Source organism: Bacillus sp. AFS073361, assembly GCF_002567005.1.
Taxonomy (GTDB): Bacteria; Bacillota; Bacilli; order Bacillales; family Cytobacillaceae; genus Neobacillus.
In genome coordinates this window covers 230,686-288,356 of record NZ_NUZU01000037.1, presented here as the reverse complement: position 1 = coordinate 288,356, position 57,671 = coordinate 230,686, and the positions used below count along the sequence as shown (strand labels likewise).

59 protein-coding genes and 1 riboswitch (2 of these 60 only partly in view) are annotated in these 57,671 nt (G+C 39.1%); of the genes, 13 read left to right on the top strand and 46 right to left on the bottom strand.

What is annotated here, in order from left to right; genetic code table 11:
- The 6 genes from COJ96_RS18990 to COJ96_RS18965 form a co-directional block, all read right to left on the bottom strand.
- Positions 1–224: the 5' end (the start) of a response regulator gene (locus tag COJ96_RS18990; RefSeq protein ID WP_098575365.1), read on the bottom strand. 508 nt of this gene lie to the left of the window's left edge; only the first 224 of its 732 coding nucleotides appear in the window; its start codon is at positions 222–224; the stop codon falls past the left edge of the window.
- Positions 187–1,812, bottom strand: a complete 1,626-nt coding sequence (locus COJ96_RS18985) for an ATP-binding protein (protein WP_098575364.1) — start codon at positions 1,810–1,812, stop codon at positions 187–189. Before COJ96_RS18985 ends, COJ96_RS18990 begins: the two co-directional genes overlap by 38 nt.
- 81 nt (positions 1,813–1,893) lie before the next feature.
- Positions 1,894–3,420, bottom strand: coding sequence for a tripartite tricarboxylate transporter permease (locus COJ96_RS18980; protein ID WP_098575363.1), 1,527 nt, complete (start codon positions 3,418–3,420; stop codon positions 1,894–1,896).
- A 52-nt stretch (positions 3,421–3,472) separates the two neighbouring features.
- Positions 3,473–3,928, bottom strand: a complete 456-nt coding sequence (locus COJ96_RS18975; RefSeq protein WP_098575362.1) for a tripartite tricarboxylate transporter TctB family protein — start codon at positions 3,926–3,928, stop codon at positions 3,473–3,475.
- Between the two features lie 69 nt (positions 3,929–3,997).
- Positions 3,998–5,026 (bottom strand): Bug family tripartite tricarboxylate transporter substrate binding protein, encoded by a 1,029-nt coding sequence (locus COJ96_RS18970; protein WP_098575361.1) that lies wholly within the window; start codon positions 5,024–5,026, stop codon positions 3,998–4,000.
- Positions 5,027–5,207: 181 nt separating this feature from the next.
- Positions 5,208–6,125 (bottom strand): alpha/beta hydrolase, encoded by a 918-nt coding sequence (locus tag COJ96_RS18965; protein WP_180230180.1) that lies wholly within the window; start codon positions 6,123–6,125, stop codon positions 5,208–5,210.
- A gap of 184 nt (positions 6,126–6,309) precedes the next feature.
- On the opposite strand from COJ96_RS18965, the gene COJ96_RS18960 reads away from it, so the two are divergent.
- Together COJ96_RS18960 and COJ96_RS18955 are read left to right on the top strand one after the other, a co-directional pair.
- A complete protein-coding gene (locus tag COJ96_RS18960) occupies positions 6,310–7,617 on the top strand; it encodes an alkaline phosphatase family protein (protein WP_098575359.1) in 1,308 nt (435 codons plus the stop codon).
- Between the two features lie 14 nt (positions 7,618–7,631).
- Positions 7,632–8,906 (top strand): MFS transporter, encoded by a 1,275-nt coding sequence (locus tag COJ96_RS18955; RefSeq protein WP_098575358.1) that lies wholly within the window; start codon positions 7,632–7,634, stop codon positions 8,904–8,906.
- Between the two features lie 150 nt (positions 8,907–9,056).
- On the opposite strand, the gene COJ96_RS18950 is transcribed toward COJ96_RS18955, so the two are convergent.
- Entirely contained in the window at positions 9,057–9,404 is a 348-nt protein-coding gene (locus tag COJ96_RS18950) for a metal-sensitive transcriptional regulator (RefSeq protein ID WP_098575357.1), read from the bottom strand.
- A 190-nt stretch (positions 9,405–9,594) separates the two neighbouring features.
- Here COJ96_RS18950 and COJ96_RS28790 point away from each other — a divergent pair, with 190 nt between their 5' ends.
- Positions 9,595–9,756, top strand: coding sequence for a hypothetical protein (locus COJ96_RS28790; RefSeq protein WP_180230179.1), 162 nt, complete (start codon positions 9,595–9,597; stop codon positions 9,754–9,756).
- Positions 9,757–9,876: 120 nt separating this feature from the next.
- On the opposite strand, the gene COJ96_RS18945 is transcribed toward COJ96_RS28790, so the two are convergent.
- Positions 9,877–10,524, bottom strand: coding sequence for a TetR/AcrR family transcriptional regulator (locus COJ96_RS18945; RefSeq protein WP_098575356.1), 648 nt, complete (start codon positions 10,522–10,524; stop codon positions 9,877–9,879).
- Positions 10,525–10,797: 273 nt separating this feature from the next.
- On the opposite strand from COJ96_RS18945, the gene COJ96_RS28785 reads away from it, so the two are divergent.
- Entirely contained in the window at positions 10,798–10,959 is a 162-nt protein-coding gene (locus COJ96_RS28785) for a hypothetical protein (protein ID WP_180230178.1), read from the top strand.
- A 43-nt stretch (positions 10,960–11,002) separates the two neighbouring features.
- On the opposite strand, the gene COJ96_RS18940 is transcribed toward COJ96_RS28785, so the two are convergent.
- Positions 11,003–11,569, bottom strand: a complete 567-nt coding sequence (locus COJ96_RS18940) for a DNA-3-methyladenine glycosylase I (RefSeq protein ID WP_098575355.1) — start codon at positions 11,567–11,569, stop codon at positions 11,003–11,005.
- Positions 11,570–11,839: 270 nt separating this feature from the next.
- Between COJ96_RS18940 and COJ96_RS18935 the strand changes: the two genes are divergently transcribed.
- Positions 11,840–12,661: a Cof-type HAD-IIB family hydrolase gene (locus COJ96_RS18935; RefSeq protein WP_098575354.1), complete on the top strand. Its 822-nt coding sequence runs from the start codon at positions 11,840–11,842 to the stop codon at positions 12,659–12,661.
- Between the two features lie 161 nt (positions 12,662–12,822).
- Positions 12,823–13,413 (top strand): hypothetical protein, encoded by a 591-nt coding sequence (locus tag COJ96_RS18930; protein ID WP_098575353.1) that lies wholly within the window; start codon positions 12,823–12,825, stop codon positions 13,411–13,413.
- 94 nt (positions 13,414–13,507) lie between these two features.
- Here the strand turns inward: COJ96_RS18930 and COJ96_RS18925 are convergent, their stop codons facing one another.
- From COJ96_RS18925 to COJ96_RS18910, 4 genes are all read right to left on the bottom strand, one after another.
- The gene (locus tag COJ96_RS18925) at positions 13,508–14,980 is read right to left on the bottom strand and encodes a sodium:solute symporter family protein (RefSeq protein WP_098575352.1); all 1,473 of its coding nucleotides are present in this window, start codon (positions 14,978–14,980) and stop codon (positions 13,508–13,510) included.
- The gene (locus COJ96_RS18920; RefSeq protein WP_098575351.1) at positions 14,980–15,177 is read right to left on the bottom strand and encodes a DUF3311 domain-containing protein; all 198 of its coding nucleotides are present in this window, start codon (positions 15,175–15,177) and stop codon (positions 14,980–14,982) included. Before COJ96_RS18920 ends, COJ96_RS18925 begins: the two co-directional genes overlap by 1 nt.
- A 114-nt stretch (positions 15,178–15,291) precedes the next feature.
- Positions 15,292–16,476, bottom strand: coding sequence for a M20 family metallopeptidase (locus tag COJ96_RS18915; protein ID WP_098575350.1), 1,185 nt, complete (start codon positions 16,474–16,476; stop codon positions 15,292–15,294).
- 15 nt (positions 16,477–16,491) lie between these two features.
- Complete coding sequence (locus COJ96_RS18910; RefSeq protein WP_098575510.1) at positions 16,492–17,739, bottom strand: Zn-dependent hydrolase; 1,248 nt, start codon at positions 17,737–17,739, stop codon at positions 16,492–16,494.
- Between the two features lie 288 nt (positions 17,740–18,027).
- Here COJ96_RS18910 and COJ96_RS18905 point away from each other — a divergent pair, with 288 nt between their 5' ends.
- Complete coding sequence (locus tag COJ96_RS18905; RefSeq protein ID WP_180230177.1) at positions 18,028–19,872, top strand: helix-turn-helix domain-containing protein; 1,845 nt, start codon at positions 18,028–18,030, stop codon at positions 19,870–19,872.
- A 57-nt stretch (positions 19,873–19,929) separates the two neighbouring features.
- On the opposite strand, the gene COJ96_RS18900 is transcribed toward COJ96_RS18905, so the two are convergent.
- From COJ96_RS18900 to fabG, 10 genes are all read right to left on the bottom strand, one after another.
- A complete protein-coding gene (locus COJ96_RS18900; protein ID WP_373561722.1) occupies positions 19,930–21,252 on the bottom strand; it encodes a uracil/xanthine transporter in 1,323 nt (440 codons plus the stop codon).
- Between the two features lie 25 nt (positions 21,253–21,277).
- Positions 21,278–22,111, bottom strand: a complete 834-nt coding sequence (locus tag COJ96_RS18895) for a DMT family transporter (RefSeq protein ID WP_098575347.1) — start codon at positions 22,109–22,111, stop codon at positions 21,278–21,280.
- A gap of 160 nt (positions 22,112–22,271) precedes the next feature.
- On the bottom strand, positions 22,272–23,207 hold the full coding sequence (locus COJ96_RS18890; protein WP_098575346.1) for a manganese-dependent inorganic pyrophosphatase: 936 nt from the start codon (positions 23,205–23,207) through the stop codon (positions 22,272–22,274).
- 106 nt (positions 23,208–23,313) lie between these two features.
- Positions 23,314–24,201, bottom strand: coding sequence for a GNAT family N-acetyltransferase (locus COJ96_RS18885; protein ID WP_257148562.1), 888 nt, complete (start codon positions 24,199–24,201; stop codon positions 23,314–23,316).
- Positions 24,202–24,308: 107 nt separating this feature from the next.
- Positions 24,309–25,523, bottom strand: a complete 1,215-nt coding sequence (locus COJ96_RS18880) for an iron-containing alcohol dehydrogenase (protein ID WP_098575345.1) — start codon at positions 25,521–25,523, stop codon at positions 24,309–24,311.
- A gap of 13 nt (positions 25,524–25,536) precedes the next feature.
- The gene (locus COJ96_RS18875; protein ID WP_098575344.1) at positions 25,537–27,060 is read right to left on the bottom strand and encodes an aldehyde dehydrogenase family protein; all 1,524 of its coding nucleotides are present in this window, start codon (positions 27,058–27,060) and stop codon (positions 25,537–25,539) included.
- 368 nt (positions 27,061–27,428) lie between these two features.
- Positions 27,429–28,202 carry an SDR family oxidoreductase gene (locus COJ96_RS18870; RefSeq protein WP_098575343.1) on the bottom strand — a complete coding sequence of 258 codons (774 nt, stop codon included), beginning with the start codon at positions 28,200–28,202 and terminating at the stop codon, positions 27,429–27,431.
- Positions 28,203–28,286: 84 nt separating this feature from the next.
- A complete protein-coding gene (locus COJ96_RS18865; protein ID WP_098575342.1) occupies positions 28,287–28,694 on the bottom strand; it encodes a MaoC family dehydratase in 408 nt (135 codons plus the stop codon).
- On the bottom strand, positions 28,691–29,140 hold the full coding sequence (locus COJ96_RS18860) for a MaoC family dehydratase N-terminal domain-containing protein (protein WP_098575341.1): 450 nt from the start codon (positions 29,138–29,140) through the stop codon (positions 28,691–28,693). Before COJ96_RS18860 ends, COJ96_RS18865 begins: the two co-directional genes overlap by 4 nt.
- 20 nt (positions 29,141–29,160) lie before the next feature.
- On the bottom strand, positions 29,161–29,925 hold the full coding sequence (gene fabG / locus COJ96_RS18855; protein WP_098575340.1) for a 3-oxoacyl-ACP reductase FabG: 765 nt from the start codon (positions 29,923–29,925) through the stop codon (positions 29,161–29,163).
- Positions 29,926–30,181: 256 nt separating this feature from the next.
- On the opposite strand from fabG, the gene COJ96_RS18850 reads away from it, so the two are divergent.
- The 3 genes from COJ96_RS18850 (at position 30,182) to COJ96_RS18840 (ending at position 32,794) form a co-directional block, all read left to right on the top strand.
- A complete protein-coding gene (locus COJ96_RS18850) occupies positions 30,182–30,334 on the top strand; it encodes a YpzG family protein (RefSeq protein ID WP_098575339.1) in 153 nt (50 codons plus the stop codon).
- 193 nt (positions 30,335–30,527) lie between these two features.
- Positions 30,528–31,031 (top strand): GNAT family N-acetyltransferase, encoded by a 504-nt coding sequence (locus COJ96_RS18845; protein WP_098575338.1) that lies wholly within the window; start codon positions 30,528–30,530, stop codon positions 31,029–31,031.
- A 104-nt stretch (positions 31,032–31,135) separates the two neighbouring features.
- Positions 31,136–32,794, top strand: a complete 1,659-nt coding sequence (locus COJ96_RS18840) for a PAS domain-containing sensor histidine kinase (protein WP_098575337.1) — start codon at positions 31,136–31,138, stop codon at positions 32,792–32,794.
- A gap of 22 nt (positions 32,795–32,816) precedes the next feature.
- Here the strand turns inward: COJ96_RS18840 and COJ96_RS18835 are convergent, their stop codons facing one another.
- The 4 genes from COJ96_RS18835 to COJ96_RS18820 all read right to left on the bottom strand — a co-directional run bounded on the left by COJ96_RS18835 (position 32,817) and on the right by COJ96_RS18820 (position 37,923).
- Positions 32,817–33,923 carry a GerAB/ArcD/ProY family transporter gene (locus COJ96_RS18835; protein WP_098575336.1) on the bottom strand — a complete coding sequence of 369 codons (1,107 nt, stop codon included), beginning with the start codon at positions 33,921–33,923 and terminating at the stop codon, positions 32,817–32,819.
- 62 nt (positions 33,924–33,985) lie between these two features.
- Positions 33,986–35,092 (bottom strand): GerAB/ArcD/ProY family transporter, encoded by a 1,107-nt coding sequence (locus COJ96_RS18830; protein WP_098575335.1) that lies wholly within the window; start codon positions 35,090–35,092, stop codon positions 33,986–33,988.
- A gap of 33 nt (positions 35,093–35,125) precedes the next feature.
- Positions 35,126–36,337 carry a Ger(x)C family spore germination protein gene (locus COJ96_RS18825; RefSeq protein ID WP_098575334.1) on the bottom strand — a complete coding sequence of 404 codons (1,212 nt, stop codon included), beginning with the start codon at positions 36,335–36,337 and terminating at the stop codon, positions 35,126–35,128.
- Positions 36,337–37,923, bottom strand: a complete 1,587-nt coding sequence (locus COJ96_RS18820; protein ID WP_098575508.1) for a spore germination protein — start codon at positions 37,921–37,923, stop codon at positions 36,337–36,339. The genes COJ96_RS18825 and COJ96_RS18820 overlap by 1 nt, the downstream gene beginning before the upstream one ends.
- 203 nt (positions 37,924–38,126) lie before the next feature.
- Between COJ96_RS18820 and COJ96_RS18815 the strand changes: the two genes are divergently transcribed.
- A complete protein-coding gene (locus COJ96_RS18815) occupies positions 38,127–38,363 on the top strand; it encodes a YczF family membrane protein (protein ID WP_098575333.1) in 237 nt (78 codons plus the stop codon).
- Positions 38,364–38,381: 18 nt separating this feature from the next.
- Here COJ96_RS18815 and COJ96_RS18810 read toward each other — a convergent pair whose 3' ends face one another.
- Positions 38,382–38,609, bottom strand: a complete 228-nt coding sequence (locus COJ96_RS18810; RefSeq protein ID WP_098575332.1) for a hypothetical protein — start codon at positions 38,607–38,609, stop codon at positions 38,382–38,384.
- Between the two features lie 203 nt (positions 38,610–38,812).
- Here COJ96_RS18810 and COJ96_RS18805 point away from each other — a divergent pair, with 203 nt between their 5' ends.
- Entirely contained in the window at positions 38,813–39,757 is a 945-nt protein-coding gene (locus COJ96_RS18805; RefSeq protein WP_098575331.1) for an aldo/keto reductase family protein, read from the top strand.
- A 44-nt stretch (positions 39,758–39,801) separates the two neighbouring features.
- Here COJ96_RS18805 and COJ96_RS18800 read toward each other — a convergent pair whose 3' ends face one another.
- The 4 genes from COJ96_RS18800 to COJ96_RS18785 all read right to left on the bottom strand — a co-directional run bounded on the left by COJ96_RS18800 (position 39,802) and on the right by COJ96_RS18785 (position 43,571).
- Positions 39,802–41,025, bottom strand: coding sequence for an MDR family MFS transporter (locus COJ96_RS18800; protein ID WP_098575330.1), 1,224 nt, complete (start codon positions 41,023–41,025; stop codon positions 39,802–39,804).
- A gap of 133 nt (positions 41,026–41,158) precedes the next feature.
- Positions 41,159–41,425: a phage holin gene (locus COJ96_RS18795; protein WP_098575329.1), complete on the bottom strand. Its 267-nt coding sequence runs from the start codon at positions 41,423–41,425 to the stop codon at positions 41,159–41,161.
- Between the two features lie 107 nt (positions 41,426–41,532).
- The gene (locus tag COJ96_RS18790) at positions 41,533–42,885 is read right to left on the bottom strand and encodes an ABC transporter permease (RefSeq protein ID WP_098575328.1); all 1,353 of its coding nucleotides are present in this window, start codon (positions 42,883–42,885) and stop codon (positions 41,533–41,535) included.
- Positions 42,882–43,571 (bottom strand): ABC transporter ATP-binding protein, encoded by a 690-nt coding sequence (locus COJ96_RS18785; RefSeq protein WP_098575327.1) that lies wholly within the window; start codon positions 43,569–43,571, stop codon positions 42,882–42,884. Before COJ96_RS18785 ends, COJ96_RS18790 begins: the two co-directional genes overlap by 4 nt.
- Positions 43,572–43,787: 216 nt before the next feature.
- Here COJ96_RS18785 and COJ96_RS18780 point away from each other — a divergent pair, with 216 nt between their 5' ends.
- Positions 43,788–45,881, top strand: a complete 2,094-nt coding sequence (locus COJ96_RS18780; RefSeq protein WP_098575326.1) for a transglycosylase domain-containing protein — start codon at positions 43,788–43,790, stop codon at positions 45,879–45,881.
- Positions 45,882–45,905: 24 nt separating this feature from the next.
- On the opposite strand, the gene COJ96_RS18775 is transcribed toward COJ96_RS18780, so the two are convergent.
- The 14 genes from COJ96_RS18775 to ribH form a co-directional block, all read right to left on the bottom strand.
- Positions 45,906–46,622: an ATP-binding protein gene (locus COJ96_RS18775; protein ID WP_098575325.1), complete on the bottom strand. Its 717-nt coding sequence runs from the start codon at positions 46,620–46,622 to the stop codon at positions 45,906–45,908.
- Positions 46,619–47,110, bottom strand: coding sequence for an ECF transporter S component (locus COJ96_RS18770; protein ID WP_098575324.1), 492 nt, complete (start codon positions 47,108–47,110; stop codon positions 46,619–46,621). Before COJ96_RS18770 ends, COJ96_RS18775 begins: the two co-directional genes overlap by 4 nt.
- Positions 47,111–47,695: a cob(I)yrinic acid a,c-diamide adenosyltransferase gene (locus COJ96_RS18765; protein ID WP_098575323.1), complete on the bottom strand. Its 585-nt coding sequence runs from the start codon at positions 47,693–47,695 to the stop codon at positions 47,111–47,113.
- Positions 47,696–47,710: 15 nt separating this feature from the next.
- Complete coding sequence (locus tag COJ96_RS18760; RefSeq protein ID WP_098575322.1) at positions 47,711–48,145, bottom strand: bifunctional adenosylcobinamide kinase/adenosylcobinamide-phosphate guanylyltransferase; 435 nt, start codon at positions 48,143–48,145, stop codon at positions 47,711–47,713.
- Positions 48,097–48,708, bottom strand: coding sequence for a histidine phosphatase family protein (locus COJ96_RS18755; RefSeq protein WP_098575321.1), 612 nt, complete (start codon positions 48,706–48,708; stop codon positions 48,097–48,099). The genes COJ96_RS18760 and COJ96_RS18755 overlap by 49 nt, the downstream gene beginning before the upstream one ends.
- On the bottom strand, positions 48,666–49,457 hold the full coding sequence (cobS, locus tag COJ96_RS18750; RefSeq protein ID WP_306460603.1) for an adenosylcobinamide-GDP ribazoletransferase: 792 nt from the start codon (positions 49,455–49,457) through the stop codon (positions 48,666–48,668). Before cobS ends, COJ96_RS18755 begins: the two co-directional genes overlap by 43 nt.
- On the bottom strand, positions 49,454–50,959 hold the full coding sequence (locus tag COJ96_RS18745) for a cobyric acid synthase (protein WP_098575319.1): 1,506 nt from the start codon (positions 50,957–50,959) through the stop codon (positions 49,454–49,456). Before COJ96_RS18745 ends, cobS begins: the two co-directional genes overlap by 4 nt.
- Positions 50,956–51,528, bottom strand: a complete 573-nt coding sequence (locus tag COJ96_RS18740; RefSeq protein WP_098575318.1) for a bifunctional adenosylcobinamide kinase/adenosylcobinamide-phosphate guanylyltransferase — start codon at positions 51,526–51,528, stop codon at positions 50,956–50,958. The genes COJ96_RS18745 and COJ96_RS18740 overlap by 4 nt, the downstream gene beginning before the upstream one ends.
- Entirely contained in the window at positions 51,501–52,586 is a 1,086-nt protein-coding gene (gene cobD, locus COJ96_RS18735; RefSeq protein ID WP_098575317.1) for a threonine-phosphate decarboxylase CobD, read from the bottom strand. Before cobD ends, COJ96_RS18740 begins: the two co-directional genes overlap by 28 nt.
- Complete coding sequence (cbiB, locus tag COJ96_RS18730; RefSeq protein WP_098575316.1) at positions 52,543–53,526, bottom strand: adenosylcobinamide-phosphate synthase CbiB; 984 nt, start codon at positions 53,524–53,526, stop codon at positions 52,543–52,545. The genes cobD and cbiB overlap by 44 nt, the downstream gene beginning before the upstream one ends.
- Positions 53,520–54,989: an adenosylcobinamide amidohydrolase gene (locus COJ96_RS18725; RefSeq protein WP_098575315.1), complete on the bottom strand. Its 1,470-nt coding sequence runs from the start codon at positions 54,987–54,989 to the stop codon at positions 53,520–53,522. The genes cbiB and COJ96_RS18725 overlap by 7 nt, the downstream gene beginning before the upstream one ends.
- 3 nt (positions 54,990–54,992) lie before the next feature.
- Positions 54,993–56,054, bottom strand: a complete 1,062-nt coding sequence (locus COJ96_RS18720; protein WP_098575314.1) for a FecCD family ABC transporter permease — start codon at positions 56,052–56,054, stop codon at positions 54,993–54,995.
- On the bottom strand, positions 56,020–56,985 hold the full coding sequence (locus tag COJ96_RS18715; protein WP_098575313.1) for an ABC transporter substrate-binding protein: 966 nt from the start codon (positions 56,983–56,985) through the stop codon (positions 56,020–56,022). The genes COJ96_RS18720 and COJ96_RS18715 overlap by 35 nt, the downstream gene beginning before the upstream one ends.
- A gap of 193 nt (positions 56,986–57,178) precedes the next feature.
- A riboswitch (cobalamin riboswitch) is annotated at positions 57,179–57,370 on the bottom strand.
- A gap of 60 nt (positions 57,371–57,430) precedes the next feature.
- Positions 57,431–57,671: the 3' portion of a 6,7-dimethyl-8-ribityllumazine synthase gene (gene ribH, locus COJ96_RS18710; protein WP_098575312.1), read on the bottom strand. 230 nt of this gene lie beyond the right edge of the window; only the last 241 of its 471 coding nucleotides appear in the window; the start codon falls outside the window, past its right edge — the gene reads right to left on this strand; it ends in the stop codon at positions 57,431–57,433.

Genomic DNA, 57,671 nt, shown 5'->3' with positions numbered 1-57,671 from the left:
TTTGTTTCTTTAAGCAAATCAATTCCATTCATATCCGGAAAATAGACATCTAACAAAAGTAAGTCTGGCTGTAATAAATCAATATACGTCTTTGCCTCTAAATAGCTTGCCGCAATTCCTACTGTTTGGAATCCTTGAATCTGTTCGATAAACCGTTTTTGAATTTCTGCAATCCGTAAATCATCCTCAACTATTAACACTTCTATATTGGGTTTCAGATTCATTTAAACACCCCCTGTGTTTTGGAATCACAACTGTGAAAATCGTCCCTTCGCCTTCATGCGAGGAAAAGGTTATATATCCCCCTAAACCTGCAATTGCTTCTTTTACAAGGATTAACCCGATTCCGGAATTGCTTTGACGATTTTTTGTAGAAAAGCCATTTTGGAAAATTTTTTCACCAATGCTGTTGTTTATGCCTTTCCCGTTATCTTCAATTTCGATAATCAGATCTTTTCCTAAGTCGGTAAGAAACAGAGAAACTCTTTTTTCTACCTTCCCATTTTCTCTTACAGCATCAAAAGCATTATTAACAAGGTTACCGATAATCGTCACCAAGGTATCCCGGCTGATTTCTTCAGGTAAATCTCTAAAACTGCTGTCACGTTCGATTGTAAGAAGAATCTTCAATTCACTGGCTAAACTAACCTTTCCTAAAATAAATCCAGCTATAATTGGATCGGGAATTTCCTTCATTAAGAAACTAATAAATCCTTGCGCAACATCCACTTCTCTTGAAATGAAATCAATCGCTTCCTTATAGGAACCAAGCTGGATCAAACCTAGCAGTGTATAGAGCCGGTTGGAATACTCATGTGTCTGAGCCCGCAGGCCTTCGGCATATGCTCTAACATGAGACAATTCCTGAATCAAATTAGATAACTCTGACTTGTTTCTGAAGCTGGCAACAGCTCCAATTACCTCGTCTTTTTTATTAAAAATAGGGATACGATTCACCAAAAATATCTCACCCCAAATCGTAAATTCCCGATCATACTCTGCCAACCCTGTCCGAACTACTTCATATAGATGAGTATTTTCAATAATATCATCAATCTTCTTTCCACGGAGGAGAACGTTTAATGGAACATTGAGAATTTTATGTGCAGTTTCATTGACGACGGTTATTCGTCCATTCGTATCGATGGCGATAATTCCCTCATGGATGGATTCTAATATGGCATGTTTTTCCTGGTACATCCAGGCGATTTCTTTCGGTTCAAGTCCAAAAATAGCTCTTTTTATATTTAACGAGATTAATAATGCGGCTAGTAATCCTCCTAGTAAAATAATCATGGTGGTGATAAAAATTTTCCTTCGTATCTTTCCTACTTCTTTTTCAATATCTGTTTGAAGATAACCTACTGAAACAACACCAATTACTTTGCCCTCACTAAAAATAGGCGCTTTCCCTCTTAGAGAAGGACCGAGAGTTCCGATTGAATCAGAGATAACCGATTCTCCTTTAAAGACTCGCTGATTATCTCCACCCACCATTTTTTTCCCTAAACGGTTAGGATCGGGATGAGAATAGCGAATTTCCTGGCGATTACCGATAACAATAAATTCCGCACCAACCTGTTTGCGAATTTTTTCGGCGATTGGTTGAATAATGACAGAAGGGTTTTTATTAGAAAAAGCTTTTTGTATCTCAGGCATATTTGAAATGGACTGAGCCACAGATAAGGCCTTCGTTCCTTTTTCATGCTTAAGATTGGATTCCATAATATTTTTAAAGGTTAGTTCGAAAATCCCGCCGATGAAGATAATTACTATAAAAATGCCTAGCATTAATTTCGTATGTAATCGCATACATGCACCTCTACTTCTATCATATAGAAAAAAACTCCTTAAAAAAAGGAGTTTTTTGAAATAATCAGAACTTTTTGAATGTCATCCTTCTTCATTTATGACCACATTTTTTCCTCTCATCTTCATTAATACCGGAATCACCAACCAAAGAAGCGTCATAATTAAGAATCCTAATGAAATCGGACGAGTGAAAAATGGTCCAAAATCTCCATTGAAAATCGTTAAAGCCCGACGCAGATTATTCTCAACCATTGGCCCTAAAACAAGTCCTAACACTAATGGGGCAATCGGGTAATCATGTTTATTTAAGAAATAGCCAATGACACCGCAGCCTAATAATAGTAACAGGTCATAAACTGAGACTTGTACTGCATAAACGCCGAAAATAGAGATTGCAATAATAAGAGGAATTAAATACCGCTTTGGGGTCTGAATAATTTTTGCAAAAACCTTTACGAGCGGCAGGTTAAGTATGAGCAACATGATATTTCCAATAAACATACTAGCAATCAACCCCCACGCAACTTGGGGATGATCTTCAAATAATAACGGACCTGGCTGAACATTATACATCATCAGTGCCCCCATCAGGATGGCGGTTGTACCCGAGCCTGGAATTCCTAAGGTTAATAATGGAATCATTGCTCCGCCTGAGGCCGCATTGTTTGCCGATTCCGGCGCTGCCACACCAGCAATGGCACCCGTTCCAAATTTAGATGGGTCTTTAGCTATCTTCTTTTCTAAAATGTACGAAAAAAAAGATGCTAGAGTCGCGCCCGCTCCGGGTAAAATCCCGATAAAGAAACCTAAGATGGAACCTCTAGCGATTGGTGCGGCCGATTCTTTCAACTCTTCTTTAGAAGGGATTAAATTATTAATCTTTGCCATTTGTGTATCTTCTTCTTCTTTTTCTAAGATCGTTTTGAATACCTCTCCTAGGGCAAACAAGCCTACCGCAATCGTTAAGAATTCAATGCCTTGATATAACCAAGGGATATTAAAGGTAAACCGACCAATCCCTGAAACATTGTCAATTCCGATTGTAGCAAGCAGCAGCCCACTTACCGTCATAATCAATGCTTTCGTAACGGACTTACCTGCCAACCCACTAACAGCCCCAAGGCCTAATAGCATAAGCGAGAAATATTCAGCGGGTCCGAATTTAAGGGCTAGATTTGACAATGGTTTCGCCAAAACAATTAGGGCAATTAATGTCACGATTCCCGCCACAAACGACCCAATCGCGGCAATTGACAAGGCACTCCCTGCCCTTCCTTTCTTAGCCATTTGGTAACCATCTAATGTGGTCACTACGGACGATGACTCTCCAGGAGTATTTAATAGAATAGAAGTAGTCGATCCTCCATACATAGCCCCGTAGTATACACCAGCAAGGAGAATAATAGCGCTCGTAGCCGCTTGCTCAGGAGGAAGACCTCCTGTAATGGAAGCAGTAACAGGAATAAGTAAGGCAACACCGCTCATTGGGCCAATCCCCGGTAACACCCCGACAGCTGTCCCAATTAATACCCCAACAAAAGCAAAAATCAAATTATACCAAATAAGTGCAGAACCAAATCCGTGCAACAAATAATCCAGAGTATTCATTCTATCTCCTCCTTTCATCCTAAATAATATGGTGCCTGACACCATTATCTAATCAATTAAACCAAATTGGCCACCCTGGAAGTGTTCCTTTTAGGACTTCGACAAATATGAAATAAACAAAGGCAGAGAAACCTCCAGAAATGAATAGTGAGGTAAGCCATTTTCCTCGTTCCATTGTTTGAAAGCAGACAAAAAGAAATAGGAAGGTTGTGATCACGTAGCCCACGGATTCTAGCGTCAAAATATAAACGAGAGTGGCAATAAAAATGATGATAAAAGGCTTGTACTGCAATTTTTCTTTTTCCTTCTCCTGCTTTTTTCCACTAAAGGTTTCATAAAATAAGCGAATACTTAAGATCACTAACATTCCCCCGAGAAATAATGGAAAGATATCCGGACCCACTACACTCCCATATGAGGAGCTGGCAATATTCCTGCTTCCGATAATAAATAAGGTTCCTACAGTTAGAAACAATATAGCAGCTATACGATCAAATTTAATGTCCATTTAAATCCCTCCAATCCGTTTACATTAAAATATGAAAGGGAAGGAGAAAGTCCATCCTTCCCTCTTTAATTACTTCTGCATTCCTAATGCTTCTAATAATTGTTGAACTTGTGTTTCTTGGTCTTCTAAGAACTTTTTAAAATCTGCACCGTTTTTATATTCTAATTCCCAGCCTTGTGTCTCAACTTCCTTCTTCCATTCAGGTGATTGGACTAATTTATCGATTGTTTTTTCCCAATATGATTTTGCTTCCGCTGACATTTTTTCAGGTCCAAAAACTCCACGCCAAATTGTAAATTCTGCATCAACACCTTGTTCCTTCGCAGTTGGAACATCTTTAAAATCACCAGCTAAACGTTCAGATGAAGTAATTGCAAGCACGCGAACTTTACCAGCTTTAAGGAATTCTTTCACACTAGAGGCATCTGTTCCAATGACATCTGCGTTTCCTCCAAGTAATGCTGTAATGGCTTCTCCACCGCCATCATAGGAAACATATTTAATTTTAGTTGGGTCCACCCCGTATTTATAGGCTGGTAGAATCGAAACTAAATGGTCCATTGAGCCCGGTGCGGAACCTCCTGCAAATGTTAACTTTGCAGGATCCTTTTTAACCTCTTCCAAAACTGACTTTAGATCTTTAAATTTGGAATCAGTTTTGACAACAATCGCGCCATAGTCTTTCGTTAACTGTGCTAATGGAGTGGTATTTATATAACCGTACGGGCTGTTTCCTTCTTTCTTTAAATTGTTGATAATAATTGGCGGTGAATTGACAAACAACATATCGTTATTTTCTGCCTGCTGGGTGGCATATTCTGCCATAAATACGGCTCCACCACCGCCAGGCTTGTTCTCAACAGTTAATGGTTGTTTTACTAGCTTTGTTTCGCTTAGCACTTTTGTGAACGATCGAGCGGTTAAATCCCAGCCTCCACCTGCTCCAGAAGGTGCGACAACACTAATCGCTTTAGTTGGATAACCAGTTCCTGCCTCTTTTTTCCCTGAGCTCGCAGTTTCTTTACTGCTGCAAGCCCCCAAACTTAGTGCCAAAGCTCCTGCACACATAACTGCTGAAATTCTTTTCATCGAAAACATTTCATTTCCCCCTTTGTAAACGTTTTCTTAATTTTACAAAAATTTTTAAGATTTCATAGATTATTCATTTAAACGGCATTAAAAACTTAATTACCATTTTGTTCATAAAGTTCATGGTGTAAATATTGAATGATCAACACGTGAAAAACTCCTGCAATTACGGTGCAGGAGTACTGTTTTTTTATGAATAGAATACTTTTTTTATAAAGTCTCCTATTTCACCTAAAGCCTTCTTCGCCTCTGGTAATCGATCACCACTAATCTGCCAAACATGCCACATTTTGTCCCATATTTTAAAGGTGACCTTTACGCCTGTCTGCCGTGCTTTTTTTGCCAGCAGCTCCGCGTCACTTTGCAAAATTTCATGATTCCCTGCTTGGATAAATAAGGGCGGGAAACCAGTAAGGTCTGCAAAGACAGGTGAAATAAGCGGATGATCGAGGGGAGTCTTATGCCCTGAATACATTAGCGCGGCATCTTTAACACCTTGAATCGTTAGATAAGGATCCACCACTTTATTTTTCCGATAACTTTCCCCGCTGCTGGTTAAGTCGACCCATGGTGATAAACAAACTATTGCCCGTGGCAGCGGCTCATTCTGATCTCTTAAGACTAAGGTGGCTGCTACACTTAAGCCCCCGCCTGCTGAATCACCTGCAAAAATAATATTGGCTGGATCATACCCTTGACGCAAGAGCCAGCGGTACACAATGACGGCATCTTCAATGGCAGCAGGAAAAGGATGTTCCGGTGCGAGACGATATTCTGGAAAAAGAACCTTCATACCAGCTGCCTTCCCGATACTAGCTGCAAGTGGTCGATGGGTATTAGCTGAGCAAAATGCATATCCTCCGCCATGTAAATAAAGGATTACTTTTTCTTCCGAACTGTTTTCGGAGGAAATCCATTCAGCGTACAATCCTTCAATTTCCAATTTCTGAACCTTACAGTCTTTCGGCAGTTTAGCTAGCTTTCTAGCAACCGTGTCCAGCATTTGCCTTTTTTCCTGCATTCCCCTTTCTGAAATACCCTTCCTTAACGCTCGTTCGACCGAAAGTTTAATTCCTTTCTCAATCAAAAAACTTCGAAAACTTGCCATCTCCCAACCTCCTTTAAACCCAAATTTTGCTAATATCATTATACTAGAAAAACCTTCCAATAAAATAGTAAGGATTTTATTGTTTTTCGAAAATTTTGTAAAAATTCGTACGAATTCTTCCATTTCCTCCTGCCTGTAGTACAATGGAAGTATCTGTTAGACTTTTTCGGAGGTTTTTCATTTTATGAATCGATTGACCGACCATTTAATTATCATTTCATTTGATTGCCTTTCAGCTTTAGATTTTCCACTATTAACCGAACTCCCACACTTTCATTCCATTTTAAAAAATGGTGCCTTGGTCAAAAATGTCAAATCAATTTACCCATCGGTCACCTATCCTTGTCACTCAACAATTGTGACGGGTAATTATCCAAATCGGCATGGGGTCATTAGTAATACCCTTTTACAGCCTGGAAGACTTTCTCCCGATTGGAATTGGTACAGGGATTGTATACAAGGGACCACGTTGTATGATGAGGCGAAGAAAGCCAATCTGAAGACGGCTGCCCTATTGTGGCCCGTTACGGCGAAAGCAAATATTGACTACAATATGCCAGAAATTTTTGCGAACCGCCCTTGGCATAACCAAATTCTTGTTTCGCTGATGAGCGGCAGTCCCCGTTTTCAATGGGACCTTAATCGAAAATACGGACATATCCGTAAAGGGCTAAATCAACCGGAATTGGATGACTTTGTCCTAGAGTCAACTGTCGATACGATTAAAACTAAGAAACCAAATCTATTAATGGTTCACTTTACCGATTTAGATACACAGCGTCATTATCATGGGTTCTCATCCAAGGAAGCTCTGGCGGCAATCGAACGTCATAATTCCAGGCTTGGCAGGATTATCAGTGCCTTAAAAGAAAGTAGCATTTATGAGAATTCTACGGTGGTGGCATTAGGTGACCATAGTGCCTTAGATGAAAATAAAGCGATAAACCTCAATGTTTTATTCCATGAGCAAGGTTTGATCACCTCGAACGGAAAAGGGAAAATAATTAATTGGAAGGCGTATTGTAAAAGTTGTGATGGCTCTGCATATATTTACATTAAAGACATTCACGATACTGCAACATTAAGTGAAGTAAAACGATTAGTAGATTCCTTGGTTCAGAATCCAGAAAACGGTATTGAATCCGCTTTAACCGGTGCACAAGCTTCAGAAAAAGGAGCAGATGGAGCTTGTGCGTTTATGCTTGAAGCACAAAGAGGATATTTCTTTTTAGAAGACTACGAGGGGGAATTTATCAAAACCATTACGAAGGAGGATGTCAGCAAGGATCATAAGTACACATTAGCATGTCACGGCTATTCACCAGAAAAAGAAGAATATGGAACTATTTTTATGGCAGCTGGAAAAGGAATTCAAGCAGGCACCCTGCCTTCAATCCGTCTCATTGATGAAGGCCCCACATTTGCCCGTCTTCTTGGATTAGATTTAGGCCAGACAGATGGAAGGGTTATCGAAGAGCTTTTGAAATTTTAAAAGGGGGAAAATCTATGAGCCGGATGTCAAAGCAAGAAAAGAGCTGGGTTTTATATGATTGGGCAAACTCTGCTTATTCCATCCTCATAACCACAGCCATATTTCCATTGTATTTTAAAGCAGCGGCGAAAGAGGCAGGACTTGCAGCTTCGACTTCCACAGCTTATTGGGGCTATGCTAATTCATTTGCTACCCTCCTTATTTCGCTTTGTGCCCCAATATTGGGAAGTATAGCCGATTTCAAAGGATTAAAAAAACGCCTGTTTACCTTTTTCTTTACATTAGGAATTGTTTTTACCCTGCTGCTCGCAGTGGTCCCAAGTAATCAATGGCTTTTTTTATTAATTTGCTATATGGTAACCGTTATTGGGTTTGGGGGGACAAATATATTCTATGATGCCTTTCTAGTCGATGTAACGACTGAGGATCGGATGAATCAAGTATCCTCACGAGGCTATGCGATGGGTTATATCGGCAGCACCATCCCTTTTATCATTAGTATTGCACTTATTATATTATCCCAGCAAAGTTTCATCCCCCTATCTGTGACTGTCGCAAGTCAAGCGGCCTTTGCGATTACTGCCTTATGGTGGGGATTGTTCACGATACCAATGCTTAAAAATGTTCAGCAGGTTTATTATAAAGAACCAGTGCCAAACCCGATTTCCAATGGCTTTAAACAATTGTTTGACACCTTCAAAAAAATCAAATTGTACAGACCATTGTTTCTGTTCTTAGTAGCTTATTTCTTTTATATTGATGGTGTAAATACAATTATTACCATGTCGACAGCCTATGGTTCTGACCTAGGCATTACATCTACTAACCTCTTAATAATATTATTTGCGACACAAGTAGTGGCTGCACCATTTGCCATTTTATATGGAAAACTTGCCGATAAATTCAAAGGCAAAACAATGCTGCTCGTGGGAATCTTTGTTTATATTGTCATATGTACGTATGCCTATTTCTTAAAGACCACATTAGATTTTTGGATCTTAGCGATGCTCGTGGCATCTTCACAAGGGGGGATCCAGGCCCTAAGCCGTTCCTATTTTGCCAAACTCGTTCCAAAGGAAAATGCCAATGAGTTCTTTGGTTTTTATAGTATTTTTTATAAATTTGCAGCGATATTAGGGCCATTCCTGGTTGGATTCACGGCTCAGATTACTGGAAATACAAACAGCGGTGTGTTTAGCTTAATTCTTCTCTTCATTATCGGAGGCACCATTCTACTGCGCGTGCCGGAATCAACAACCATCACAAAATCGAATTCACTTTCTCAATAAAAATGACTAAGACCTCAATTTTGAGGTCTATTTTTTTTAAAAGTTGATTTCTGCGATTCGCTGATTAAACTCAAAAATTCGCCAATTGAACCCGATAATTGCTGGGAATAAAAAAAGAACATACCAAAGGCACATTCTTCGTCGAAAAAATTATTTTTTCATTAATTTTTGAATAGTAATTAAAACCTCATCCAAGACTTCCAAATCACCTTCCTGTATTCTTTCAACAACACAGCTCTTTAGATGTCCTTCAAGCAGGATTTTGGCAACACTATTTAAGGCGGACTGAGTGGCCGATATCTGGTTAATGACATCATCACAATATGTATCTTTTTCAATTAAGCCTTTAATGCCGCGAATTTGACCTTCAATACGGTTTAATCTTGTGACAAGATTATTTTTCACTTTATCGGAATGATGACTTTTACGATCACTTTCATCAAGTGAGCAGCATGGATCATCAATAAGCTCATTTATCTTTCCGACTTCATTTGACATTGCTCCGCCTCCTTTTTGGGATGATTATATCATACACCATTTATTTTAATTTCACATATGAATGATATATAAAAAAATGTGTTGCAATCCACAGAAATATTTTTTAACTTTTCTGATTATTTATTCTAGCTTTATTTCCTTATCTTCATATATAATATTTTCATAACTATTTTGAAGGGTGTTGGTTAATTTGGCAAACAAAGCTGATGTAAAAAAAATCTCTGTTAACTCAACAATTTCATTAAAAGGAATTGTCAAAGCCATTTTCAACGATACCGTTCATGTGCAGATTGGCGGTAAAATTATCACACTTCCAGCATCTGAATTGCTGATTGAAAAGCCAGTCCAATAGTTCATTTATCTTGTAAATCCAAGCAATAGCAGTAAATTAGTATTTTACTAAAGAAAAGCCCTTCACATCTTTTGTGAAGGGCTGTTAAATAAGCAAAAAATATTTCCAATCATTTATGATCTATTCCTCATTGGAAACACGCAATTGCTCTAATACATCTGGTGGAAATACCATCCGGCAAATAACTTTTGAAATCTCTTGAAAATCTGTACTTTTCCCACCAAGGATTTCGGTTCCGTGACTATTCTCCACTAAAACTAATATTGCCCAAGCGACAGCTTCTAAATCCAAATCCTTCCACGTTAATCCATTTTCATCGGCTTGCTTTAAACCGAACAGAATTTTTGAATAAATTTTCTTTCGTGCTTCACCTAAAAATTCAGCCAGTCCTGGGTCTTTCAACACCAATTCAGGCAGTACACGCTGCAGACCTAACTCACTAAGTCGTTTGTTATGAGCTTCTAATACTGATGCTAACAATGATTGCGGATCCCTTGAAACCCAGCTCGGTTCAGGTGGGAGAAGTTTGTCAATTTTATCTTCTAATAACGACATTAATAGCTGGCGTTTATCAGAGAAATACCGATAAAAGGTTCCGGTCGCCACCCCGGCATGGGCTGCAATTTCCTTAGCCGTCGTTTGCTCGTACCCACAAGAAATAAATAGATGCAAACCACTTTCGAGCAATGCATTCCTTTTTTGCTGCGCCCGCTCCTGCTTTGGGAGAAAAGGGAATTCACCAATTAATAGGTCATCATTGTCCGGCATTTTATCACCTCATTTATATCATACCACTTTTTTAAAATTTGAACCACAGTTCATGTTTTCGTTGACATACCCTTCTCTCCATGCGATACTTGAACTACGGTTCATGTTAAACTGCTATTAATGTATAAACACCCCTTTACAAAATAGTTGGATCGTAACATGACCGATTTTTTATAAAATAATCCCTTATCTATGCAGGAATTTATTATATTTTTCCGAATAATTTAATGTAATATTAATTGTGCTTCTAACTTTTCGAAAGGCGTTGATATTGTGGCAAACCAATCTGAATCCAAAAAAATCTCTGTTAATTCAACCATCTCCTTAAAAGGAATTGTAAAAGCCATTTTCAACGATACGATTCATGTTCAAATTGGTGGTAAGGTTATTACATTGCCTGCCTCTGAATTCGCAATCGATAAAACTATAAAGTAATTTGTACAGTAAGGAAGCCCACCACGGTTGTGATGGGCTTTTCTCATGGAGTACTTAATTTCTGGTAACAAACACAGGACTCGATATGGTCATTCACCATTCCAGTCGCTTGCATAAATGCATAACAGATAGTCGAGCCAACAAACTTAAACCCGCGCTTCTTTAAATCCTTACTTAATTTATCACTTATTTCCGTGACTGCAGGAACATCTTTCATTTCTTTAAAGTGATTTTGAATTGTTTTACCACCAACAAAGGACCATATGTACTTACTAAATGAGCCAAATTCGTCGACGACCTTCAAAAACGCATGTGCATTGGTAATAACAGCATTGATTTTGAGTTTATTTCTGACAATCCCTTCATTTTGAATCAACTCTTCGATTTTCTTTTCATCAAACTGAATAATTTTTTCAGCTTCAAAGTTATCAAAGGACTGTCGATAGTTCTCTCGCTTCTTTAAGATCGTATACCAGCTAAGACCTGCCTGTGCCCCTTCAAGATTTAAGTATTCAAATAACAGCCGGTCATCATAGACCGGAACTCCCCATTCATGATCATGATAGTCAATATATAATGGATCCTGATTTACCCAACCACAGCGATTCATTATCAAGATTCCTCCCATACTCCCTTGATTGTTTCTTTAGTATTACATATTTTTTCAAATAGAAAAACCTCCCTCAGCAAAAAGGAGGCTAAAACATATGAAATTTACTTCTAAAAATATCAAAAATGGACATAAATATTCACCTTTAGCATGTTGGTTTTTCTCTATTTTATTTACCAATCTCATAATTAGATTCAATTATTAAAAGTTTTTATCCTATTTTTATAGTAAGATAAGAGTATATATAGTAAAGAAAGGACTCAGCTAAGAATGAATTATAAAATGATTGTTTTAGATCTCGATGATACGTTACTACAGGACGACCATACAATTTCCCCACGGACAAAGAAGGCGTTAATGGATGCCCAGGAAGTGGGAGTTAAGGTCGTATTAGCATCAGGGCGACCAACCTATGCCATGTATGGTATTGCTGAAGAATTGAATTTAAAGAAGTACGGAAGTTTTATTCTTTCTTTTAATGGGGCAAAAATAACAAACTGTCTAACCGGTGAAGAGCTTTTTAGCAGCACATTGTCCCCAGAAACAGTACATCATCTCTACGAATTAAGTCGTCGTGAGAATGTTTGGATGCATACCTATGTCGGCGACACCATTGTAACCGAAGCTGGGAATCAATATACCGATATTGAGAGTGAAATTACTGGTTTAGAAATCTTTGAGGTTGACAGCTTAGTAGATTCTGTGAAAGAACCTGTTGTTAAGGTGTTAATGCTTGAAGATGAAATGGAGCTTGCCAAAGTGGAGAAAAAACTTCAACAGGAATTAGCTGGTCAACTAAGTGTAATGCGTTCAAAACCTTTCTTTTTGGAATTCACCGAAGCAGGTGTAACAAAAGGTACGAGTCTCAACCACTTGATTGGACAACTTGGAATTAAACGCGAAGAAGTTATTGCTATAGGAGACAGCTACAATGATTTAGCAATGATAGAGTTTGCAGGACTAGGTGTAGCCATGGGCAATGCACCAGCCGATATTAAGGAAAAAGCTAATTATGTGACCGACACCAATATGAACGATGGTGTGGCAAAGGTCGTTGAAAAGTTTGTGTTGAAATCAGTACAGCTAGTGTAAATCAATATTCATACATCAAACGCATGAGGTTTATAACAAAACCACATGCGTTTTTTTGTAAACAATACACCAATTGCCTCTGACCTAGCCCAATCATGTCCCCTCTTATGAATATTAAGCATAAAATATCACATTCAAAAACATAAAAGGCGGAGAGAGGTATGGGATTATTCATCAACAAAAATCATCATCCGGAGGTCTACAAAAATAAAGGACAACTGCAAACAAAAAATCAGATGATTTCAAGACAGGATTTTCTGTCAGAACTCGTACAGGAACAGCAAAAAGCGAATACAGCACTTAAAAAAGCGTTATCTGAAATTGGCTTACAAACACAGTTACAAGAAGAAACACAATTCACTCAATGGAACCATATTGAATCACAGCTGAATGATTTACGTAATCGTTTGGAACGAAGCGAGGCTATGAATCATCAACTTGTCAAACAAATGAATGAACAATTGGAAATACAAAAAGAGGTTTCAGAAAAAATGACGAAACAAGAGGAGTTTCAAGGGGGAGTTTTACTGCGCCTGGACAACCAAGAAGCACTTATGGACAAAATCTCCCGGCAAATCAATCATATTCGTTCGATTTTGTTTGAACGAACGAATTATTTAGCCGCGAAAATAGACGATGGCTATAAAATTACCTCTTCCTATGTGTACAAATTAATGACAGGAACAGAGCAGCCATTAACATTTTTGTTGATGAATCAAAAGAAAGAAGAAAATCACACACAAACAGACTGAATCCACTTAACTTTACAATTAACCATGTTCCAAAATAAAACACCTCCAGTAGTCAAATCACATCGACATTGGAGGTGTTTATATTGATTTTTAATTAAGCCACACGCTCATTCGTGTTATTAGAGGTTGCAGATTTTGTTACGAAACTAACAGCAAATGTAACTACTAAATTGATAATTAATGCGATAACACCCACATTTAGATCCTTAACAAATTGCGGTAGTGCAGGGAAAAGAGTCCCAACAGTTGAAGCACTAATTGTAATGTAGGCAACCGTAAAGACCCCTACTGCGATACCTGCGAAAGCACCTGCTTTTGTAACTACGTTGTTTTTCGCTAAGCTGAAAACCAATGCTGGGAACAATTGTGTAACAAGACTGTAACCCATTAATAACAAGGTTACTAAAGTGTCCCCGCCCTTAAATGTAAAGTATAAAGCGATAATTGCAACAACTGGTACTAAGTTCTTAGCTAATTTAGAAACTTGAAGGTCTGTCGCTTTTGGTACAAAGACCTTATAGACGTTTTTCGCTAATAGAGTAGATGCGGACATCATAATCATCGAACCTGGAACAATTGCTGTTAATAGACCAGCTGCACCGATTAACCCAACTACCCAAGGATCAAACGTCTGCATTGAAAGTTTTAATAAGGCAAGGTCACCGTCTGCCCCTTCTAACCCTTTCACCTGTAGGATGGCAGCAAAACCAACGAAGAATACAAATAATAACACTAACTGATATAACGGCATGATAATCGCATTCTTACGGAAAACCTTTGAACTTTGTGCAGAATAAATGGAACCGAAAGTGTGCGGCCACATATAGAAACCAAGTGCCGTTAATAATACAGTTGATATGAACCAGGAAACACTTAAACCAGTTTCAGGCATTGCAAGGAATCCTGGTTTTGCAGCTTCAATTGCTTCGAACATTGGTTGGAATCCGCCATAGTAATGAATTGGCAGATAAATCCCTAAGAATAAAACAATCCCCAAAATCATGATATCCTTAATAACGGCTGTCCATGCAGAACCATGGATTCCTGAGATCATTACGTAAACCGTTACAGCAATAACACCAATCCAAATCGCTGCAGTGGATGAGATCGAACCACCTGAAGCTTCAGCAACGATAATCCCTAAACCTTTTAATTGAAGGACAAGATATGGAATAAGCGCGACTACGCCAACTAGCGAGACAAAAACACCAAGTAACGGGCTTTTGTATTTACTAACAAAAAAATCAGATTGAGACATTAAATTGTTATCTTTTGCATATTTCCAAATTGCTGGAAGCAACCAATAGGACATAATATAAGCTAAACAGCCGTATCCTAGAATATAATAAGTTGGGCCTCCTTTACCATAAGCCCAGCCGCTTCCGCCTAAGAAAGTAAACGTAGTGTAAATTTCCCCTGCCATTAACAAGAAGACAAAGATGGTGCCGAAGCCGCGGCCCCCAACAGACCATTGTTCAAGACTCATATCCTTCCCTTTTTGAGCTTGAACTCCGAGGAAGATGGATAACGCTAAAAATCCGAAAATGATAATTAATGCCGTATTCATTAGATCTCCTCCTCCTTATTTGCTGGGTCCATTTTAAACACAAGCGCCATAATTCCTGAAGTAATAACTACCCAAAGAACAATGTAAAAGAGAACAAAAGGCATTCCGAACACGTAGGGAGTGACCTTATTAACGAAAGGAACTCCGCCAAGTAATCCAATAAATGGTATGATTGCAAGAAGTTGATGTAATTTCATAGATAAACCCCCAATATTAGTTTATATTGATGCCTTCTTTCTATTTATATAGGCGGACCTTCGTGGAACCTTTTTTTTATATAAATTCCACGAAGGAACTAAATTGCGTATTTTTTAAGCTAAAAATTTAAAGGTCGCATGCAGGAACGTTTTTACTCCAATTTCTAGTGCGTCTTCATCGATTGTAAAACGTTCGTGGTGATGTGGATAAGTAATACCTTTCTCCTCATTACCTGCTCCAACATAAAAGTAACAGCCTGGAGCTTTTTCCATAAATGCAGAGAAATCTTCTCCACCCATATTTGGCCTCATCATATCAAGCGCCTCTTCACCAAATACTTCTCGTACGGTTTCTTCAATGACTGCAGTCACTTCGTTATCATTGATGACAGGGCGATAGCCAAACTCATATTTGAATTCGTAAGATGCTTCATGTGCTTCAGTAATACCCTTGACCACGCGTTCCATTTTAGCTGGAATCGATTCGCGAAGTGTTGAATCAAAGCTTCGTACAGTACCCCAAAGTTTTACAGAGCCGGGAATAACATTATGAGTTGTTCCTGCAAGAAATTGGGTTACTGAAATAACTAAACTATCTAGTGGATCCGTATTCCTTGAGACTATATGCTGAAGGTTCGTCACTACTTGCGCTGCGACAGCAATGGAATCAATTGTTTGATGTGGAAGTGCGGCATGCCCGCCTTTACCATTCACTGTAATCCAGAACGTATCGGGTGAAGCCATCATCGGACCGTACACAACTCCAACTTTGCCTTTTTCAATTGGTGACCATAAATGTGTCCCAATTACTAGGTCCACTCCGTCCATGACTCCTGCTTGAACCATTTCTTCCGCTCCACCTGGGAATAACTCTTCCGCATGCTGGAACAAGAAACGAACTTCACCTTTAATATGATCCTTTAATCCTGAAAGAATTTTTGCGGTACCAAGCAGCATCGCGGTATGACCGTCATGGCCGCATGCATGCATTACACCTGGAGTTTGGGAAGCAAATTCAAAAGTGTTCTCCTCTTGAATTGGCAGGGCGTCCATATCCGCACGAATTGCAAGTGTTTTACCTGGTTCAGCACCGATTAAGCGAGCCACCACACTTGTTTTAGTCGGGCGGGAAATCTCCAAGTTTCCAAACGATTGTAAAGTATCATAGATGAATTGCGAGGTTTTTTCCTCTTGGAATGATAATTCAGGATTTTGATGTAAATGCCTTCTCCAGGCAATGACTTGTTCTTTTGTTTCTTCTGCTAGTTGATTAAGATTGACTGTTGTAGTGATACTCATGCTCGACATCTCCTATTAGTTTGTTGTTATATTCACTTTTTGGACCGCTAGACTTAGAACTGTATGATATAGAATATTTGCTCCGTCTCTGCAGTCTTCTTTTGAACTCCATTCTGCTGGGTCATGACTAATTCCATTCTTGGAACGGATGAAGATCATCCCCATTGGACATAGGTCCATTAATTGCATCCCGTCATGACCTGCGCCGCTTGGAAGATAATTACTTTCTAAGCCTAATGTATCAAAGGCGTCTTTTGCTGCATTCTTTACGATATCAGAACATGGAGCCGGTGCAACCCGCTGTAGATCTTCAATCGTTAACTTAACACCTTGATTCTCACAAATTTGCTCGGCCTGTACTCTAATCTTTGCCTCTACCTCATCGCGAACGACTTCACTAATATCACGAAGATCTAAAGAGAATTCAACCCGACCTGGAATAATGTTGATTCCACCTGGCTGCACCTGAACTTGTCCAACAGTGCCAACGGTGGTTCCAGTCTTTGCCGCTTCTTCCTCAATCACGAGCATAATTCTTGCTGCAGTTGTCAATGCATCATGTCTGATCGACATCGGTGTGGCTCCTGCATGACCAACTTCCCCTTCTAAAATAAACTTAAGCCATAATGGACCAGCTAATCCTGAAACAATCCCGGCTGAGAGATTTTGTCCTTCAAGTACTTTCCCTTGTTCAATGTGAAGTTCGACATACGCCTTCACTTCTTCAGGCTTGCGGGCTGCTTTACCGATCGCTTCCGGCTCGAGACCATTTGCGACGAATGCATCAGCAATTGAGATCCCCTGTTTATCTTTATTAAGTAATTCTTCTTGTGTAAGTGTCCCAGCGATCCCCCTGCTGCCAATCATTCCAAAACTGAATCTTGCCCCTTCTTCATCGGTAAAAGCAATGACTTCAATTGGATGTTCTGTCTCAATTCCTTGCTCATTCATGACTTGAAGGGCTTCAACAGCCGATAGAACACCAAGCGGTCCATCAAAATTCCCGCCATTAAATACTGAATCGATATGTGAACCTGTTAATACCACTGGCGCGTCAGGGTTTACCCCTTCCTTCCTGCCTATTAGGTTTCCAACTTCATCCTCACGTACTTGCAAACCAGCTTCTCGCATAAATGCAGCTACAAGATCTTTAGCTGCTCGTTCTTCTGGAGTGAAAGACAAACGAGTGACACCATCAGATTCAGTTTTTCCAATTTCACTGAGAAGTTGCAAACGACCCCATAATCTCTCTTCGTTAATCACTGCTTCCATCCTTTCTGCCACATTTCTACTTGTTTAATGCTTTAATAGAATGGCGTATATTATTAATGTATTTATAATTATAGAACTTATCAGAATATTTGTTATGTTATTTTTCACAAAATTCTTAACAAACAATTTGTGTAAAAACACAAATAAATAACAAATACCATCCTAACTCCTTATAATTCCTAACAAAAACCACACATTTTATTATAGAGTTTGTTACAATAAACAAAAGATATTAAATTTTTCATATTATTCTAAGATCATTAAATTGTGAGGTGCATGATGAAAAAAACACTTAGCCATCGTCAGTTGCAATCATTAATCCATGTTTCCAATGTGTTAAATTCATCACTAGATATTGATACGATTATTGATTCCATTATGGTTCAAACAGTGTCAGTTATCGATGCAGCGCACGGGGGGGTTCTATTCCTATATGACCCTGGTCAAGATCTGCTCATTCCAAAGTCAGACAGCAACTTTACATCTGAAATTACAAGGGTAAGGTTGAAACCAGGTGAATCGATGACAGGCTTAGCTTTTTCCGCGCAAAAATGCTTAATATTTCACAACCGGACAGAAGTTGAAAAGGCAACTGCCACATTATCGGAGAGGAATCATGCACTCATGGATCAATCGATTCCCACGCTGCCTTATTCAACCATTTGTGCTCCAATCTTATCAAAAGGAGCATGTATTGGTGTGATTACGCTTGACTCCTTTGATTCGTCGCTTCACTTTATTCCAGAAGATATACACCTTCTAACAGCGATTGCCCATCAAGCAGCTGTAGCCCTTGAGAAAGCAAACCTTTATAGTGAGCAAGAAAAAGCCGTAAGACAGTTGGAAGATTTAAATAATACGATTTCAAAACAAAACGAGATGTTATCCCGCTCCGTTGATATCCATAATCGATTAGCTGCACTCGTATTGCATGGCGAAGGTCTCGATTCAATAATCACCTATCTGCACGATACATCCGGGAACACGGTCTTATTATTTGATGACCTTGGTGAGTTGATCTCTTCCGCTTTTAAAAGCAAACTGACCGACGATGAATTATTTGTCATTCGAGATTTAGCACAGGACTCGATTCGAACACCTGGTAACGTCCGTTCATTGCTTGAAACAAACATGGATGAGGAAAGGCATTGTATTACCATTCTTCCCATTGGAGCAAAGCCGACTCTTTTTGGTTCACTTATTATCGTTTCCCCTGAAAAGATGCGTGATGTAGAAATTGCTGCCTTAGAGCATGCTTGTACGGTCATCTCACTTGAATTAGTAAAGGAGCAAGCTATTTTTGAGGCACAGGAAACAATCAATGGAGAACTCATTGATGTTCTATTTTCCGGTAAAATGGATGGCAACATCCTTCAAAAAGTAAAACAGCTGGATTTCGACCCATTAGGGGATTATTTAGCTGTGATGATTCGACTTGATGAAATGGACAATACTCCTAAAAAGAACAGTATCATCCGCCATCTTGTCCAAATGGCCAACCGGGTATTTTTAAAAAATCCGTTAAAAGGAATGGCCGTACGGAATCACGATCAAATTGTTGTTTTGCTAACTTTTCAACAAAAAGCTCCATCCGCCTATACACATCAACGCGTGAAGGAACTTGTTTCAAAATTTCAGCAAGAAATCCAGATAAAAAATTGGGGAACAACGGTTTCTATCGGGATCGGCAGAATCCATTCCAGTTTATTAAAGGTTACGAAATCCATGCAGGAAGCAGCGAAATGCTTACAATTCCTCCAAAGCTTCGGAGGAAGAAATCAGGTCATCAGTTATAAGGAACTTGGGGTTCAACGACTTCTCCTCCAAAATACTGAGGAGGAACTCATCGATTTTATTATCGAAGTGCTAGGACCGCTATTTGAATACGATCAATCTAGAAAAGGAGAACTCCTCCCTTCGTTATTCGCCTATCTTGAACACAATCAAAATGCGAAGGAAGCAGCAGAATCCATCCATGTTCATACTAACACTCTGATGTATCGCTTAAAACGGATTGAAGAGATTCTTTCTACTGATTTATCTGATAGTCAACAATTTTTAAATATTCATCTCGCCGTCAGTCTCTATCCTTTTTTAAAAGATAAGCTGACACAACAGATTTAATATTGATATCAAATAACTAGGCGCCCCTATTTTTTTAGGGGCGCCTTTCACTACTCTTTAACTAATTTTTCTTTCTGAACTTTGCACAGGGTTCTCTAGTTTAGTCCAATCTATAGTATTTTCTAGGACAATCGCTAGCAAAATTCCTACGAGTAATCCGCTAGATAGCAGTGGTTGAACCAACATTGGCAGCGAGGAAAACATTTCAGACGGAATATTCATGATGGCAATTCCCAGCAGCACTGGAGCCGCAATGCGATAGATCGTTCTCTGGTTAAAAAGAATGCCATTCAGATTGGTAAGTGCACCGCTGAAAAGTTGTAAATAAGCGACAAATAAAACTGCATCGCCTACACTAATTGGTAATGTTGAAAACAGGTTGCTTAATGCAGGGACCAAGCCAAGGACAATAAACAAAGCTCCACCAATGATGATAGGTGCCCGCTCAAATATAAGCGTAGACTGTAAAAATCCGAGCGAAGAAATATATGGCGCATATGGGACCATCCCAAACAGCCCCGAAACAATCGAATTTATCCCGGTTAGCACAAATGAGCGTCGGTATTGGTTATCTGTTGTTGAAGTCTTTAAGATGGGCTCAACCCCTCTTATCGACGCCATGGTATTCGTTGTATTAACTAAACCAGTGATCACCGTCATAATAATGAGACCCAAGCTAAAACTAGGTTTTCCCCAAGGAAATAAATGAAAAAATTCCGTAGACGTACTCACATTCTCAGTTGTTGTTGGGAAAAATAAAGCGTGAATTACCCACCCTGTTACAATCCCAATGAGGATGGAAAAGTTCCGAATCACACCAGGCCCCTTCAAATTAATCCAGACAACGAGGATGATTAACAGGATTGATAATCCTGCGGTTGGAATATCAATCTGTTCGCCATTACCTAAGCCAAGCATTCCTTTGGTAAAAATGACAATCAGTTGGCTCGCGAGGAGAAAAAGGACCGTACTCATCACAACGGGTGTGAATAAACGCTTTAATACTGTTCCCATCCCTAACACACCAAGGATCATAACTAGAACTCCTGAACCAATAATCCCGAGCGCAAGTCCACCTCCTAATTCTTCCAAACTAATGCCAGCGGAAGAAGCCGATGCACAAAGACTTAAGATGGCCCCCCACCACAAGCCTGATTGCCCCTCCATCAAGGGATACTTATGCCCAAACAATGCTTGCAAGATACAAGCTGTCCCTGTATAAATAAATGCTCTTTGCATCGAACTTGCTACTTCCCCTGCTAATAAATTAAAGGCATCTCCAATCGTTAACGGGATGACCACAGTATTTGCAAACATGAAAAATAACCATTGTAGACCAGCCATGAACATGGTGGTCGAGTGCTTTCGGCTCAACTGCACATTCCTCCTTTATATATTACTCCCCTTAAACCACCGTAATAATAATTCCTAAAATAGTAATCACACATGCCGTTAGCTTCGCAGGAGTGATCCGTTCCTTAAAATAATACCACGCCAAGAATACAGCAAATAATGGTGAAGTGAAAGCCAAGGAGACAACCAGTGTTCCATCAGCAAACTTTAAGGCTGTAAACAGGCAGACCCATTGGATGATGACGGTGAGTCCGCGTAAACTTAGATGTTTATGCAGGCTCGGAAACCATACTTTTGGACGATAAATCAGATAAGTAATCAAAGCAATCCCACAAGCCCGGTAAAAATAAAGTGTCACTGGATTAACCCAGCCATGAACAAGTAATTGCTGAGAAGGCACCATACTCACACCAAAAACAATCGCTGAAGCAATCCCTAATAAATTCCCTGGTTTCCGAAGCTCAAGAAATGGGGTCAGCGGGTTGCGGCCTTTTAAATTTAAGAAATAGACGCCCACCATAATAAACAAAACAGACACGAGCACAAATGGATGGAAACCATACAGAATAGAGTTTGGTATAAACGTGAACAATGGAGTTAAAGCCATGTAAACTGAAAGGACAGATACCTCGATTTTGTTCATTGCTTTAAAGAAAAGCAAATTTCCGAGCATATCCAGCAGGACAACCAAAATTAATAACGAAATCGAGATCGCGTTTGCTTTGAATAAATAAAGCCATGGCAATGTTAAACCAAGAAACACACCAATGTAGGCAAATGAAGTAACAATGAAACTATTATTATCCTTCATTTCTCCAACAATCTTCTTGGCATAAAGCGCATTTAGTGCATTAAAAAAAGAACTGATTAATGACAAAAACAGCATGCGAATTTTCCTTCCTCTTGTTGAATTTTAAGATAATTTCGGTTTTCTAAATATTTAATAGATTACAACAAAAGATTGTCGAAGGAAAGAAGGAATTTATTTGTCTAGTCTTCTAACTGAAAAAACCGTCCATGGAAATCTCCATGAACGGTCTATTTTACTATTCACCTTTAGTAAAAATATCAGTTAAAACTGGTACAATTTGCTTTTTACGAGAAACAACACCTTTTAATGTAGCCGTGTTATCCGCTAGTGTTACATTATAGGCTTTTTCAACGGCAGCTGTTTTACTTCCTAACGCTAAACCAACTGAATCATTTGTTAAAATATCTGTTACCACGAACAAGAATAAGTCTAAGTTCTTTTCTTCGATAATGGTAGTGATCGCTGCTTCTAATTCCTCTTGGCGAGCAAGAACATCGGCAGTATCAACGACATTCACTTGAGCAATTTCTACTTTACTTGAACCCATTTCAAATCCTTTTGCGTCTAGACTTAAGAGTTCGGAAATGGATTTATCGCGAACATCTGCCCCAGCTTTGAGCATTTCAAGTCCATAAGTATCAGCGTCTACTCCAGCAATTTCAGCTAACTCGCGTGCTGCTGCCACATCCTCTGGCGTACAAGTTGGAGACTTAAATAATAAAGAGTCAGAAATAATCGCAGAAAGCATCAAACCTGCAATTGGCTTACTGATTTCTTTGTTGTTTTCTTTATACATTTTATTTAAGATCGTTGCAGTACAGCCTACAGGCTCGCAGCGGTAATACAATGGATCGCTCGTTTCGAAGTTCGCAATACGGTGGTGGTCAATAACTTCTAGGACACGAACATCCGCGATATCATTGGCACTTTGCTGGCGCTCGTTGTGATCGACTAAAATAACTGAATTCACTTCACTAGCTACCGCTTCAACCAAACGTGGAACCTCTGCATTGAATTGGTTAAGCGCAAATTGTGTTTCCCCGTTAATTTGTCCTAAACGGACAGGTTCAACATCCATCCCTAATTGTTTTTTTAAGTCTGCATAGGCAATCGCAGAACAAATTGTATCGGTGTCAGGATTTTTGTGACCGAAAATAAGTACTTTTTCCATTTGTATTTCTCCTAGTCCTATTATTTTATGTAGGTCAAGCCCAATCGACCTGAGATTGGCCCTAACGAAAATTATATAATAATATGATTAAGGATTCAAAAAATTTTTATTGATTCATTTTTTTGACCATTTGGACTTGCTCTGTTGTTTTTACAAAGCCTAAATCTTGCACTATTAAAATGACAGGATTAGATAATGACGCATTTATGGTCATGAAATTAATGGGATTTTTATTTTCTCTTGTTATCGTACTCAATATTGACTTAATGGATTCCTCTTTCAACTCAGCGAATATTTCAAGCTGATAGAGCACTACCTTCTCCAACTGCCCTTCTTGATTCCAAACCCTTTTGAATAAAGAGTAGCCTATTGGATTCTGATTCTCGTCATAATAAATCTGCGCTTCCCCTGACTTAACACTCTGCCACTGACACTGCCAAGGAAGATTTTCTTTGTAAAAATGGTAAGTTTGGAGCTGTTCGGGCCGAATCGATTCGTGTGAAATCGATGCGGCCTTCAAGTCTACTGTACCACTAAGATAAACAAGGGAATCAGTAATCTCATAGCCAAATCGTTGATATAATCGTATGGCCCTTTCATTTTCCTTTATGGCTTCAAGTGTGGCAACTTTGACTTCCTCTTTTGCATACACGTTTAAGGCTGCCTCCATTAACAACTTGGAAACACCCTTCCCCCGGTATTCAGTAGCAATTCCTGTTCCCCCATTCCAGGCTGTTTTTTGTCCGTCGATGACGCGAAAACCATTTAAAACAATCGCTACTGGTTTTTTTTCGTCAAAAGCTACCAATGAATGTTCTAACGATAAGCCTTCATTAACAAACCGGTTAAAGAATAATTCAGGTGTCATTTCTAATTGCACAAAATAGCCTTCAAACCCTCGATTCCAAGCCGTTATTGTATCTTGGATGGTACATTCTGTAAGTCTTTTAATTGTGATATTCATACAGTCGTTCAATTTTCTAGTATCCTCCACTGATTTCACTCCCATTGGTATGGTTAATTACTATGTAAAATATTTTAAATTGTCATTGAAAAACCATTATGATTTACAACACATCCATAATGGTTTTTACTGTTATCCTATTTTACTGTCAACGGAACCACCTTTTGTCCAATTACTGCAATTAATTCTTTTGAAATAGGAAAGCTCAATGCGGCTGGATCCTTCATGACAGCTGGAATCGCAAGTCGTAGCGCCTCTTCGGTGATATTGAATTGCTTGAAATCTGCCGGTAATCCTACCTTATACTGAAGTAATTTAATTTTTCCAATCACTTTGGCTAATGCTGTTTGTGGGGTGTCCCCCTTTACGTCTACATTCAAGGCCTGGGCTAGTTCAGCTGCCTTAGAAAGATATAAATCAGGAACCAGCTCCATGACCACCGGTAAAAAGACGGCATTTGCGAGTCCATGCGGTATCCGGAATAAGGCCCCATAGGCGTGTGCCATATTATGGACAGGAATTGCGTTTAAGGCAAAACTAAAAGCGGTAATCCCCATCAAGCTTGCTTGTAATAAATCCATTCGGGCATCAAGGTTCGAACCATCTGCAACGGCAATAGGCAGATTTTTTTCAATCAGGCGAATGGTGTGGAGAGCATAGGCGTCAGTTAGGCCCGTTGCTGTTGGCGATGCGAGGGCCTCAATGGCATGTGTTAAGGCATCAAATCCTGTAAATGCTGTAATCATTGGTGGAAGTCCGACGGTTAAATCCGGATCCAAGATCGCCATATCGGCATTAATAAATGGATTGATGATATTCGTTTTCATTTGGATATCTTCATTAAAAATAACGGCAATCGGTGAAACTTCTGATCCGGTACCCGCTGTTGTCGGGATAGCTATATGTGGAATTGGCATGTAGTTGGCTTTTGGAAAGGACTCATACAATAAGCCGCCTGGAATCGCCTCTTTTATATCTGTCAATCCTTTGTGGAGAGCGTATTTTACCCCTTTTACAGTATCAAGAACACTGCCCCCGCCAACGGCTAGTAGGGAATCCGCTCCGATTTCTCGTGCGTAGCGGACGGCTTCATTGATACATTGGCTTTCGGCATCCTGCTTAATATCTAAAAATTGCCCCACCAATTCAGGTCCAGAGCCATGACCTGTCAGCGTAAAAATTTCGGCTACTTTTTCAACAATGCCTGCTGCCTCTAAGCCTCTGTCACTTAAGAGAAGTATGCGTTTAGCGCCCAGGCCTGCAAAAAGACTTGGGACCATCGCTCTTGAATTTGAACCGCTATATATTCCCGTACGTAACATAAACTGTGATAAGGTTGTTTTCAAATTCATCATCACCTCTTCATTAGTTTTGTCCAAACAGAATTCCATACCAATTACGTCGCTCTAACTCCGGTGACATCGATGAGTGTACATGCTTTACCTGGGTATAGGCATCGAGTGATTGCTGTCCCATTTCACGGCCAATTCCGCTTTGTTTGTACCCGCCAAACGGGGCATCACTACGGAGCATATGCCAATCATTTATCCAGACGACACCCGCTTGCAATTTTCTAGCGGCTGCGTACGCTTTATTAACATCGCGTGTCCAGACTCCTGCGGCTAAACCATAAATGGTGTCATTCGCCATTCGAATCGCATCATCCAGGTCAGAATAGCGAATCACACAGAGGACTGGTCCGAAAATTTCTTCTTGGGCAATTTTCATATCATTGGTGACATTCGTAAAAATCGTTGGTTCGATAAAATGACCTTGTTCACAGCCAGCTACCTTTATTTCCTTGCCTCCACAAAGAAGGGTAGCCCCTTCTTGTTTACCTGTTTCAATATAAGAAAGGATCATTTCCTTTTGCTTTTTTGAGATTACTGGACCAACATCGGTGGCAGCATCAAGTGGATTGCCGAGTTTTAATCTCCTAGTGAGGGAGACTAACCCTGCAACGACTTGGTCATAAAGCTTATCCGGGACAAAAAGCCGTGTCCCTGATTCACAAAGCTGTCCGGAATGGAGAAATACTCCAAACAGACTTCCAGGCAGAGCAATATTAAGATCGGCATCATCTAGAAGGATATTTGGTGATTTACCACCTAATTCCAATGTGGTTTTCTTAATTGTGCCAGCTGCAAGTCCCATAATACGTCTGCCAACCTCTGTCGAACCAGTAAAGGCCACTTTATCAACCTTTGGATGGTTAACTAAGGATTCACCGATTTCCACACCCGGACCTGAAACCACATTGATTACACCTGGAGGGAGCACGGCTGAAATAATTTCTGCTAGTTTAAGAGTCGATAGAGGTGTATAGCTGGCAGGCTTGATGACAATTGTATTCCCCATCGCTAGTGCGGGAGCAATCTTCCAGGTCGCAATCACCATCGGAAGGTTCCATGGAGTGATGGCAGCACATACTCCGATTGGCTCACGCCAAATAAAATTGTGGGCAGGTCCCGGGAATGGCTGAACAGGAAGTGTTTCCGAGAATGGATAGTCTACCGTAAAGTTGGCTAAAGTTTGGAACAGGTCCACCATTTGTAAAATATCGCTGCTGCCGATTCGGCGTACCGTCCCACCTGAACTAATAGCTTCCAAGTATGCTAGTTCTTCAGCATGTTCAGCAATTTGATAGGATATGGCATACAAAACCTTGGCACGGTCTTTAGGCTTCATGTTTCTCCAGTCACCCTGGTCAAACGCTGCGCGTGCTGCATTTACAGCGAGGTCGACATCTTCCTTCGTCCCTTTCGCCACCCTTGCAACTAGTTCATCATTTGCCGGGTTAAACACATCAAACGTTTCATGACTGCTTGCAGGTACCCATTTTCCGTTAATAAAGTGGGGAAATGTTTGGACATCTACCTTTACCGTCATCGTAATTCCTCCTATTTCGCCTTAAAGTACTCCCAACTAACTTCTGAAAATCTATAAATCTCCTTAAAGCAAACCTCGATTGCTAGCTGTTAATATGGTTCTTTTTTCCACCTAATTTCTCCTCTTTTTTTCCTTTACGGTTTGATGACAATTTCTATGTATTTAGCTAGCAGCTCTATTCTATCGGCGAATTTCTTGACTCTATCAGCGAATTTCTCTATTCTATCGGCGAATTCTCCGGTTATATCAGCGAATTGCTAAAAAATATTAGACTATCCCCGTTCACTGGGGAATTCCCTCAATTTAATGAGCGAATTTTCCTGCACGCAGTATTATGAGAGAATCCTCCACTTCAATGAGTGAATCCTTTACATCGCATGTGCGCCCCCATCGACCACCAGGACATCACCTGTTACAAAATCGGATGCTGGTGCAGCTAGGAATAGGGCAACACCTTTAAGATCATTTTCAGAACCAAACTTTCTTAATGGTGTACCTTCAAGAATTGCCTCTCCCCCATGATCAAGCAACCCCTTAGACATTTTCGTCGGGAAAAATCCTGGGGCGATCGCATTTACATAAATACCACTTGGCCCCCATTTAACTGCCAAATCCTTCGTAAAAGTAATCACTGCCCCTTTGCTAGAGTTATAGCCAATGGCATTCATATATTTGGGATTACTGCCCTTTAAACCCGCTACTGATGCAATATTAATTATTTTTCCGGATTTTTGTTGAAGCATGACCTTACCAACCGCTTGAGACATTAAGAAAGTACCTGTAACATTAATATCCATTACCTTTTTCCATGCTTCGAGCGGCATTTCTTCGACAGGTGCACCCCAGGTTGCCCCACTATTGTTAACGAGAATATCAATTCGCCCAAATCGCTCTACTGTTTTGTCGACGACATTCTTAATATCCTCTGGATTTGTGACATCACATTTTAAAGCCAAACTCTCTACACCCACTCTTTTTAACCCTTCACTAATTTCCACACAAGCTTCCAATTTTCTTGAACAAACCACTACATTTGCGCCAGCTTCAGCAAAGCCTTCAGCGATCTTCTGTCCCAATCCTCTTCCTCCGCCAGTAACAATAGCTACTTTTCCTGTTAAATCAAATAACGCTTTCACATTCATCCATCGTTCCCCCTATTCCGTTTCATTAGATAACAATAAACCCAGCACCCAAAAGAGATCTCTTGGTGCTGGGTCAGAATTCATTCATGCTTCATATTGTTGATACAAAACTTTCCCTTTTAACACTTCATTCCCATGTTGATTCACAGCCTGCACCGTAAAGCTCAGGATTCTATCCTGCTTTTCTTTCAATGTTGCCTTTAACGTGATTACGTCATTTAAAAATACCATCCCTTTGAAGCGAATAGAGTAATCCTTCATAAAGCCTTCATCATAATACGCAGTAAAAAGCTTGGCAAGATTCCCCATCGTCCACATTCCGTGAGCAATGATTCCTGGTAATCCGGCCTTTTTTGCCTCATCATCAATGGTATGGATTGGGTTAAAGTCTCCAGATGCACCTGAATATTTAATAAGGTCCATCCTTGAAACAGGCTCCAGTTGAATTTCTTTAAGAGACTCTCCGACCTGTAACTGTGTGAGTGTACTCATTTAACCAACACCTTCCTCACAGCTTCTGATATGACCACCGTAGAGGTTGAACTAAATATTAATCCACCTTCTGTATCCTCCCCAAAGCTTTCAAGAATCAGAAATCCCATTTCTCCGAAGTTCCCTTTTTTCTCAAAATAATTCTTCACTCTGGAATAGCAAAAGATCTCCTCACCAACCCTTAGGGGACGTTCATAGTGAAAGGTTTGTTCACCATGGATTAAGCCTTCATTTGGCAGGTTTAATCCTGCAATGTCACCATAATCAAATGTCATTGGAAAGGTTGGCGGGGCAATATTGGTTTGATATCTAGACTTTCTTCCCGTTTCCTCATCAAAATAAATTGGATGGAGGTCCCCAATTGCTTCTGCAAATCTCTTAACAGCTCCTCTTTCAACGACATTTTTAACCTTGTTCGATTGTTTACCTATCTGTTCTTTAAACAATTCACCCTCACCTCATCTATTTAGCATTTTGGTCCGCCAGCAACATAAATCACTTGACCATTAACGAACGATGAATTTTCATCCGCAAAAAAGGCAACTGCATTGGCAATATCTGCTGGCTTTCCACTTCTGCCAACTGGGATACTTGCCACACTCGCTTGAATGAGCTGTTCAAATGGAATCCCGATTCTAGCAGCAGTTTCTTTGGTCATCTCTGTTTCAATAAATCCAGGGGCTACCGAGTTGGCAGTAATCCCGTATTTCCCTAACTCGATTGCGAGTGTTTTTGTAAAGCCCTGCAACCCCGCCTTGGCGGCAGCATAATTGGCCTGACCGCGATTTCCAAGTGCAGAAGTTGATGAAATATTGATTATACGGCCATATTTATTTTCGACCATATATTTTTGTGCAGCACGGGCTGCATTGAATGACCCTTTTAAGTGCACATCCATGACCATTTGCCAGTCTGAATCTGTCATTTTAAATAATAGATTGTCACGGATTACACCCGCATTATTAACTAAGATATCAATGGATCCGAAAGCTTCATAAACCTCTTTCATCACGGTTTCAACTTGCTCCGCATCCACGACATTTGCAACTTTCGAATACACATCAACACCTTTTTCTTTCAATGCAATGGTTGTTTCACTTAACGCCTCTTCATTTAAATCAATTAATGCAACCTTAGCCCCTTCTTTGGCAAAAAGCTCAACGATTCCTTTTCCAATTCCACGGCTTCCACCCGTTACAAAAGCTACTTTTCCAGCAAATCTTCCTGTCATTTTTATTCTCCTCCGGTATCATTCTTATTCGAAAATTACTAGTTAATTCCATTAAACTATCGTATGCTTAACCACGCTAAAGCATACCTACCGGTTGGTATGTAACTTTATTTTATTCTGAACTTTCAGATAATACAAGTGTTTATTTACATTTAATAATTTCAGTTTCAATGACTATTTTCCTGTTTTTTTACAAATGATAAATATGATATTCAATAGAATATCTTCGTTTCAAATCCTTTAATGAGGTGATTTGATGAGCTATAAAGATCAATTAGATCCGCACTCTGAGCTTTTTCATTATGGTACAACGAGAGCGAAGCATACCAAAGCACAGGTTAATGGACAAACAAAAATGTCTCAAAACCAGATCATTCTAAGGAGTAATGCCAAAGCCCATCGCTGGTAAGGGTTTGGCCAAGAAACGAGTTATGGCAGTTTAGAAATAAATTGTCATAAAATGAAAAGGCCTTTTCTCGGAGAACAATTTCGAGAAAAGGTTTTTTTTTTTCAATAATCATCGTACGTCGTTATTGATAATGTTAGTTCCAAAAGTTAATATAAAATCTATTAGACCATAAAAAACTGGAGTGGTAATTGACATGTTTGATGACTTTACGATTAGAGATGCAAATTTGAGTGATTTGGCAGCCATTATTGATATTTACAATACAACCATAGCAAGCAGGATGGTTACAGCCGATTTAGAACCAATTTCAGTGGAGAATCGGTTACAATGGTTTCATGAACATTCACCTGCTTTTCGGCCATTATGGGTTGTGGAAGACAAAGGTGTAATTTGCGCATGGGTAAGCTTCCAATCCTTTTACGGGCGCAAAGCTTATAATGCAACGGCGGAAATCAGTATTTATATTCATCCAGACTTTCGAGGGAGAAAACTAGGTAAATTTTTAATTCAAAAGGCAATAGATGCTTGTCCAGGCTTAAACATCAAAACCCTGCTTGGCTTTATTTTTGGTCATAACGAACCTAGTATCAAGCTTTTTAAAGGATTTGGTTTTGAGAAATGGGCCCATCTTCCAAATATAGCTGAACTAGATGGCGTTGAGAGAGATTTACTTATTCTTGGGAAAAGAATCCAATAATTAAAGGGATTCTACAATTTCTACCATTGTATTATTCCAATATAATGGTTTTTCTAGTACTATAGACTATGTACCATATTTATTGAACAGAACTGGAGATTTCCATGAATAAAAAAAGGCTGATCCTGTTTTACTTAATTACAAGTATTATTTGGATCTTTGGGTCCAATTATTTAATTGAAAAGTTTATACCCTCTTCAATAGTTAATGCGGTTGAAAGGATAAAAGAGATTTTATATATATTGGTTACCGGAGGATTTCTTTATTTTTTTATCAGTAAAAAAGAGGAATTATCTGCTACCAAGGAGGATCAAAAACGGTTATCTACATTAATTAATTCAATGGTTGATTTTGTTAACTTTAAGGATGGACAAGGACGTTGGATTGAAGCCAATGAATTTGGGTTACATTTGTTTCAACTTGAGAATGTGGATTATCGAGGGAAAAAGGACTCTGAATTAGCCAATTATACTGACTTTTATGGTGATGCTCTCAGATATTGTGAAATTTCTGATGAAGAAGCATGGAATAATCGGGCCATTACTCGAATTGAAGAAGTCCTTCCTGTCCCAGACGGGTCAGTAAAAATCTTTGACACGATTAAAGTGCCTTTATTTAATAGTGATGGCACCAGGCAAGGCTTGGTAATCATCGGACGTGATATTACCGAGAAAAAGGAAATGGCGTTAAAATTGGCAGAAAGTCAGCAACAATATAAATCATTGTTTGAATACAGTCCAGATATTGTTTATATGATGGATTTGAGTGGGACTGTCACCAATTTAAATTCACAATATGATGTCATTACCGGTTTTAAACGAGAAGAAATGATTGGAAAAAATATAATAAATTTATTACCGAAAAGGTATATCAGATATCTGCCTGAATTTATATCCACGGTTGTTGAAGAAATTAAACCAGTCTTGTATGAGATCAACATTCCACATGCAAACGGGAATCGGATCATCTTACAATGTACCTCCCTCCCAATCATTATAAATGGGAAGATTGCTGGAATTATTGGCTATGGCAGTGATGTCACCAAATTAAGAGAAACTGAAGAACGTCTTAGAAGGACGGAAAAGTTATCGATTGTAGGTGAATTATCTGCAAGTGTTGCTCATGAAATTAGGAATCCACTAACATCTTTAAAAGGGTTTGTTCAGCTTTTACAAATAGAAGATAGTAAGCACGATTACTATTATCAAATTATGTTAGACGAATTAAACCGAATCAATCATATTGTTGGAGAACTTTTATTATTAGCCAAACCGCAAATATTAAAATATACCCAAGCAGTCCTTCAAAAGATATTGAAGGATGTCATTTCATTGTTGAGCACCGAAGCCAGTTTATACAATGTCCAAATCGAATCCTCCTTTCCAGAGAATGAAATTTTGATTGAGTGTGAACCCAACCAACTCAAGCAATTATTTATCAATCTTATTAAGAATTCGATTGAGGCTTCACCAAAGGGTGGAACTGTTTCAATTCATTTAGAACAGTTAGAAGAAAATAAAGTAGTAATCAATATTAATGACACTGGCTGTGGAATTTCAAAAGAAAGATTAGAGAAAATTGGCGAACCATTTTATTCTTCAAAAGAAAAAGGAACAGGGCTCGGATTAACGGTAAGTTTCAAGATTGTTGAATCACACCAAGGCACGATACATTTCAACAGTCAAAAGTATCAAGGGACATCTGTCCAGATATCCCTGCCTGTTAAGCAATATACTCACCGATTGGCCAATGAAAAAATATAATAAATAATTTAAGCCCGAGCTATCATGCCGGGCTTTTCTTTTTCTTCTTATTCCGGAAAAAGGCAATAATTAGTAAGGAAGACGGGATGATTATTTGAAATGGCCAATGCAAATAAAGTGGGACCAAAATCAACCCTTCCTTTATATGTTCTGCATAATTGGAAGCAATGGTAACTGATGCAAATAAAACTATTAGACCTAAAGGGAAGCCAATTTTGCGTTGATTAGGAATTCGAAAGATATCCGCTGCACCAGCTACTGCTGCATAAAAGTAAATTGCAATTTTGAAAAAACCGCCAATAATTAGATAGAGCATAAATAATACGTCTAAACGTTCAATAAAATCAGCAATTTGAATTCGGCCAACAGTGGTTAAAAGTGGGAAAGTAGATCGATGAAAAAGAGCCACTCCTAATACAGAAATATTTACGATTACTGTTATGGTAATATTTATCCCACTTAAGATCATCCCACTCAAACAAACAATCTTAGCCTTCTTTTTATCCCTTAAGAATGGAAGCAGCATCGTAAAAACGACCATTTCTCCAAAGGGAAAGGTAATGGTTTGCGTTAGAAATGTTTTTATGACAGGTTTCATCCCGTTTTCTAAAATTGGTTTTAAGTTTTCTAAATGGATCAAACCAGAAAATACAATTAAGAGCATTCCTAATATTGCTGTCACATAGACAACTGCAAAGAAAATTTCTCCAACCCTTGATATTACTTCAAATCCTTTATGGATAGCATAAATTATCGTAAGAATCATTAAGGAATTGATTACAAATAAAGGAGTACTGTTATAAATGGTCGAAGATAATAACTCTCCAAAATCCCGTAAAACTCTTGATGCACAATATAAAAAATAAACAACATATAATACTCCAATTAACCGGCCAAACCATTTCCCAATTATTTCTTGAAGATAACTAGTTAAGGGCAGGTCAGGATAGTACACAAATAATCGATAATACACATAGAAGACCATTAATCCACCGATTAAACCCATCAATACAGCAATCCATGCATCCTGTTTGGCACCTGCTGCAATCCCCACCAGAATTGCACTGCCCATTTCAAACAATACAACTAGGACAAATAATTGGGTTGTACTTATTTTTACTTTTTCCATTTAAGTATTTTCCCCCCTTTAGAAGGGTTATTTAGTACATCTATTCCAAAATCCATTTCGCCTTAAGCTGAACTTGTTCTTTTCTTTCGATCACGAAAAAACGCAATGATTAGTAAGATGGATGGGATTATAATTTGAAAGGGCCAAGATAAATACAGTGTAACAATATCTACCCCCTCCTTAATAAATTCTGCAAAATTAGATGCAATCGTTATTGATGAAAACAAAACGATAAGTCCAATAGGGAATCCAAGCTTTCGTTGATTTTTAATTTGAAAGATATCAGCAGCCCCTGCTACCGCTGCATAATAAAAAATGGAAATTTTAAAAAAACCACCAATGATTAAATAGAGCATAAATAATACATCTAAACGTTCGATAAAATCGGCAATCTGGATTTTTCCTATCGTGGTTAATAAGGGGAAGGTGGAACGATAATAGAGGCTCACTCCTAATACAGTAATATTAACAATCGATGTAATAGTAATATTTATTCCAGCCAAGATCATCCCGCCAATACAAACAATTTTAGCCTTACTTTTCTCATTTAAAAACGGGAGAAGCATCGTAAAGACAACCATTTCACCAAAGGGAAAGACGATGGTTTCTCTTAGTAATGTTTTTATTATGGGTTTCCAACCATTTTCTAAAATTGGTTTTAAGTTTCCTAAATGAATCAAACCAGAAAAAACGATTAACAGCATGCCTAAAATAGCTGCAAAATAGACCACTCCAAAAAATATTTCGCCTACTCGGGCTATTACTTCAAACCCTTTATGGAGCCCATAGATAATAGTAATAATCATCAATGTATTGATTACAAACAAAGGGGTGCTATTGTAAATCGTCGTAGTTAATAACTCCCCGAAATCTCTCAATACCCTTGAAGCAATATAAATAAAATAAATAATATATAAAAAGCCAATTATCCGTCCAAGCCATTTACCAACTATTTTTTGAAGATAACTAGTTAAAGGCAGGTCAGGAAAGTACATATATAAGCGGTAATAAATGAAAAAGACAATGATTCCGCCAGCTAATCCGAACAAAATAGCGATCCAGGAGTCCTGTTTCACTTGTGATCCAAGTCCAAGAAGAATGGCACTCCCCATCTCAAACATAACAATCAGAACGAACATTTGGAAGGAACTAACTTTCGCCTTTTCCATGTATTACCATTCTCCCACCTTTTAAAAAAAGCGTTATTTATTAATATCAGACCAAAACGGATTCGTCCGAACCCCTTCACGCCGGACGTAAGTATCCACCTTAACATTCACCTCAATGTCTGCAAAATAATTGTTCCAATCTCCCTTTAGTTTTTTCCATAGGACAGGATTGGCTTTATGAACAACATCACCAAACCCAAAAATATCGCACTTTAGCCTTTTCACTTCCTTCACAGTCGTCTGTACTTCCTTCTTAATTGCTTTCTCCGTTAACTTTTCAATTTTTCCTATCGTTTTTGGATCCATCAAGTCAATAGCTGTATTTGCTTCACTCACCCAGCCCTCGTTCTCAATCTTTATATTAATAACGGGTTTTCCGTTTTTAAATACAGGTGAAACCTTGGTTTTTGACCGAATAGGGACGATACTAAGGGCATTTTTCTTCCCATTCCATTTAAGGGTAATATCAGTACTCTTGGCTTTATTTAAAATCCATATGACCCCGCGAGACTTTTTACTTTCTATCCAATCAATCAATGCCCCATCTTTAATGACTGCGAGTCCATCCGCTGAGAGAAAAGCATCCGTGGTTGTTTTTTGCAGATTGGTTGCTTTATTGGCTTCTTCTTTTATTCCAATTAGTTTATAACCATTTAATATCGGTTCTTTCCCGTTTCCGACGATTCCGTCAATCAAATCATCAATACTTATACTCATGTTCTCCCCTTTCATTGATTCTGTAAATTTTAACTCTTTAGTAATTTTGGTAACAGGCAGTTTATCAAGAATAGTCAGCGTAGTTACGATTTGCTCTGCGCTAGAACCTCTTGCAATAACGATCTCTGTAGTAGTTCTGAACTCTGGGTCCCTTGCAAAGGCATCCAGCATTTTAAGCATTAAAGTTCTATCCCTAGCTACCTCTTCACTTATAACCACTAAATTGGTATGTGCATAATATAGCCGTCGGGAAACTTTTTTCGTTGCATTTCTCGCTGCTTCTGTAATCGTCCTCCCCTTGCTTTTATAAACGGCAATCGGCAGACCTTGACCTCCTCCAGTTTGTCCTGCTGAAACATTCGCAGGATTAACAAGCTGAAAGGAGACATGGTACAAATTATCGTCTCCCCGATCAATACCCAGTGCCATCACAAAGGCCAAGTCTGTGAGTTCTTTCTGATTCCAACATGCACTGAGGATTGGTATAAACATTATTAATACCAACATCACAAGCAAGAATTTTTTCATTATTCTTCACCATTTTTAGATTGATTTTCCGATTGCTTTGGAGGTCCAGGCTTTTGGTTTTCCCCGGTCCTTTTCATGTTGCCTTTACTAATAAACATTGGTCTATTTTTGATAGCCCAGACAGGAAAACGAACAAATGCATCTTGTTGATTATGAAGGTTAAAAGGTGCGAGCGGCATCATGTACGGAATTCCAAATGAACGAAGTGAACATAAATGGATCGTCATGAACATTAGCCCTAACATGATTCCATAAAATCCCAATACTGTCGCTAATCCCATTAAAACAAAGCGAACTAATCTTGCTGCAATCGCCATAGCAAAAACGGGAGTGGAAAAATTTGCGATGGCGGTAATCGAAACCACAATAACCATTACTGGCGAAACGAACCCAGCCTGTACTGCGGCCTGCCCAATAACCAGGGCCCCTACTATCGAAACGGCTTGGCCAACAGCCCTTGGAAGTCTTAATCCCGCTTCCCTTAATATTTCAAACGTTACTTCCATAATTAATGCCTCAACAAAGGCTGGAAATGGAACACTTTCACGTTGGGCCGCAATAGCGATTGCCATGGTTGTCGGAATCATTTCTTGATGAAAGGTAGTCGCGGCAATATAAACGGATGGTCCAATTACGGCAATAAGGAAGGCTAGAATTCTTAATATTCGTATACCAGTTGAAATGTCAAATCGTGAATAATAATCATCTGGTGCTTGGAAAAATTGAATAAAGATAGCTGGAACTGTCACAACAAATGGAGTGCCATCACAAATGATCGCAATTCTCCCCTCTAATAAATGGGATGTAACGACATCCGGTCTTTCTGAATGGTACGTTGTTGGGAATGTTGTCCAAGTTTGATCCTCAATTAATTGCTCTATATAACCAGAACCGAGGACGGAATCGATATTGATTCGTTGAAGCCTTTCTTTAACTTCACCAACAATTTTTTCATTGGCAATTCCATCAATATATAAGATTGCGATATCAGATTGGGAAACAGTACCTATTTTCATGGAATCTACCCGTAAGTTAGGGCTTTTTACACGACGGCGTATTAAAGCCGTGTTCGTCCGGAGTGTCTCTGTAAATGAATCTTTTGGACCTCGAATCGATAATTGGGTTGAGGGTTCTGAAATGGCCCGCTTTTCCCAGCCTTTGGTTTCGCCGCTAATTGCTTTGTTGCATCCTTGCAAAAAGATGACTGTATTTCCAGAAAATAATGAATCAAATACTTGATTCCAATTTTCAATTGTCTTTACATTTCCCAGTGCCATTGTTTCATCCATCATGAATTGAAAAATATCTATCGGTCCTTCGGGTACTTCTTTTTCTATCACTGATTCTAGAATAAAGTCGGCTATAGCTTGATCACTAGCCAATCCATCAATAAAAACAAGTCCGCCTTTATGGGAACCGATCTTAAACTCGCGGACGTTTATATCGCTGCCATTGCCAGTCTCCTCTTTTAAACGAGAGATATTCTCTTGATAATCTCTTAAAATAGGCAAATCCTCTGGTTTTTGCGGATCTTGTTTTTGCTTATAATTATCGTCCTGTCTCTTTTTTTGTTTATTTTTGAGCATTTTAGACAAAATCGACACAATACCCGCCTCGCTTACGATTATTTATTTACTTTTCATCCATTATTGGATATATTGCCCAAAGGCTGCCACTTTATCCCATTGAAAAAGGTTAAAACAAGCATGATAAACATTTTTAAACTGGAATAAGGAACTACTAATAATTAAAGAATAAAGACAATATGATACCAAAAGGTGTGATGGTGTTGAAAATATTTTTTGTAACTTGCTTATTGGCGACGTTTAGTGTAATCCTAATTGTTTCACTAGATCTTTTAATGGGTATAAGTATTTCAGGAATTATTTGGAAGGCGGTAAACCCTTTTAAAGTAATGGAACCCGCTGAATATGTAATAATTTTTTTATTTCTATTGTTTTTCATCATCGATACCTTTGGCGGTTATTTAAATAAGAAAAAGAAAAAACAAAATCCCACGAATTAAAATAAATAAGAGCCTCCCTTATAATGGAAGGCCCTTATCTGTCTTCGTTTTTGGTAATTCTTTTTCTCTTCTGCGGAACAACCTTTTAATTAATACAACCGTACCTAGTACTAGTCTACTTAACCATCTCCTTTTACCTTTTATATTTGGCCCATACACATACCGATTCCAAAAATAATAGGTAAATTCCTCAACTATCAGCAATAGGACAAACAATAGTGATGAAATAATGATCCAAAACCACATTGTAAGAACTCCTTTTCAAATAGATAATAAATCTTATTCGAAAAAACCTAATAGAAAAGCTATCACAAATTTTCGTATAATTTACTTTGTAAATATCTGTATATTCTTATTTTAGCAAAAACTCACTAAATTGTGGACTTTTAGGTAAATTTTGTTGTATTTTTATTTTGAGTAACGAAATTTTTTAGGAGGGAATTAATAAAATGGAATATCGTCGCTTAGGAAACACTGGCTTAAAGGTAAGTGAAATAAGCTTAGGAAGCTGGCTTACATACGGAGGCTATGTAGAGGAACAAAATGCAGCCGCTTCGATTGATAAAGCCTACGAATTAGGGATCAACTTTTTTGATACGGCCAATGTTTATATGCGTGGGGAAGCTGAAATCGTAGTAGGAAAGGCCCTAAAAAAATATGTACGTGATTCTTTTGTATTGGCTACTAAAGTATTCTGGCCAATGGGTGATGGTCCGAATGATAAAGGATTATCTCGTAAGCATGTAATTGAACAATGCCATGCTAGTCTTAAACGTCTTAACACTGATTATGTAGACGTATATTATTGCCATCGTTATGACCCTCATACACCGCTCGACGAAACTTTACGTGCACTTGATGATTTAGTCCGTCAAGGAAAAGTCTTGTATGTTGGAGTAAGTGAGTGGACGGCTGAACAAATTACCGAAGCTGTTCATCTTGCCGACAAAAAGCTGCTTGATCGTATAGTAGTCAATCAGCCGCAATACAGCATGCTACAACGTTATATTGAAAAAGAAGTCCTGCCTGTAAGTGAAAAGCATGGAATTGGGCAGGTTGTCTGGTCCCCGCTCGCCCAGGGTGTCCTGACTGGCAAGTATAAAAAAGGCCAACAAGCTCCAACCGGGAGCAGGGCTTCACAGGAAAAATACAGCAATCTTTTTGGCTTATTAATGGATGAGAACCTTGATAAAGTAGAACTTTTAAAAGAGGTAGCCCAAGACAATGAACTTTCCCTCGCTAATCTTGCCCTTGCTTGGATCTTGCGGCAAGAGAATGTAGCCAGTGCACTTGTCGGTGCAAGCCGTCCTGAGCAATTGGAGGAAAATGTTAAAGCGTCGGGTGTTAAGCTTAACGATGAAACTCTGGCAAGAATTGAAGATATCCTTAGATAGATAAAGATGATGCCTCTGGTTTCCTTTCCAGAGGCATTTTTTACTCAAATTGTTTTCTCAAGGTTTGGAGTTTTTTCGTTAATTCTGTAAAATTTATTTCCTGCTAAGAAGAAAACCACACTACCCAGAGTTGTGATCGTGAGAACCCAAAACATGATTTGGCCTTGAAACTGACTAAGTAGAAAGCCGCCAATAATTGGCCCTAAAAAATTTCCAATCTTCCGAAATTGTGCTGCCCCGAAATAAGTTCCACGCAAATGTTCGGGTGCCAATTGATCAATCATCATGCTGTTGGAAGGGAAAATTAAAATTTCACCTATGGTTAGGAACACAATGGCTAGGATGGCAGATACCCAGCCGTTCACAAAACTAAAGACAACTAATCCTGCTGCCATAAATACAGCACCAACAACCATTACCTGCATTAACCGGAACTTCTCAGCAATGTGACTAATGGGCATTTGCAGGAAAACAACCATTACCGCATTTATTGTAATCAGTGTTGAAAAAATGACAATGCCATTTTCGACTGTACCTTCAAGTATTTGCGGCAAGTTGGAATCAATTTGTACATAGCCCATATTGACCAAAATAATACCAATGATTAGATACCTTAATGCTTTATCCGTTCTAATAATTTTAAATGCATCACCGAAAGAGACACCCTTCTTGTTTTGTCCAGGCTGAGTTAGGACTAGTCTCTTCATCAGGTACACTAGCACCATTGCATACATTAAATAAGTGGTTCCAGTTATTGCAAAGGATAGCTTTGCGGATGTACTGGCTAAGTATGCTCCAACTAACGGACCTACCGATGCTCCAATATTCATGGCTGTATATCGTAATGAATATACCTTCATCCGCTTTTCTTTATCGGTTAAATCCGCCATTAGGGCTTGAGCGGTTGGCTCAAAAAATGAGTTGGACAGTCCGTTTAATGCGTTTAAAAGGATAAACCAGCCCTCACTATTTGCAACCGTAAATCCATAATAAACAAGGGCGACCGTAAATAATGAGATGAGCATGACAGGTTTACGTCCAAACCGATCTGATAAATGACCGCCAATAAAACCACCAACTGTTGCCATTAATGGACTCATCCCTACGGTTAAGCCGATGACGATTGGCGACAGATCCATATGCCTGGATAAGTAGATAGATAGGAAAGGAAGAGTCATAAAAGAAGCGCCTCGTGATAAAACGGTTCCTATTAATAACACCCAGACGATTGGATGAAATTGCCTGATATAGTTTTTTACTTTTACCATATATATGTACTGCCTCTCAGAATTTTTTTTAGTCAATATCTAGTAAATCAATTTGTATGACTAATGTAAAGAATTTTCTCACTGTTCTAAGAACAAAAAAGCCAGTCCCGATTATGGAACTGACTATATTACACTAGTTTGGATCCTTGTATGTTAACGCTCGTTCACTATCCTTATATCCCTTTGTGGTTGGATCCTGTACTATTCCTAACAACGACAACACAACAAAGACGGCATTAACAAAAGTTAACACACTATTCTGTATCGAATCAGTCAGCTGAAAATCAATGATTCCAAAGGAATTTAAACACTCTAGCAGCATCTGAGCCACAATCATAATTTGGGATACAAATGCGATTACCCAGTTCTTGTTTCTTAATCGGACTTTCCAGTTAATCATCTTCCCCATCCTCTCCCTTTATAGTTAACAATCTTTCTATTAACATATGCTTGGATGAGGAAATGGTTGTCCGCAAGTATCAAAGGTTTTAATCTTTATTCATTACATTACACTTCTCTTCTCATAGCTTTTAAGACATCAACCTTTGTTGCGCGCTGTGCTGGGCGTAATCCTGAAATGATAGTTACAGCGTAACAAATTACCACACAGATAATCGGTAAAACAAGCGGAATATCACTAAAAATTAGGTCTAATTCTGTTTCTTGGCCAAACGCCTGTTTGATAATTAATGGAATGGCAAAATTAACCGTATAGCTAATTCCATACGAAACGATCGTCCCAATAAGAGCACCGATTAGCCCAATATAACTGCTTTCAAGCAGAAAGATTCGTTTAATGGTTTTCGGGTTGGCACCGATTGCTTTCATGATGCCAATATCAGGGGCCCGCTCAGTCACCGCCATCGTCATCGTATTGTAAATACCAATGGAAGCAATGAGAATAGCAATTGTACCAATAAATATAAGGCCAGCCTTTGCAATCATAAACACCATATTGACCTCTTTTAATTCATTGACAACAGAATATGTTGCATAATTCTTTTCTTTTAATTGGTCAGAGATACTTTGGACTGCTTCCATGTTTTTTGCATAAATCTTTACTTCATCATACATATTTTTATTGTTTACAAGATCTTCCGGTATCTCTTTTGTATTAATATCCAACATGTATCCTTTGGGTGTCCCCGTAAACCTCTCAATTTCAGTTAACATCTCATCAGAAATAAAGACACTACTATCCTGTGCCCATTCTTTTGTTGGCTTTTTAGAGATACCCACTATTTTTAATGGGATCTTTTTTTCTATTTGTTTTCCCTCTTTAAACTGTTGGACAGTTAATACAATGTCTTTTCCAAGTAACTCTCCTTTATAGAGATACTCACCTTTAATCTGTCCTTTTTCATTATACAAATCTTCGCCCGCATCCTTGTCAGCAAGATTAGTTAAGAAATTATAGCCAATGACCACTTCATTTTTCCCTTTTGGCAAATGCCCTTCCGATAATTCAAAACCAGCTTTTAATTCAGCTGGAAAATTCGCCACAAAAGTTGGTGCCGATTCTTGATATTTTCCAATTGAAAAAACACCCTCCTGCTGTAACATTTTCCTTCTTGTCACCGCTTTTACATCGTTTATCTTTTCAAACAATTGGACATCTTTATCATTTAATGCGCGATACACCCCTTCATCTTTTGTTTCCTTACCATGAACATCAATTTGGGTTATGACCCTTCGTTCGGTGATTTCCTTTACCACCGATTTCTGTAATCCAAACCCTACTGAGGCGAGTACAATTAAGAAGGCACAACCCATCGCTGTGGCAAGAATCGTCATAAATACTCTTGTTCTATTTTTCTTCATATTCTGGCGGACGAAGCGAAATTGATCTCTTAGTTTCATACCAGCACCTCCTCAGCCATGCGGCCATCTATTAACTCAATCTTGCGGTTCCCGATCTCAGCCACTTTGTCATCATGAGTGATAATCAAAAAGGTGATTCCCAAATCTCTGTTTAATTCTTTAATGAATTTCAATAACTCTTCCTCTGTTTCACTATCAAGGCTGCCTGTTGGTTCATCGGCAAGAATAATCGGGGGATTGACAATTAAGGCACGAGCGATACTTACCCGCTGCTGCTGCCCGCCTGACAGCTCTCCAGGATAATGATCCTGGTAATCTAGTAATCCCACTTTTTGCAGCATACTTTCGGTTTGCACTTTTCTTTCCTTTTCATTTACACCTTTTAAAATCAACGGCAATTCTACGTTTTGAAAAGCGGTCATGCTCGGTATTAATTGAAAGCTTTGAAAAATAAATCCTAGATGATTAATTCGGAAGTCCGCGAATCTTGATTCATTTAATTCCGAAACTTTTTCCCCGCTAATCCAAATTTCACCCTCTTTCGGATGAATAAAACCACTAACCAAGTTAAGGAGCGTGGATTTTCCAGAACCGCTTCTCCCGACAATAGTGACGATTTCACCCTTTTCTACACTAAAAGAAATATCTCTCAGTACTGGAATAATCGTTTGTCGTCCTTTTTTTCCAATCACAAAGTCATGGCTTAGATTTTTTATTGTTATCATAATTTCCTCCTGTTTCCCAATCACTTCACACTAATAGACGAAGCCTACTCACTTAACCCCTACAAAGTTAATAAATTTTTTTATAACTGGTTGGATTCTCTTAAGTTTTTTTGGTTACATATGGGAATATTACTTGCTATATGGGCTTTTACTAGTCTTTTTGATTGATAATATTTATAATGAATGAAAATTACATTTTGAAAGTAAGGAGATCACATGGAGAAATTGCATCCATATTGGGAAAAGATTGTTCGTTTCTGGAAGAACAAACATTTAACACAAATATCATTATTACTAATCCTAGTCGTTGTTTTATCAACCATTCTTTACTTCGGTTGGATTGCAATGAGAGCAAATGTAGAATCACTAAAGCAAGGGCTCAGTCAACCGACCGTTATCTATGATAAAAAAGGGAAAATCGCTAGTAATGTTGCCACCAATCGAACCAAAGGAGTAAAAATCGAGGAGCTGCCTAAGTATGTCCCAAATGCCGTGGTGGCAATCGAAGATGAACGATTCTATGAGCATGGCGGCTTTGATATTAAGGGTATTGCTCGTGCCTTTTTCAGTAACTTGTTTGCGGGCAGGATCACTGGGGGCGGCAGTACGTTAACCCAGCAGTTAACAAAAAATGCCCTGCTATCTCCTGAACGAACCTATAAGCGAAAAGCAGAGGAATTATTTTTAGCCGTAAAAATTGAAAAAGTTTATACAAAAAACGAGATATTACAGATGTACCTTAATCAGGTTTATTTCGGGAGCGGATCCTGGGGTATCAGTAACGCTTCAAAAAAATATTTTGATAAAAATATTAAAGACGTTTCTGTCAGTGAGGCCGCAATGCTAGCCGGATTGCTGCATTCACCGAATTACCTAGATCCATATAACAACTACGATTTAGCTATGAAAAGAAGAAATACTGTATTAAGTAAAATGAAAGAACAAGGGATGATAACTAGTTCACAATATAACACAGCGAAAAAAGAAAAAATCCGTCTTAAGGATGGCGGCGGAAGCAATGTGGAAAGGAAATATCCATATTATGTGGATGCAGTCCTGAATGAAGCAATCAATAAATATGGTTTAACCCAAGAAGAAATCCTAACTAGAGGCTATCGAATTTACACCGCGATGGATCAAAATCTTCAAACTGATCTTGAAAAAGTGTATAGTGAAGACTATTTGTTCCCGCGCAGTAGAGGGGGAAAACTTGTTCAAAGTGGCTCTGTTCTAATGGACCCTGCAACAGGCGGAGTGAGTGCCCTAGTTGGAGGACGTGGTGAGCATATTTTCCGAGGCTTTAATAGGGCAACACAATTACGAGCACAGCCTGGATCATCAATCAAACCACTGGCAGTATATACACCTGCCCTTGAAGAAGGCTACAAGTACTCATCCGAGCTCGTCGACAAACCCATCAAGTTCGGAAATTATAAACCAGAGAATTTTTCAAAAACCTACGAAGGAAAGGTTGAAATGTACAAGGCGCTTGAAAAGTCACTGAATATCCCTGCAGTTTGGCTTTTAAATAAGATTGGTTTAAATAAGGGAATCGATTCATTGAAAAAGTTCGGTATCCCTGTCGAAAAAGCAGATAAGAACCTCGCCATTGCACTGGGCGGAATGAGTACCGGGGTCTCCCCCTTACAAATGGCTAACGCCTTTTCAACTTTCCCAAATGGCGGAAAACGAGAAGACAGTCATTTAATTACTAAGATAGTTGGTCCAACTGGAAATGTGATTGCGGAGCATGAAGCAAAAACCACAAAAGTAACATCAAAAGAAGTCACAGATGAAATGACATCGATGCTCCTAAATGTAGTAGAAACAGGAACTGCAAGGCGAGCTCGTATCCCTGATGTCCAAATAGCCGGAAAGACGGGGTCAACCCAGCTGCCTTTTAATAATATTAGTGGAACGAAGGACCAATGGATGGTGGGATATACGCCAAATCTGGTTGGCGCCATCTGGATAGGGTTTGACCAAACCGATCGGGAACATTACTTGCCAAGCCCTAGCTCGGCTAATGTGGTGCCTATCTTTAAGGAGATTATGAAGAAATCCGTTCAACATCTTCCTAAAGAGCGTTTTGATGTTGTTTCAATCAATGATCAACTCGCAGGAAAAAGCACTTCAATGGAGAGTATCAATGAACAGGCAAAGAAAATAAGCAAAGAATTAAATGAAAATGCTCAAAAAATCGGGCAAAAGATCAAAGAAAATGCTCCAGGTTGGAAAGAAAAATTGGATCAAGTTTTATATAAGGTTGGCAAGGGAGTTAATTCTCTCATTGAAAGAATTCAGCAGTAATAGAAAATAGCACCCCTGACGGTGCTATTTTCTTATTTCTATGGTATATAACAATTCCCCTGTGATTTTTCGGATAATTTCTTCTTGATCGGGTTGAAAACACACAATGAAACAGGTGGATGGGCCAGCTGATTTAATGATATCAACAGTAGTAACCACCCGTTCTTGTGTTATCATTTCATTTGGGAACATTTGATTGAGTTCATACAGGATCCCTTTAGAACCTACCGGCCACAGCATTGCTCCCTTAATCAAACTCACCTCATGAAAAATAGCTAGCGGTGCAACCTGGTCGTTTAGTTCGATTACTTCGTTGCCAACTAGCGGCAAACCAATAACAGCTATTTTCAAGTGTTTAGTGAAAGCAAGATCAGTTATTTTAGCAGACGACTTCTTTCCCAAGACCATTAACCCTATCGCAGATTGCAGAAGTTGAAAGTTACTTTCTGTACTTCCAGTTATCCTTACATCTGAGAACTTTAGTTCAGACAGTCCCTTTTCTATTCCACTAACTAACTGATCCCATGGTTCATTACCGCAAAAATTATGGAGCAGCACTGAAACAGGTTCCCCTCCTGCTGCAATACATTCCATTACGGAAACTCTGAATGCGTAATAAGCGACCGTATCATAGGAGATATGAACATGGTCCTGCTCCTTCATTCCAATGGCTCCGCTATTATCACATGCAATAATAAGGGAGTCCCCCTCACTAAAAGGAATGGTTACGATATCCCTCATTGTTTAACATCCTGATTGTGCAATCTATGAGATACAAGTGAATTGAGACGGGGAATTGCAACCATTGCGATGACCGTATTAATGACGGAGCCAATGAGCAAGGAAGGAATAATCCCCAAATAAAATCCTACATTCATTAAATAAATAAATGGTAACGGAGCAACCAAGGAATTTCCAATGATGAAAACAACACATGCTAAAAATTTATTATTTTTATACATGACCCCAAAAACCCAAACCAACAGGGCCATTTCACCAGCAATTAAAAAGTGCAAGGGCCCTAATGGGAACCCACCGATTAACGCCGATATTAGATGCCCAAATGCCCCCACTATTGCACCTGCCCCTGCTCCAAACAAAACTGATGCCAAAAGTGCAGGAAATGCATCCAGTGCGACGCTCCCGACTATCGCTGGAATCTTAATCATAGCTCCGACCACAGACAATGCTGTTAACATGGCCAGACCGCTAACCCATTTTCCTTTCATTTACTTTTCCTCCTTCCGCTTTCCATCTCTAAACACATTGGCACTGCGAACATATTCCACATCACTGACCTTTAATCGGAAGTTGATTACTCTTGCCAGCGCAAAGAAATAATCTGATAGACGGTTTAGATACATCAACGCAAGTTCAGATGTTTTCGGATCAGCTTTTACTAACTTAACTACTAATCGTTCTGCACGTCTAGTCACTGTTCTAGCAATATGAATGGTTGCTGATGGTTTGGTTCCTCCTGGTAAAATAAATCGCTCTAACTCAGGCGCTTCTTCAATGAACTCATCGATTTTCTTTTCAAGGTAATCAATAGATTCTTGGTGAAGTTTTAATTCTCGCTTCGCCGTCACATTTGCAAGGTCCCCGCCACAATCAAATAATTCATGTTGAATTTTTTCAAGATCGGCCAGCACGTCCTTAAATAAATGGGTGTCTAGCTCTTGAATAGCCTGACCGACAAAGCAATTCACTTCGTCCACTGTACCGTATGCTTCAACGCGGGTATCATCTTTATCTACTCTTCCACCGATGATGCTCGTTTTTCCTTTATCACCTGTTCTTGTGTAAATTCTCATCTTTTCCATTCCCCTTTACTTTATTGTTTGGTTTAATCCATACCAAATGACGTCAACTTTTTCTGCTTTGGAGGCGATATCTTGATAAGCCCAACCAGTTACATCCCGCCATCGTCTATTTTCTGCCTCCATTGGAACAATTCCTTTGGATATATCAGTTCCAATCACAATTAACTTACGCTGCTCGGCTGTATTTTCCCAAGTGTCCCATTCCTCCAAACAATTTGCCCAGAATTCCCGACACTTATCGGTATCGAATCTCGCAGTTAAATCTTTTAGCCAAATTTCTACTCCTTCAAGTATGATCACTCTTTGGTCGAAATCAATTAGATTTTTCGGGATAGAGCGGCCATCATAAGCTGAAACCCAATGTTTATTCTCATAACAGCTATAGGTGTTCTTTACCCATGCCCTTTTGCCGTTAAAGGCACCTCCAATAATAAAATGCATCGTTCACCTCTCCTTAGTGCTTCTCTTTCAAAAATGAGTTCGTACCCTTGATCATGATTTACTTGCCAGGCCCAAAATTCTTTTCGGTCCGGTGCAAACCTAGATAACAGATAACGAATAACTCCACCATGAGTAATTACCGCACAGCTCTTTAGGTCTGATCTAAGAACCTCGTCGGTAATTTTTGTCCAGCCAGAGTCTACCCTCTGGGTAAATTCCTGATACCCTTCACCTTTTGGCGTTATATGTAAATTAGGAGCTTTCAGCCAGTTGCGATAGTGAACATTTTCTTTTAATTCTTCGTACGTTTTCCCTTCCCATTGACCGAAATTCATTTCTCGTAATTCTTTGATAAGTTTTATACTAGCATTTGAAAATAATCTTTCTCCTGTCTTAACACATCTTTGCAAATCACTAGAATAATAATGCTCATAATTTTTTGAACTGACGCGATCCTTTGTTTCAGGTGATAAGGGGGAATCACTCCAGCCCAAATAGGCTTTTCGTTTATTTTCTTCGGTTACTCCATGACGAAATAGTGCAATAACCACACGGTCATCCATAATAGTAACTCAATCCCTTCCACCGCAGCGCCTAAAACATCCCCGGTAATACCGCCAAACCATTTCATAGCTTTTCGGCGAAAAAGAAATGTACAGCAGGCTGCAATCAGAATTAATATACCTATAATGAAGAATTCTTTACTAAAAAAACTAACTAAAATCAGTAGACAGATTAGGTAAAAAGGATACGGCCAAAGTGACTGCGGTTTCGCTGCTTTTTGGAACAACGCTCCGAGACCTTCATTTTTGGCTGCCCTCACGGTTAACAACAGTACTCCCATAACACTTTTACTTAAAAACGGAATCATTGCAATAATGATAAAAAGTACGTTTTCAACATTCACTGTACTTTCATAAATAAAAAGAAACCGACAACTTAATAAAACTAAAATGGATAGAACTCCGAATGCACCTGTCCTAGGATCCTTCATGATTTCAAGCCTTTTCTCTTGATCTTGATAGGAAAAAAAAGCATCACTCGCATCCATCCAGCCATCGAGATGGATTCCTCCCGTCAAGAAAATTGTTGCCAGCCATAGTAAGAGGGCTGCAGCAAGATGGCTAAATGGAGTGAATTCCGAACAAAAATAGAAGATTGCTGAATAAATGATCCCTTGTAGTAATCCTACCAGCGGAAATGCCTGCACTGCCTTTTTAAGATGTTCCTGATCCATTGGCAATTCTAATTTGATCGGGATTGCCGTAAAAAATTGAATATCGATTAAAAAACCTTTCCAGAACTTCATCATTTTGTACCCCATTGATGGATGAGCTTTTTCATCAGATCCCATCTAAAGTGACTTTTCATCTCATCTGCCAAAATATCAAATCGTTTATCTTTATACACGCTAATAGATTTGACCCCTTGGACTGGCAGTGCTTTCTTTTTCCGGATCATGTTTAACCATTGATTTCTCCACTCATCATTATGAAAAAGATGGTGAAGATATGTACCAATAATTTGACCGTCATTTCCGAAATACCCCTCATCATCCCCGTTGGCTAAGGTTAAAAATGGTTTAGCCTCATTAGAAAAGGTAGTCTTTCCTAAATGGATTTCATAGCCCTCTAACCGTTGATGTGCAGGCAATCCAGTAGCTTGATGATACTGGGCATTGACAGGATTAGTTTCTTTATCTTGATAAAAAGTAGTCGTCGCTGGGATCAAACTTAATCCTTTAGCATGAAAGTTAGGAATATTTGTGTCGCTGCCAGATTTATCAATCAATTCTTCGCCAAGGATTTGATACCCACCACAGATCCCTAAAATAAAACCACCATTTGCCACATGTTTTTTGATTAAAATATCTAACTGTTTATCTTGTAAATTTTGCAGATCACGGATGGTACTTTTTGTACCAGGTATAATAATTGCATCAGGTTGTCCGAATTCACTTGCATGCTTGACCCAGCGGATTGTTACATCTTCTTCAAATAAGAATGGCTCCAAGTCACTATAATTTGAAATAAACGGGAGGTGGATGACAGCAATATCTAGTGTCCCTTTTTTCGGATAGGCAAATTGGGTCCTGATCGATAATGAGTCCTCGCCATCAATCATATGATTTTCCACAAACGGCAATACACCTAATACAGGCACACCTGTTTTCTCTTCAATCCACTGAACTCCGTCCTCAAATAAGCTGAGATCACCGCGAAATTTATTAATAATCACACCGACGATTCTTTCCCTTTCATTAGGTTCCAGTAATTCAAGCGTGCCAACAATACTTGCAAACACTCCGCCCCGATCAATATCAGCAACAAGGACAACTGGTATATCCGCCAATTCGGCCACCTTCATATTAACAAGTTCGCGGTCCTTTAAATTAATTTCAACTGGACTGCCGGCTCCTTCGATTACCACTACATCATATTTATCAGCAAGATGCTGTAGGGATTCCTTAATCACTGCTAATCCCTTTTCATAAAAGTGATCCCGATACCCGCGCCCTGAAAGGGTCTCAATCGCTTTCCCCAGGTAAACAATTTCAGCATCCTGTGCGGAACGGGGCTTTAATAGAATCGGATTCATCCATACCGATGGCTCTGTTCTAGCAGCCTCTGCTTGAATTCCTTGAGCTCTTCCAATCTCCTTACCTTCTCTCGTTACATATGAGTTATTAGACATGTTCTGCGATTTAAATGGGGTAACACTTACCCCCTCGTTAGATAGGATTCGGCACAGGGCAGTGACGATTAAACTTTTGCCCACATCTGAAGCTGTCCCCTGAATCATGAGTCCTTTCATGATATAGCCCCCTTGATAACGATCGGAATTCCAGCTTCAACTAAAAACACTTGGTCCGCCTCCTTGACTAAGTACTGATGGACTTGTCCAAGTAAGCGCCCATAAGTGAACACCATCTCATTGCCAAAGGGGGACTCATTTAAAACCTCATTACTCACGATTAACATCGTTCCCACACGTTCTTTTATAGAAGTAATCCCGGTGAGGATCGTATCTTTAACCGTGGTTAAAAATCGTTCATCCCACTTTTGCTCCGAAGAAAAAAGTTCATTATTTAATAGTGTGGTAAGACAATCTAGTAAAACCACATCCTCGGCTTTAAAATCATTTGCTATCTTTCCTATTTGAACGGACTGTTCATATGTTTTCCACTGATAGCCCCCTGTTAAGCGATCCCGTTGGTGTTTTCCAATTCGTTCCTGCATTTCTGGATCAGAAGCAACACCCGTAGCAAGATAACAAAGTCGACCACCAGTTTTACTTGCCAATTTTATTGCTTGCTTCTCTGCAAAACTGCTCTTCCCGCTCCTCACACCACCCGTTATGAAGATGAATGTTGATTCCGCCATTTAGCTAACACCTCCATTAATTGATTATTTTCTTCATGACCTTTTATAGCAAAACGCAGCCATCTTCCATCCAAGCCTGGAAAATTAAAAGTATGGCGGGGAATGATGCCCTGATGAAGAAGAAACTCAAATAATGTGAACTGATCCTGTAAATGCGGGTCCTGTAGTAAGTAAAAATTTACATCAGATGACGAAGCAATATAGTTATTGTGATAAAAAAAAGAAAAAAGCCTCTTTCTCTCACAATCAATATATTCCTGTGTTTCTTTAATAAAAGCTTCGTTTTGAAGACAAAGCTCCCCAGCTAATAACGCAATGGTATTAGTGCTCCAATGAGATTGGAGCTTGCTCAGTTCTGAAACTATTGCTGGTTGTGCGACTAAGTATCCCAAGCGGATACCTGGTATCGCAAACATCTTTGTCAATGAGCGAATAATGATTAAATTTGAAAACTTGTTTATGTATGGAACAACTGATTCATATTCGATTAAAAAATCAAAAAATGCTTCATCTAAGATGACAAGGCAATCTCGTTTTTCACACTCTTCTATAATCGAGATCATTGTTGACGGCGGATAGTGAATACCGGTTGGGTTATTAGGATTGCACAAAAACAAAGCATCCACATCTACTAGACTAGAGCGTAAATCACTAAGATTCAATGTAAAGTCTGGCTCAATTAATTGATGGTAGACAATTTCACATTGATTGACCCGACATACTTCTTCATATTCTGAAAAAGTCGGCTCGACGAGAAGGACTCTTTTGCGAGCAAGCATTCGACCAAGCAGCGTAATCAATTCTGCTCCACCATTGCCAATTAAAATAGTATCCCTCTCGGTTTGTTCTGCTTTTGAAATCATGTTCGTAAGCTTTATGGCAAACGGATCTGGGTACACATGAATTTCTCGAAAAAAATCCACCCACTTTTCCTTTAGTGAAGGTGGTGGACCAAGTGGATTTATATTTGCGCTAAAATCGATAAACTCCTTTGGGAGCGCTAACCCCATAGCTTTATATAAATATTGCGGATTCGATCCATGTGATGGCCAACTCAATGAGTATTCCCCCTATCCATAATAGTAGTAAAAACAGAAAAACCGTCCTGCTAAGAATAGAATTGGCGCCAAGGATCTGTGATGCTTGGATTATTTGAAACGGGTCACCCATTTTTGCGCGGTTAGATAAGTTTCCTTTGTAATAGTTGATACCACCTAGCTGGATCCCTAAAATAGCTGCAACAGCCGCCTCTCCCCAGCCGCTGTTTGGGCTTGGGTGCTTTTTCGCATCACGGAACAAAATCATCCATGCCTGCCTAAAACCTGTCTTTTCTGGTCGACTTCCAATCAGCATGGTCATGCCTGTTAATCGACTGGGAATCCAATTCATCACATCATCCCATTTTGCAGAAGCCCAGCCAAATTCTTTATATCTATCGTTCATGTGGCCCACCATTGAATCACATGTATTTGTGGCTCGATAAACCATCGCCAGTGGTGCCCCGCCAATGAGTGCCCAAAACATGGGGGCAGTCACCCCATCACTTGTATTTTCAGCCACCGTCTCAATTGCCCCCCGAGCAATTTCACCCTCATCAAGGTTTTCTGTATCACGGCCAACAATATAAGAAAGTTTTTTCCTCGCTTCAGAAAGTTCCCCTGCACTTAATGGTCGATAGACTTCTAGTGCCGCTCCCTTTAAACTCTTTTGAGCAATAGTTGTTGATATAATGATACTTTCTATTAATATCCCAACAAATGGCTGAACACGATAACTTGCCAAAATTACAACGAATACAAGTGAATAAACAAAGAGTAAAATAAAAAGGAGCATTCCCACCCCTTTCCATTTTTTAAACTTTCCCTTATTTAATCGTTTTTCAAGAAATGAAATCATTGTACCAATCCATTTAACAGGATGAGGCCAGTGGGGTGGATCGCCAATAAACATATCGATAATGTACGCAATGGTTATCGCGGCTAAATGATAAACTAACATGTTCGTTTCCTTTTGCTTGATTTTTGAATCGCTTCTGTCGTGCATTGATAAACAGCTTTGCTAATGAGCTTTCCTAATGGGGTTATCGTTCCTGCATATTCCAGCACCTCGCCAGATTGGGTAGCAGCAATTAATATACTATCGGTCGAGGTTCCAGTCGCGAAGGTTCCGGTCACTTCATCCATTACTTTTAGATCATTCATTGCCTTAACCTTTGTTTCAGTGGCAGTCATGATGCTTTGAATAAAGGCTTCTTCAGTTAACTCCCCTTCGATAAATATCCATGTATTAATGGTTCCAGGTACCATATCAAATGAATGTAGTTCACTCTTGGAAGCATCAATCGCATTTCCAACCCCTGCTGTTACCACTACAAATATCGAGAAGCCAGTACCCGTATATCTTTTGTAAACAACATCTTCCAAAATTACTGCTGTCATCATGCCCACTGTTTCCGACGGTTCAAACCCTTTTGATTTTAGAAATAAGGCCATCTCTCTGCGATGGTCACTACATTCGTAATCCTTATTGACATGTCGATTCACAAACGACTGATGCCATCCAGTCCCCGAACCAATTACTCCTGAGGACATGGTTCTTAACGGCATGGGAGAAGTTAATTCAATCCATTCTTCTGACATCTGTAACCTCGACTCATCAATTGTAAACATGATATTGTTGTGATTTACTTTTGGCAATAATGCCATCTGTGGCGCAGCGACTCTAGGATGAGGGTGTTTTTGAATGTCGGTATGGTAGACGTCTCTGATTCGTTCTTCACGAAGGACCTCATTCGGAATGTGATTGATATTAATCCGTCCGTTTTCAAGGAGGAGCAGCCGGTCACAATAAAGCCCCGCAAGGTTTAAATCATGAAAAATAGAGATGACCGTTAAACGATTTTCTGATGTCCATTGTTTTAAGAAATCTAACAATTCCTTTTGATAGGATAAATCTAAATGATTTGTTGGTTCATCTAATAAAAGAATTTCAGGCTCCTGGGCTAAAGCTTGTGCAAGAAAAACTCTTTGTTTTTCCCCTCCTGATAACTCCTGAATATTTTTATTTTGGAATCTTGAAACACCAATTTGCTTCATTACTCTTTGAACAACTTCTTCATCGACGGAACCCCATGATTGAAACAAACCCTTTTGATGGGCATAACGCCCGAGTGAAACGGTCTCTTTCACCGTATAAGAGAAAGATTGTGAGGAATGTTGGGACAGAACAGCAATTATTTTGGCCAATTGTTTTGCCTTGTAATGCTGGAGCCGTTTTCCGTTGATAAGGATTTCACCTTTTTGGATTGGTAAAATACCGCTTAGCATTTTTAAAAGGGTTGTCTTCCCACTTCCATTCGGTCCGAGGATTCCAAAAAGTTCTCCCTTTTCCACTTCAAAAGAAATCTCCTCCAGTACTGCTTCGCTCGTGTATCCGCCAGAAACCTGTTGAACGCTTAGCATCCATTAACCACTTCTTTCTCTCCTTTTTCTTTGTAGCAGGATTATTGCAAATACCGGAGCCCCAATTAAAGCAGTGATAACACCAATGGGTAATTCTGTTGGAGAAATGATCATTCTTGAAATCAAGTCGGCTAAAATTAAAAAACCTGCCCCCGATATGATAGACAAAGGAAGAAGCTGACGATGATCAGGACCCCATAATAATCTCGACAAATGTGGAATGACCAGACCAACAAAACCAATGGTGCCTGACACCGCAACGGCTGCCCCTGTTAATATCGAGCCTGCAGTCAAGATTAAGAGCTTTCTTTTATGTACATTAACACCAATATGTTGTGCCCGTTCTTCCCCAAATGACATCGCATTTAGCTCCTTGGCATTAAAAAGCAATAAACATGAGCCAATGATGAAAAAGGGTAAAATAATTTTTATGTAATCCCAGCCTCTCATTGAAACACTTCCCAAAAGCCAGCCTATAATCTGCCGGAGTTCATCCCCAGTTAGTGCAATCATAAGCGAAATTATGGCTCCTAAAAAGGAACTGAAAATAATACCTGTTAATATAATGGTTTCCACTCGCATCGATTGTTCGATTTTACTTGCAAACATGAGAACTAGGAAGATTGTAAAAAAAGAGAATAAGATACTTAACAATGGTAATGTAAAGGATCCTATGAAGGGAATGGAAAGCTGAAAAAACAGGGTCAACACCGCCCCCACAGACGCTCCAGAGGATACACCTAATGTATAAGGATCTGCTAACGGATTTCTAAGCAGCCCTTGAAAGGCTGCCCCTGCAATAGCAAGGGAAGCTCCAACAAGACCTGATAAGATTACTCTAGGCAACCGAATATTTAAGACAATACTCGTATACATTGGGTCAAATTTCTCCAAGGAAATGAGCCCGAATAACTTTGCACTAATAATCTTTATAATAGTTAAGATTGGAACCGAAACCGTTCCTATCGAAATACCTATTAATATAGAAAGAATCAGGAAAACTCCAGCTATACAATAGGCTAAATACTTATTATTTAAAAACTTCAGGATAGACAGCCTTCGCAAGATCTTCTACTCCTTCAACAATCCTTGGGCCTGATCGAGTCACACGATCAGAATCCACATCAACTACATGCTGATTCTTTACAGCGTTGACCGTTTCCCAGCCCTTCCTTGTTAATACTTGATCGACAGGATTCTTGACATAGAATCCATAGGTAGTGACGATAACATCAGGATTTCGTTTAATCATGGCTTCTTGGTCAATTTTAATCCAGCCTTCTTGATCGTTAGCAATATTTTCAGCATTTATTACACTTAGCATTTGATCCATAAACGTATTCTTTCCAGATGTATAAATTTCTGGAGCTGGTGAAACCTCAACCAATACCTTTTTCTTTTCTTTTATCTCTCCAGCCTTTGCTTTAATTTCTGCTAATTTATCTTTCATCCCAGTGATGATTTCATCAGCTTTTGCTGTTTCACCAGTGGCTTTCCCAATCAAATCTATAGAATCAAAGACTTGATCAAAGTTTTGCGCGTCATTAACAACTAAAACAGGAATCCCTGCATCTTTTAACTGCTGAAGCCCAGCTTCAGAACTAGAAGCCCAAGAGGCATGTGCTAACACTAAATCTGGCTTTAAGGAAATAATTTTTTCTAAGTTTATTTCTTGGCCGCCAACTTTCTCCTTTTTGGCTGCCGCTTCTGGATAATTGTCGAAATCGGTTACTCCCACTACTTCCTTATCAAGACCTAAGGCAAAAACAATTTCAGTATTACTTGGGATCAGAGAAACAATGCTTTCTGGTTTCTTTTCAATAGTAACTTCCGCTTTGGTTGCATCTGTAATCGTAAGTGGATAGGTAACTTCCGCTGTTTTCTTCTCTACACTAGTATTTGAATCTTCCTTTACCTGGTCTTTCTTTTCAGCACAACCCGCTAACACTCCTACTGTCAATAATACTACTAACAGCAATGAATACAACTTCTTCATTTTTCTCCCTGCTTTCTTTGTAAAGTATCATGTATGTAACAAAAAATAAATTTTTTCTTGTGCTAAACAAAATACGTGGATAACAACAAAAAACATCTCCAAAATGAAATGGAGATGTTGGTTTGATAGATTCAGGTTACTAGCATAAGTAAAGAGAGTCTAGCCTTCAACACCTTCCTATCCTCGTAGGTTATTGGCGCACAAGAATTAGGCAGGTTTCCTGGCTCATGATCATCGCTTCCTATGCCTTCCCATCGTATACGACAGTGACACAATATAGGTTGCTCCCATTTACAGTGGCGGGACCGCGTTGGCTTATACCAACTTCCCTTTTAAGCTTAAAATCATCTGAGAAGATTTTAGCACCTAAATTTAAAATAATATTTTTTTGTTATTTTTATTATAGAAAATGAGAAAAGATTTGTATATGATTTTTTACAACAAGTTATTGCTCAATATTTCTGCATAAATTTGCCATTTCAATCGCAACCGTTGCTGCATCCCAACCTTTATTTCCTGCCTTTGTACCAGCTCGTTCAATGGCTTGTTCGATTGAATCCGTTGTTAACACTCCAAAAATAACAGGAATGCCACTTTTCAAATTGATCGCAGAAACACCCTTTGCTACTTCATTACAAACATAGTCAAAATGTGGAGTTGAACCGCGAATGACCGTTCCAAGTGTA

Bases quoted from the DNA above. Each gene is read 5' to 3' on its own strand.
- COJ96_RS18865 (WP_098575342.1), bottom strand. From the start codon at position 28,694: ATGAGTACACTCACACAGTTACAGGTCGGAGAGTCTCTTAAAGAAATT.
- COJ96_RS18915 (WP_098575350.1), bottom strand. From the start codon at position 16,476: ATGAGTATCACTACAACAGTCAATCTTAATCAACTAGCAGAAGAAACA.
- COJ96_RS18785 (WP_098575327.1), bottom strand. From the start codon at position 43,571: ATGATAACAATAAAAAATCTAAGCCATGACTTTGTGATTGGAAAAAAA.
- COJ96_RS18775 (WP_098575325.1), bottom strand. From the start codon at position 46,622: ATGAGGGATATCGTAACCATTCCTTTTAGTGAGGGGGACTCCCTTATT.
- COJ96_RS18830 (WP_098575335.1), bottom strand. From the start codon at position 35,092: ATGGAAAAGGCGAAAGTTAGTTCCTTCCAAATGTTCGTTCTGATTGTT.
- COJ96_RS18875 (WP_098575344.1), bottom strand. From the start codon at position 27,060: ATGACGGTAAAGGTAGATGTCCAAACATTTCCCCACTTTATTAACGGA.
- COJ96_RS18930 (WP_098575353.1), top strand. From the start codon at position 12,823: ATGGGATTATTCATCAACAAAAATCATCATCCGGAGGTCTACAAAAAT.
- fabG (WP_098575340.1), bottom strand. From the start codon at position 29,925: ATGACAGGAAGATTTGCTGGAAAAGTAGCTTTTGTAACGGGTGGAAGC.
- COJ96_RS18825 (WP_098575334.1), bottom strand. From the start codon at position 36,337: ATGAAAAAATTCTTGCTTGTGATGTTGGTATTAATAATGTTTATACCA.
- COJ96_RS18805 (WP_098575331.1), top strand. From the start codon at position 38,813: ATGGAATATCGTCGCTTAGGAAACACTGGCTTAAAGGTAAGTGAAATA.
- COJ96_RS18810 (WP_098575332.1), bottom strand. From the start codon at position 38,609: ATGTGGTTTTGGATCATTATTTCATCACTATTGTTTGTCCTATTGCTG.
- COJ96_RS18980 (WP_098575363.1), bottom strand. From the start codon at position 3,420: ATGAATACTCTGGATTATTTGTTGCACGGATTTGGTTCTGCACTTATT.
- COJ96_RS18765 (WP_098575323.1), bottom strand. From the start codon at position 47,695: ATGAGAATTTACACAAGAACAGGTGATAAAGGAAAAACGAGCATCATC.
- COJ96_RS18745 (WP_098575319.1), bottom strand. From the start codon at position 50,959: ATGAAAGGACTCATGATTCAGGGGACAGCTTCAGATGTGGGCAAAAGT.
- COJ96_RS18850 (WP_098575339.1), top strand. From the start codon at position 30,182: ATGAGCTATAAAGATCAATTAGATCCGCACTCTGAGCTTTTTCATTAT.
- COJ96_RS18740 (WP_098575318.1), bottom strand. From the start codon at position 51,528: ATGGCGGAATCAACATTCATCTTCATAACGGGTGGTGTGAGGAGCGGG.
- COJ96_RS18715 (WP_098575313.1), bottom strand. From the start codon at position 56,985: ATGAAGAAGTTGTATTCATTGCTGTTAGTAGTATTATTGACAGTAGGA.
- COJ96_RS18940 (WP_098575355.1), bottom strand. From the start codon at position 11,569: ATGAATCGCTGTGGTTGGGTAAATCAGGATCCATTATATATTGACTAT.
- cobS (WP_306460603.1), bottom strand. From the start codon at position 49,457: ATGATGAAGTTCTGGAAAGGTTTTTTAATCGATATTCAATTTTTTACG.
- COJ96_RS18790 (WP_098575328.1), bottom strand. From the start codon at position 42,885: ATGAAACTAAGAGATCAATTTCGCTTCGTCCGCCAGAATATGAAGAAA.
- COJ96_RS18835 (WP_098575336.1), bottom strand. From the start codon at position 33,923: ATGGAAAAAGTAAAAATAAGTACAACCCAATTATTTGTCCTAGTTGTA.
- COJ96_RS18755 (WP_098575321.1), bottom strand. From the start codon at position 48,708: ATGGATGACCGTGTGGTTATTGCACTATTTCGTCATGGAGTAACCGAA.
- COJ96_RS18985 (WP_098575364.1), bottom strand. From the start codon at position 1,812: ATGCGATTACATACGAAATTAATGCTAGGCATTTTTATAGTAATTATC.
- COJ96_RS18905 (WP_180230177.1), top strand. From the start codon at position 18,028: ATGAAAAAAACACTTAGCCATCGTCAGTTGCAATCATTAATCCATGTT.
- COJ96_RS18965 (WP_180230180.1), bottom strand. From the start codon at position 6,125: ATGGCAAGTTTTCGAAGTTTTTTGATTGAGAAAGGAATTAAACTTTCG.
- COJ96_RS18975 (WP_098575362.1), bottom strand. From the start codon at position 3,928: ATGGACATTAAATTTGATCGTATAGCTGCTATATTGTTTCTAACTGTA.
- COJ96_RS18770 (WP_098575324.1), bottom strand. From the start codon at position 47,110: ATGAAAGGAAAATGGGTTAGCGGTCTGGCCATGTTAACAGCATTGTCT.
- COJ96_RS18795 (WP_098575329.1), bottom strand. From the start codon at position 41,425: ATGATTAACTGGAAAGTCCGATTAAGAAACAAGAACTGGGTAATCGCA.
- COJ96_RS18960 (WP_098575359.1), top strand. From the start codon at position 6,310: ATGAATCGATTGACCGACCATTTAATTATCATTTCATTTGATTGCCTT.
- COJ96_RS18780 (WP_098575326.1), top strand. From the start codon at position 43,788: ATGGAGAAATTGCATCCATATTGGGAAAAGATTGTTCGTTTCTGGAAG.
- cbiB (WP_098575316.1), bottom strand. From the start codon at position 53,526: ATGTTAGTTTATCATTTAGCCGCGATAACCATTGCGTACATTATCGAT.
- COJ96_RS18970 (WP_098575361.1), bottom strand. From the start codon at position 5,026: ATGTTTTCGATGAAAAGAATTTCAGCAGTTATGTGTGCAGGAGCTTTG.
- COJ96_RS18935 (WP_098575354.1), top strand. From the start codon at position 11,840: ATGAATTATAAAATGATTGTTTTAGATCTCGATGATACGTTACTACAG.
- COJ96_RS18840 (WP_098575337.1), top strand. From the start codon at position 31,136: ATGAATAAAAAAAGGCTGATCCTGTTTTACTTAATTACAAGTATTATT.
- COJ96_RS18880 (WP_098575345.1), bottom strand. From the start codon at position 25,523: ATGAATTTGAAAACAACCTTATCACAGTTTATGTTACGTACGGGAATA.
- COJ96_RS18920 (WP_098575351.1), bottom strand. From the start codon at position 15,177: ATGAAATTACATCAACTTCTTGCAATCATACCATTTATTGGATTACTT.
- COJ96_RS18895 (WP_098575347.1), bottom strand. From the start codon at position 22,111: ATGCTGTTTTTGTCATTAATCAGTTCTTTTTTTAATGCACTAAATGCG.
- COJ96_RS18870 (WP_098575343.1), bottom strand. From the start codon at position 28,202: ATGAATGTGAAAGCGTTATTTGATTTAACAGGAAAAGTAGCTATTGTT.
- COJ96_RS18925 (WP_098575352.1), bottom strand. From the start codon at position 14,980: ATGAATACGGCATTAATTATCATTTTCGGATTTTTAGCGTTATCCATC.
- COJ96_RS18945 (WP_098575356.1), bottom strand. From the start codon at position 10,524: ATGCCGGACAATGATGACCTATTAATTGGTGAATTCCCTTTTCTCCCA.
- COJ96_RS18955 (WP_098575358.1), top strand. From the start codon at position 7,632: ATGAGCCGGATGTCAAAGCAAGAAAAGAGCTGGGTTTTATATGATTGG.
- COJ96_RS18760 (WP_098575322.1), bottom strand. From the start codon at position 48,145: ATGCATTTTATTATTGGAGGTGCCTTTAACGGCAAAAGGGCATGGGTA.
- COJ96_RS18845 (WP_098575338.1), top strand. From the start codon at position 30,528: ATGTTTGATGACTTTACGATTAGAGATGCAAATTTGAGTGATTTGGCA.
- COJ96_RS18725 (WP_098575315.1), bottom strand. From the start codon at position 54,989: ATGCTAAGCGTTCAACAGGTTTCTGGCGGATACACGAGCGAAGCAGTA.
- COJ96_RS18950 (WP_098575357.1), bottom strand. From the start codon at position 9,404: ATGTCAAATGAAGTCGGAAAGATAAATGAGCTTATTGATGATCCATGC.
- COJ96_RS18890 (WP_098575346.1), bottom strand. From the start codon at position 23,207: ATGGAAAAAGTACTTATTTTCGGTCACAAAAATCCTGACACCGATACA.
- COJ96_RS18820 (WP_098575508.1), bottom strand. From the start codon at position 37,923: ATGCTCAAAAATAAACAAAAAAAGAGACAGGACGATAATTATAAGCAA.
- COJ96_RS18800 (WP_098575330.1), bottom strand. From the start codon at position 41,025: ATGGTAAAAGTAAAAAACTATATCAGGCAATTTCATCCAATCGTCTGG.